This is a genomic window from Streptomyces sp. NPDC004721 (assembly GCF_053601495.1).
In genome coordinates, this window is record NZ_JBSGBZ010000008.1 from 104,972 (window position 1) to 162,357 (window position 57,386).

Here is a 57,386-nt window from a genome sequence, read left to right on the forward strand (position 1 = left end):
GCTGACCGCGCTCATCATCGATGCCTACGACTCCGTGGGCGAGGCCGCGGAGGCCGCGAACGCGGAAGCGTCCGCCGCCGAGCCCCTGGCGCGCTGGACCGCCGTGTGCGAGGCGGTGCGCGGCTGGGCGCTCGCGCATCCGCACGAGTACGCCCTCATCTACGGCTCCCCCGTGCCCGGCTACGTCGCCCCGAGGACGACCGTCCCGGCCGCGTCCCGCGTCGGACTGGTGCTCATCGGCATCTTGCGCGACGCCCACGAGCGGCACGGGCTGGCCGGGCCGCCGCTCCCCGCCGAGCTGCGAGGCGAGGCCGAGCGGATGACCGCAGACCTCGCGCCCGGCCTGCCGCCCGAGGTGGGGGCCGCGCTCGTCGCCGCGTGGGCGCAGCTCTTCGGGCTGGTCGGGTTCGAGTTGTTCGGGCAGTTCAACCGGGTGGTGGAGGACCGCGAGCCGTTCTTCCGGCACGCGGTGGTCCGGCTCGCGCAGGGGATCGGCATGGGGACCTGACCGCCGCCGTGACCGGCCGCGCATCCGCGAGGGCCCGCACTTCCCGGCTCCTGTACGAGGGCGCGTACTCCCGGGCACCCGCGAGTGCGCGTGCTCCCGGGCATCTGCGAAGGGGCGTACTCCCCGGGAAGTACGCGTGATCACCTCGCCCGGCTGACGCCCCCGGCGGCGTCGGCCGTCTAGCGTGGCGGTCATGACGGAGCAGCGCGTACGCCGGGGCGGCCCGCCGCAGTGGTGGCGGCACGGCCCCCCATGGTGGCACCGCGCCGCCGAGGAGGGGGCGCCCCGCCGCCACTGGCCCTGGTTCTCCACCGCGCTGTTCACCGCCTTCGCGCTCGTCGGCACGCACTTCGCGGCCCGCAACCAGCACGGCCACCGGGAGCCCCTGGACGGCTACGGGCTCGCGCTGCTGCTCGTCACCTCGGGGCTGCTGCTGTGGCGCAAGCGGTATCCGGCGTTCGTGGTGTTCGGCACGGCCGCGACCACCCTCGTCTACTACGCCGCCGGATACCCCTACGGACCCGTCTTCCTGGCCGTCGCCGTCAGCTGCTTCAGCGCCGTCGTCGCCGGGCATCGCAGGGCCGCGTGGGCGTCGGTGGGCATGCTGTGGGCCGGGCACGCGCTGATCGCGCTCTGGCTGTACCGCTGGCTGCCGCCTCCTGGGGACACCGCCTCCTCCTGGGGGCAGGAACTGGCCATCGCCACCTGGGTGGTGGCCGTCGTCGCGGTCTCGGAGCTGGCCCGTGTGCGCCGCGAGCAGTGGGTCAAGGAACGCGCCGAGCGCGCCCAGGCCGCCCGGCGGCGGGCCGACGAGGAACGCCTGCGGATCGCCCGTGAACTGCACGACGTCCTCGCGCACAGCATCTCCGTCATCAACGTCCAGGCGGGCGTCGGCCTCGCCCTGCTCGACACTGACCCGGAGCAGGCGCGCACGGCGCTGACCACCATCAAGGCCGCCAGCAAGGAGGCGCTGGGGGAGGTGCGTCAGGTGCTCGACACCCTGCGCACCCCCGGCGACGCCCCGCGCACCCCGGCGCCCGGCCTCGGCCGGCTGTCCGAGCTGGTGGAGCAGGCGGCGACCGCCGGCCTCACCGTCGAGGTCCAGGGGGCACCGCCCCGGCTGCCGCCCGGCACGGACCTCGCCGCCTTCCGCATCGTCCAGGAGGCGCTCACCAACGTCGTACGCCACTCGGGCTCGCGGCACGCGCGCGTCCGCCTCGACCACGACCGCCGCGCGCTGCGGCTGCGCATCGACGACGACGGGCCCGCGACCGGGGCGGAGGCCGGCGGCAGCGGCAACGGCCTGGCCGGGATGCGTGAGCGCGCCGCCGCCCTGGGTGGCACCATCGACGCGGGAGCGCGTCCCGACGGTGGCTGGCGGGTGCTCGCCGTACTGCCCCTGACGACCGAGGAGGAGAACCGGTGATCCGGGTACTGCTGGCCGACGACCAGTCGCTGGTACGGGCCGGCTTCAAGGCGCTGCTCGACGCCCAGCCGGACATCGAGGTCGCCGGGGAGGCCGCGGACGGGGAGGAGGCCCTGCGCAAGGTGCGCGACCTGAGCCCCGATGTGGTGCTCATGGACATCCGCATGCCGCTGCTGGACGGCCTTGCCGCGACCCGCCGCATCACCGGCGAGCCGCGGCTGAAAGACGTCAAGGTGGTCATGCTCACCACCTTCGAACTCGACGAGTACGTCTTCGAGGCGATCCGCTCGGGCGCCTCCGGCTTCCTGGTCAAGGACACCGAACCCGACGAACTCCTGCGCGCGGTACGGGCGGTGGTCGGCGGCGACGCCCTGCTGTCGCCCGGAGTCACGCGCCGCCTGATCGCCGAGTTCGCCGCCCGGTCCAAGGAACCGGCGGCCGCCGACGCCCTCGCGCAGCTCACCGAACGCGAACGCGAGGTGATGGCCCTGGTCGGCATCGGCCTGTCCAACGAGGAGATCGCCCGCCGCCTGGTCGTCAGCCCCCTCACCGCCAAGACCCACGTCAGCCGCACCATGGTGAAACTCGGCGCCCGCGATCGCGCCCAACTGGTCGTCCTCGCCTACGAATCGGGCCTGGTGCGACCGGGATGGCTGGGCTGAGACGCCTGCCGGAAACGCACCAGCACGCCGACGACCCGGACGGTGAAGACGACCGGCGCGAGCACCAGGCCGGCCCACAGGAGCACCGTGGAGACGACCCGCGGCAGATCGAACAGCAGCACCGGGCCGGCCACGGCCCCGAACACCACCACCGCCGCGAACGCGGCGCTGCACAGCGCGTACATGATCTCTACGGTCATCGCGTCCCGCTCGGCCTGACTCCGCCGTCCCCCGTGAGCCCTCATGCCAGGAGTCAAACAGCCGCGTCCCCGGCGGGCAAGGGCGGCGCGGCGAGGCTCAGACGATCCCCGACGTCTCCCGCCACAGCGTGGCGAGGGAGCGGTCTCCCGTCACGTTCGGCACTGGGGCGCGGTTCCACAGGGCGAGGTACAACTGGTCGGCGGGGCCGGAGAGTTCGGTGTCGCAGGCGGTGGAAGCGGTCCGGGTGGTGACCGGAGGCTCGTCGGACAGGCGCACGGTCCACACCGCGTCCGCGTCCGTGGCGCGCACGCGCAGGACCCGCGGTCCGCGGCTGCGGACCCGGCTGCGGGAGCGGGCGTGGAAGCCGCGCAGCAGCTCGTCGATGCCGTCCACGGCGAAGGCCATGCCGAGGGTGTCCGGGGTGCCGCCGCGCGCGGCCTCGGCGTCGTGGCGGTGGACCGCCGTCTCGTGTGCCTGCCGCCGGGTCCAGAACGCCAGCGGGGACGGGGACGGAGCCGGGTGGAACGTCCAGCAGTCCACGTCGGATGGCGCCGCGGCCAGCGTCTCGACGAGCAGGCGGTGACCGGCCCGGTACCAGGCCACCAGCGCGGCGCCGTCCAGATCCGGCGCATCGCCCATCGGGCGCGGTGACGTGCGGGCGTCGGCGACGATGCCGGCGGCCCACCGGTGCACCACGCCCGTGTGCCGCAGCAGGTCCCGTACCCGCCACCCCGGGCAGGCCGGCACCGCGGCGTCGGGCCCCGCCTGCTCGGCGGCGGCCGCCAGCAGACGGCCCTGGCGGTCCAGTGCGTGAAGGTGCGCGGCGGTCTCCATGCCGGGAGTCTGCCGGACGCGGCCCGGCTCCGGGGAGAGCCGCCTCCGGCACCGGACCGGCGTACGCCGCGTTGCGGTACTCCATTCGGCGGGTTGGGCTGGAAGGTGACTCATTGCCCACGTTCCGGACGGCGATCATGACGATGTCCCCCTTCGGCGCCTCCTTCGGCGGCCCGGACCCGTTCTCCGAGATCCTCAACCGCTTCTTCGGCATGACGCCGGGCGCGGCGCCCCCGCAGGTGCAGCGCGTGCCGATCGGACGGCTGCTGACCGACTCCGCGCGCGAGCTGATCAACCAGGCCACCGGGCGGGCGGCCGAGGACGGCAGCTCCGACCTGGACACCGAGCACCTGCTCTGGGCGTGCACCCAGGTGGAGCCGGCCCGCGGCCTGCTCGCCCAGGCCGGAGCCGACCCGGACCGGCTCGGCGCGGCCCTCGCCGAGGCTCTGCCGGGCGAGAGCGGCACCCCCTCCGCGCAGCCCGGCCTGACCCCGGCCGCCAAGCGGGTGCTGCTGCGTGCCTACGAGCACTCCCGCGCGGCCGGAGTGTCGTACATCGGCCCCGAGCACATCCTCGGCGCGCTGCTGGACACCCCGGGCGCCGCGGCGGCGCGCGCCCTGAGCTCCCACGGCGTCGAGGCGGACCAGCTGCGCCGCAGCGCCGACACGGCCTCCCGCCCCGACACCGCGCCCGGCGGGGCCGAGCCCCCGAGCGACACCCCGACCCTGGACCAGTACGGGCGCGACCTGACCGAGGAGGCCAAGGCCGCGAAGCTGGACCCGGTGGTGGGGCGGGCCGCCGAGATCGAGCAGACCGTCGAGGTCCTCTCCCGCCGCACGAAGAACAACCCCGTCCTGATCGGCGAGCCGGGCGTCGGCAAGACCGCCATCGTCGAGGGGCTGGCCCAGCGGATCGTCAACGGGGACGTGCCGAAGACCCTGGAGAACAAGCGGGTGGTCGCCCTGGACCTCACCGGACTGGTGGCGGGCGCCCAGTACCGGGGCCAGTTCGAGGAGCGGCTGAAGAACGTCATCGACGAGGTCAAGGCGGCCTCCGAGTCGACGATCCTGTTCCTGGACGAACTGCACACCGTCGTCGGCGCCGGAGCCACCGGCGAGGGCTCCATGGACGCGGGCAACATCCTCAAGCCGGCCCTCGCCCGCGGTGAGCTGCACGTCGTCGGAGCCACCACCCTCGACGAGTACCGGCGGTACGTGGAGAAGGACGCCGCCCTGGAGCGCCGCTTCCAGCCCGTCATGGTGCCCGAGCCGAGCGTCGAGGAGACCGTGCAGATCCTGGAGGGTCTGCGCGACTCCTACGAGGCCCACCACCAGATCCGCTACAGCGACGACGCCCTCGTCGCCGCGGCGGAGCTGTCGGACCGCTACGTCACCGACCGGTTCCTGCCCGACAAGGCCATCGACCTGCTCGACCAGGCCGGCGCGCGGGTGCGCCTGCGGTCCCTGGGCCGGTCCACCGAGGTCGTCGAGCGCGAGGACCGGCTGGCCAAGCTGCGCCGTGAGAAGGACCAGGCCGTCGCCGCCGAGGACTTCGAACGGGCCTCCGGGCTCAAGGACCGGATCGCCGAGGTGGAGACAGAGCTGGAGGGTCTGGCCGAGCGCCGCGAGGGCGTGCTGGAGGTGACCGTCGACGACATCGCCGACGTGCTGTCCCGGCGCACAGGCATCCCCGTCTCCCAGCTGACCGAGAGCGAGAAGGAGCGGCTGCTGAAGCTGGAGGAGGCGCTGCACTCCCGGGTCGTCGGCCAGGACGAGGCCGTCACCGCGATCGCGCAGGCGGTGCGCCGCAGCCGCGCCGGCATGGGCGACCCGAACCGGCCCGTGGGCTCCTTCCTGTTCCTCGGCCCCACCGGGGTCGGCAAGACCGAACTGGCCAAGGCGCTCGCCGAGTTGCTGTTCGGGGACGAGAACCGGATGGTCCGCTTCGACATGAGCGAGTTCCAGGAGAAGCACACCGTCTCCCGGCTCGTCGGGGCCCCGCCCGGCTACGTCGGCCACGAGGAGGCGGGACAGCTCACCGAGAAGGTGCGCCGCCAGCCCTACAGCGTGCTGCTCTTCGACGAGGTGGAGAAGGCCCACCCGGACGTCTTCAACACCCTGCTCCAGGTCCTCGACGACGGCCGCCTCACCGACGCCCAGGGCCGTACCGTCGACTTCCGCAACACCGTGGTCATCATGACCTCCAACATCGGCGCCCAGCGGATCCTCGCCCACCATGGGAACGTCGCCGCCATCAAGGACCAGCTGATGGAGGACCTGCGGGGAAGGTTCCTGCCCGAGTTCCTCAACCGCATCGACGACATCATCATCTTCCACGGCCTGAGCAGGGAGGACCTCGACCTGATCCTGGACCTGCTGCTGGACCACAGCCGCCGGCGGGTGCGCGCCCAGGGCCTGGAACTGGAGGTCACCGACGCCGCGAAGCGGCTGCTGGTCGCCCACGGTTACCAGCCCGAGTTCGGCGCCCGTCCGCTGCGCCGCACCATCCAGGCCGAACTCGACAACCGCATCGCCTCCCTGCTGCTGAGCGACTCCGCCGACCCCGGTGACACGATCGTGGCGGACGTCGAGAAGGACGCCCTGGTCTGCCGGGTCGAACACCCGGAGGTCCCCGGCCGGATGACCTGATGAGGCAGGCTGCCGCGGGACGGCGCGGCCGGCAGCCGCACGACGAACCGGATCACCTGTCGTTCACCTGCACCGATTCCGGCCGGGCCGGCATGCGCCGGGCGGCGGGGCCGTCGGCGTCCGTCAGGCGAGGGTCACCTCCACCGGCAGCCTCTTGATGCCGTTGACGAAGTTGGAGCGGACCCGGGGCACGTCCCCGGCGAGACGGATGCCGGCCAGGCGCGGGATGAGCTCCTCGAACATGATCCGGATCTCGGTGCGGGCCAGGAGGTTGCCCAGGCACAGGTGCGGGCTGCCCTTGCCGAAGGTGACGTGGTCGTTGTTCCGCCGGGTGACGTCGAAGTCGTACGGGTTGCCGAAGACCTCCTCGTCACGGTTGCCGGAGGCGAACCACATGACCACCTTGTCGCCCTCCTTGATCCGCTTGCCGCCGAGTTCGGTGTCGCGGGTGGCGGTGCGGCGGAAGTGGTACACGGGGGAGGCCCAGCGCAGGAACTCCTCGACCGCGGTGGGGATCAGCGAGGGGTCCTCCTGGAGGCGGGCCAGCTGGTCGGGGTGCTGGAGCAGGGCCAGCATGGAGTGGCTGATGGTGTGGCGGGTCGTCTCGTTGCCCGCCACCACCAGCAGCAGGAAGTAGTTGTCGAAGTCCTGAGCCGAGAGCGGGACGCCGTCCCGCGGGGTGCCGTTGACCAGCCGGGAGACCAGGTCGGTGCCGTCGCCGCCGCGCCGCTGCCGGGCGAGCTCCCGGCCGTAGGCGAAGACCTCCAGGGAGGCGGGGGAGCGGAAGGGCAGGTCGCGGTACTTCTCGCTCTCCTCGCTGTGCAGGAGCACGTCGGCGTAGTCCGGGTCGGTGTTGCCGATGATGCGGTTGCCCCAGTCGATGAGCTGCTGGTTGTCCTCCGGGGGCACGTCGAGCAGCCGGGCCAGCACGTTGATGGGGAAGTCGGCGGAGACCTCCTTGACGAAGTCGAAGGTGCCCTTGGCCAGCGCCGCGTCCAGGGTGGTCGCGGTCAGGCCGCGCAGGAAGTCGCCGTAGCTGTTGATCACGTTCGCGCCGAACTGGCGCTGGATCAGGCTGCGCAGCGCGCGGTGGCGGACCCCGTCGAGTTCGAGGATGGAGGCGCGCTTCTTGATCTGGTCGTCGTCGACCTCCTCGAGGTTGACGAACCGGGTGGAGGTGAAGGTGTCGGCGTCGCGGTCGACGCGGGCGATGTCCGCGTGCCGGGTCACGCTCCAGAAACCGGAGTTGGGCGCCTCCTCGGGCTGCCAGTGCACCGGGTCCTCGTGGCGCAGGGTGTGGAACATGCGCCAGGGCGTGACGCCGTCGGTGAAGTTGTCCAGGTCGGCGAGGTTCACGTCGGCCAGCGGCAGCGGCTCGCGGACGGCGTCGGACAGGGTCGGGGTGGTCATGGGCGGTTTCTCCTCGGCGTCACGGGGCTCGGTGTCGGCGGGATGCGGCGTCAGGGGGCGGGGGCGCGGTGCCACGAGCGGGGCGGGTTCGGTCAGAGGTGGTAGGCGTACTCGGTGAACTCCCAGTCGGTGACGTGCCGTCCGAAGCGTTCGACCTCGTCGCGCTTGTAGGTGAGATAGGAGGCGGTGAAGTCCTTGCCGAGGACGCCGGACAGCGCGGTGTCCGCCTCCAGGGCGTCCAGCGCGGCGGACAGGGAGACCGGGAGCATGGCGGACCGGTCGGTGTCGTAGCCGTATCCGTCCAGCGGGGCGGGAGGTTCCTCGCCGGCCAGGACGCCGAGCAGGGCGGCGGCCACGGTCCCGGCGATGAGCAGGTAGGGGTTGGCGCCGGCGTCGCCGAGGCGCAGTTCGAGCCGGGAGCCGGCGCCCCGCTCGGGCGGGATGCGGACCATGGCGCTGCGGTTGTCCAGGCCCCAGTCGATCAGCCAGGGGGCGAGGGTGTCCGGGCCGAAGCGCTTGTACGAGTTGACCGTCGGATTGGCCAGCGCGGCGAGCGCGGGCGCGTGGGCGAGGATGCCGGCGACGGCGTGCCGGGCGGTCGCGGACAGGCCGTACGGCGCCGCCGGGTCGTCGAATACGTTGCCGCCGTCGTCGTTCTCGCAGGACAGGTGCAGATGGAAGCCGGAGCCTCCCGCGTCGTTGAACGGCTTGGCCATGAAGGTGGCCAGGCGTCCCTCCTTGCGGGCGAGCTCCTTGACCGCCGACTTGAACCGGAAGGCCCGGTCGGCGGCCGACAGCGCCTCCGAGTGGGTCAGGTTGATCTCGAACTGGCCCCCGTCGAACTCGTGGTTCCCGCTGCTCACGCCGAGGTCGGCGGCGCGCAGCAGGCGCAGGGTGCGCAGCAGGTGGTTGTCGTCGTCGGCGCGCAGGCCCGCGGTGTAGACGACGCCCCGGGCGTCGCTATAGCGGCGCCAGCCGCGCGGGGAGCCCGGCGCGGGCTCACAGAGGAAGTACTCCAGCTCGGGGCCGATCACCGGGTGCAGTCCGTGCTCGCGGCAGCGGTCGAGGACGGCGCGGAGCAGGTCGCGGGGTGACTCGGGGGCGGGCAGCCCGGTGGCCGGGTCGGTGACGTCGCCCAGGCAGCTCGCCACGCCGGGTTCCCAGGGCAGGGACACGAGGGTGTCGAGATCCGGTCGTACGCAGATGTCGGGCAGCCCCGCGTCCAGGCCGCCGGAGACCGGGACGACGTCGCCCTGCGGGCTGGTGTGGTAGACGGCGCGGCAGAAGGCCAGTCCGTGGTCGCAGGCCGAGGGCAGGTGCTCCAGCAGGACGTCCCGGGCGCGGTCGGTGCCGATGAGGTCGGGATAGGTCACGCGGACCACGTCGACGCCCTCGGCGGCGAGCCGGTCCTGGTGCCGTCGGACGGATGGGGAGTCGGATGCGCTCACCGGAGTCTCCTCTGGGGAATGTGGGGCGCTTCCCAGGCCGGAGCGGGCGCTGGGAGAGGGGAAGACGGGCGACGCCGCACTGCGGGGAGGAGCAGGGGCCGCTCAATGTTTGAGGCCAAACGGTATGGACCCCGCCACCCTGCCGCAAGAGGCTGGCAGCAAAAATTTATCCATCCGGATAGCTATTGACCAGGGTCCGGCTGCTTCCTATGTTGTTTGATGCCAAACGAGTTCGGGGTGCGGTGTCACCCACCCCGCTGGCCGGGGCCCGGCCGCATCCGGTCCGGGCCCCATTCCCTCCCAGCTCCCCCGCCCGACGCCCTCAGCACCAGGAGGACCGGCCATGAAGGTCGTCGTCGACATGAACAAGTGCCAGGACCACGGTCAGTGCGTCTTCGCCGCCCCCGACGTCTTCAGCTTCGACGACACCGGCCGTCTGGCCTACGTCGGCGACCCCGACGACGCGCTGCGCGACGAGGTCGAGGAGGCCGCCGACGTCTGCCCGCTCCAGGCCATCCGGATCGAGGACTGAGCCGTGAGCGCACCCGTCGTCGTGGCCGGCGCCTCCATGGCCGGCCTGCGCGCCGCCGAGCAGCTCCGGGCCGCCGGATACCCCGGCCCGATCACCCTGGTCGGCGAGGAACCCCACATGCCCTACAACCGGCCGCCGCTGTCCAAGGAGGTCCTGGCCGGCAAGGCGGCCTTCGAGTCGCTGGCCTTCCGGCCCCGTGCCGCGGTCGCCGACGCCGAATGGCGCCTGGGCAGCAGGGTCGTCGCCGCCGACCTCGACCGGCGCCTGGTCGAACTCGACGACGGCGAGACCCTGTCCTACGCGGGACTCGTCGTCGCCACCGGGATGCGGCCCCGCCGCCTGCGCTGCCCCGGACCCCTGCGCGGACGGCACACCGTCCGAACGATCGACGACGCCCGCGAGCTGCGCGCGGCCCTGATCCGCCCGGGCGTCCGGGTGGTCGTGGTGGGCGCGGGCTTCATCGGCTGCGAGGTCGCCGCCACCGCCGTCGCCCTCGGCGCCGCCGAGGTGACCGTCGTGGACCCGCTGCCCCTGCCCATGGCCGCACCGCTCGGCGAACTGCTCGCCGGGGCCCTGCTGAAACGGCACGAGGAACGCGGAGTGCGCTTCGCGCTCGGCACCGGCGTGGCCGGCTTCGAGGGCGCGGACCGGGTCACCGGCGTGCTGCTCGGCGACGGGACCGTGCTCCCCGCGGACGTCGTGGTGGAGTCGGTCGGATCGGTCGCCAACACCGAATGGCTCGACGGCAACGGCCTCGACCTCACCGACGGGGTGCTCACCGACGAGCACCTGCGCGCCGGCTCACGCCCCGAGGTGGTGGCGGTCGGCGACGTCGCGCGTTTCCCCAACGCCCGCTACGACGGCGTACCGCGTCGCGTCGAGCACTGGTCGATCCCCACCGACACCGCCAAGCACGCCGCCCGCGTGCTCGCCGCCCACCTCGGCGGCACCGACGCCGGCCTCGACCCGTTCGCGCCGCTGCCCACCTTCTGGAGCGACCAGCACGACTTCCGCCTCCAGTCCTTCGGCGCGCCCGGGCTCGGCCTCGGCGACGTACGGATCCTCGACGGCGACCCGGACGGGAACGTGCTCGCGGGCTACCACCGGGACGGCCGCCTGGTCGGCGTCGTCGCCCTCGGCGGCCAGGCCTCGGCGGCCGCCGCCGCCCGCCACCGCGCGGAACTGCTCAAGCCGCCCGCCCTCACCGCGTAAGGAACGCCTGCCATGACCACCGTCCGCGGATTCTTCCACCCCAAGACGGCGACGGGCGCCTCGTCGCTGATCCCCTCGCCGCCGTGGCACTACTCCGGCGACCTGCTCACCGTCGAGTACCGCACCGACCCGGCACGCGTGCGCGAACTGCTGCCCGAGCCGCTGGGACTCGCCGACGAGGACCCCGGCGCCGTGGCGCTGATCTGGGCCGACTGGCAGTCCTGCTCGGCTTCCGGCGAAGAGCTGCTCGACCCGGTGCGCGCCCAGTACAAGGAGGCCTTCGCCGTCGTCCGCTGTACCTACAAGGGGCAGACGTACACGCGCTGCGTCCACATCTGGGTGGACAAGGACTTCGCCATCGCCCGCGGGCTGCACCAGGGCTACCCGAAGAAGCTCGGCTCGATCCACCAGACCCGCCCGCACCCCTACGGGCCGGCCCCGCGGATCGAGGCGGGCGCCCGCTTCGGCGCGACGCTCGCCGCCGCCGACCGCCGTATCGCCCAGGCCGTGGTCACCCTGCGCGAGCTGTCCGAGACCAACGGCTTCGTCAACGGCCACCCCATGGCCCACCACCGCTGGCTGCCCTCGATCGAGAAGGGCAAGGGCCTCGCCCTGGACGAGCTCATCGAGTCCGGCGCCGCCTCCTTCGAGGGCGGGCAGCCGTGGGTCGGCGACGCCGATCTGGAGCTGTTCGAGGCGCCCACCGAGGAACTGGCCCGGCTGGAGGTGCGCGAGCCCATCGCCGCGTACTACCGCCAGGTCGGCGTGGTGTGGGACGGCGGCCGCCTGTTGGAGTCCGGCACGTCCGGAGCCGAGTGACGCACCCGCAGACGAAACTTCCTGGAGACCGGACATGACCGACACCCACACCGTCACCGTCGCCTCAGTCGCCGTCGACACCCGGCACTGGATCGGCGGCGAACGCGTCGCCTCCGCAGGCACCTTCACCGATGTCTCGCCCATCGACGGCGCCGTACTCGGCGAGATCTCCCGCGGTACCGCGAGCGAGGCCGCCGCCGCCGTTGCCGCCGCCAAGGCCGCCTTCCCCGGCTGGGCCGCCACCCCGCGCGCCGAGCGCGCCCGCCTCCTGCACGCCATCGCCGACGGCGTGGAGAAGCGGCTCGAAGAACTCGCGATCGTCGAGACCACCGACAACGGCGCCCTGCTGCGCTCCCACCGCCGCGGTGTGATGCCGCGCGTCGCGCACAACTTCCGCTTCTTCGCCGACTGGCTGCTCCGACTCGGCCACGAGGACTTCACGACGTACACCGGCGGCTCCGCCGCGGGCCGCGGCCACACCAACCACGTCAGCTGGGACCCGGCCGGCCCCTGTGTGCTGATCACGCCGTGGAACGCGCCGCTGATGCTGGCCACCTGGAAGGTCGCCCCGGCCCTCGCCGCCGGCAACACGGTGATCCTGAAGCCCGCCGAGTGGTCCCCGCTGACCGCCTCGCTGCTCGCCGACATCGCCGCCGAGGCCGGGCTCCCGGCCGGTGTCCTCAACGTCGTCCAGGGCCTCGGCTCGGAGATCGGCGACGCGCTCACCTCCCACCCGGACGTGCGCCGGATCAGCTTCACGGGCTCCGTCCCGACGGCCAGGCGCATCGCCGCGTCGGCCGCCGCGAACCTCACCCCGCTCAGCCTCGAACTCGGCGGCAAGTCCCCGCTGCTGGTGTTCGCCGACGCCGACCTCGACCTGGCCGTGGACCTCGCGGTGGAGCAGTACGACAACGCCGGCCAGGTCTGCCTGGCGGCAACCCGGCTGCTGGTGGAGGAGCCCATCGCCGCGGAGTTCACCCGGCGCTTCACGGAGAAGGCCTCGCGGCTGGTGCAGGGCGACCCGCGTGACGAGGCCACCGACATCGGTCCCCACATCCACCCCCGCCAGCTGGAGAAGATCGACGGTTTCGTGCGGCGGGCGCTCGCGGCCGGAGCCCGGGCCGTCATCGGCGGTCACCGGAAGGACGACCGGCTCTACGCGCCGACGCTGCTGACCGAGGTCGCCCAGGACTCGGAGATCGTGCAGGAGGAGGTCTTCGGCCCCGTGCTGACCCTCCAGACCTTCCGCACCGAGGAAGAGGCCGTCCGCCTCGCCAACGACACCCGCTTCGGCCTGGCCGCCACCGTCGCCACCGGCGACCACGAGCGCGCCGAACGCGTCACCGCACGGCTCGTGGCCGGCACCGTCTGGGTCAACTGCTTCTTCGTCCGCGACCTCCAGGCGCCCTTCGGCGGCTCCCGCCACTCCGGCGTCGGCCGGGAGGGCGGCACCTGGAGCTTCGACTTCTACTGCGACCTGAAGAACACCGTCACCGCCCCGAAGGGATGGAAGGACCATGGGTGAGATCGTCGGCGCGGGGCTGCTCGCCCACGTCCCCACCGTCGTACTGCCGAAGGAGACCCGGCTGGAGCTGAACGAGGGCAAGGAGATCACCCTCGTCACCGGCCTGCAGCAGCTGCGCGAGGACGTCTTCGCACGCGACGCCGCCCACGCATACGACACCGTGGTCGTCCTGGACTCCCACTGGGCGACCACCGTCGAGTTCGTCGTCACCGCCCAGCTCCGGCGCGCGGGCCTGTTCACCTCCGAGGAGCTGCCGCGCGGCATGTGCCGGATGCCCTTCGACTTCCCCGGCGACCCCGAACTCGCGCGGAACATCGCCTCGTTCGCCGACAAGCACGGCACCTGGATCACGGCGATCGACGACGAGTACCTGCCGATCTACTACGCCACCATCAACCTGTGGAAGTTCCTCGGCGAGGGGCTGCCCGACAAGCGGTGGGTGACCATCGGCGTCTGCCAGACCGGCGACATGGAGGACCACCTGCGCCTCGGCCGCGCCCTCGCCGACGGCATCGCCGCCACCCCGGGCCGCCGGGTCCTGCTCATCGCCTCCGGCGCCCTGTCGCACACCTTCTGGCCGCTGCGCGAGCTGCGCGACCACGAGGCGAGCGACCCGGCCCACATCTTCACGCCCGAGGCCCGCGAGGCGGACCACGAGCGCATCGCCTGGTTCAAGGAGGGCCGCCACGACCGGGTCCTCGACACCATGGACGAGTTCTGGAAGTACAGGCCCGAGGCGAAGTTCTCCCACTACCTGATGATGGCCGGCGCGCTCGGCGAGCGGGACTGTGTCGCCAGGGCCCGCCAGTACGGCGAGTACGAGAACTCCATCGGCACCGGCCAGGTCCACCTGTGGTTCGACCGCCCGGCCGAGGGCTGGACCGGCACCGGTCTGCCCATGTCCAACGCCCCCCACCCGACCGCCTAGAAAGGCCCCCTCATGCCCGAGTACCGCCGCATCCTGCTCGACGGTGCCGCCGTCCAGGTCACCGTCGACGGGGACGAGCTGGTCGCCGGCGACGGCCGCCGCGTCAAGACCGAGGACGCGCGGCACCTGCCCCCGGTGGTTCCTTCCAAAGTCATCGCCGTCCACCTCAACCACCGCAGCCGGGTCGACGAGTTCCGGATCGGCCTGCCCGACACTCCGACGTACTTCCACAAGCCGACCTCCGCACTCAACTCCCACAAGGGAGCGATCGTGCGCCCCGAGGGCTGCAAGTGGCTCAACTACGAGGGCGAGGTCGCCATCGTCATCGGCAGGACGGCGCGCAACATCTCGCCGGCCGAGGCGGGGGAGTACATCGCCGGGTACACCGTCGCCAACGACTACGGCCTGCACGACTTCCGCGACACCGACGCCGGTTCCATGCTGCGCGTCAAGGGCTCCGACACCCTCTGCCCGCTCGGCCCCGGCCTCGTCACCGACTGGGACTTCCACGGCAAGCGGCTGCGGACCTACGTCAACGGCGAAGTCGTCCAGGACGGCTCGACCGACGAGATGACCTGGGACATGCACTACCTCGTCGCCGACATCGCCCGCACCATCACCCTTTACCCCGGTGACGTGCTGCTTTCCGGCACCCCCGCCAACTCGCGTCCCGTCCGGCCGGGCGACGTCGTCGAGGTCGAGGTCGAGGGACTGGGCCGGCTCACCAACCACGTCGTCACCGGTCCGACCCCGATCCGGACCGATGTCGGCGCCCAGCCCACCGAGTCCGAGGAGGTGCTGTCCACCGCGCTCGGCGGCGACTGGGAATTCCGTGGCATCCGCCCACCGCGCCGCTGAACGGCCCGTGGTCGATAGGGTCGGTGCCATGACCGAGCCCGGACAGCCAGACGAGGCAGCGGAGTCCGGGGCACCCGCGCAGAGCACGGACCCCACGGCTCCCGGCAGCCCCGCCACCCCCGCGCCCACCGCGGGGACGGGGGCGCCCGCCGGGTCCGTGGCTTCCGCTTTCGGGGTGAAGTCCGGTGAGGCCAACTGGCCGGACCAGGCCGAGGAGTCCCATGAGGCCGGCGGGCCCGACCAAGCCGTAGAGCCCTGTGAGGTCACCGGGCCTGATGCGGCCGTGGAGTCCGGCGCGCCCGCCGCAGCCGGTCCCGGCCGGCGGTCGCGTAAGCGGGTGCGGAACTACGGGGCCGGCCGGGACGCGCTGCTCGACGCCGCCGTGCGGGTGGTGGCCCGCGGGGGGCTGCGCAAGCTGACCTACCGGGCCGTGGCGCAGGAGGCCGGGGTCACCCACGGGCTCGTCGTACACCACTTCGGCTCGCGCGACGCCCTGATCGAGGAGGCGCTCGCCCACGCCGTGCGCTCCTCCCTGAACAGCAGCGCGCTCGAACCCGGCACGGGCAGGGTCGCGGACTTCTCCGCCGGGCTGTCGGACATGGTGGAGTCCGGCCCGGACCTCCAGGCCTTCCAGTACGAGCTGCTGCTGGAGGCGCGCCGCCGTCCCGAGCTCATGCCGCACCTGCGCGCCCTGTACGAGGAGTATTTCGGCGCCACCCGGCGGGAGCTGTCCCAGATGCTCGCCCGGCCGGTCGACCGGGGCCTGTACCGGCTGGTCTTCGCGGCCCTGGAAGGCCTGGTCCTGCACCAGCTCGTGTTCGGCGAGCGCGAGGTCACCGAAGAGGCCCTCGTCCGGCTGCGCGAACTGCTCCAGCAGCTCGCCGCCGACCCGGACGAGGCCTGACCCGTACGCGCGACCGGCGTGGCCACGGACCGCAGGCCACGGCGGCGTAGGAATCGCCGATCCGCACGGATTCCCCGTCCTCACCCCCTTGTCAAACGGATAGTTCCGCCCTCACGATGAGGCAACTCGTTTGGCCTGAAACGACCCTCCTTTCTCTGGCAGGTGATCCGAGTGGACAGTCAGACGGCCTCCGCGGAGCGGACCGTACGGGACACATCCACCGCAGCCACGCTCAAGCCCAATGCGCTGGGCGTTTTGGGCATCCTCTTCTTCGTCCTGTCCGCGCAGGCCCCCCTGACCGGGATCGCCGGGGCGGCCCCGATCTCCGTCGCCATCGGCAACGGAGCCGGCACCCCCGCCGCCTATGTGCTCGCGGGCGCCATGATCCTGCTGTTCTCGGTCGGCTTCGTCGCCATGGCACGGCACGTCGTCGACGCCGGCGCCTTCTACACCTACATCGGCACCGGGCTCGGCCGTACCGCCGGAGCCGGCAGCGCGGGCCTCGCCTTGTTCTCCTACTGCGTCATCCAGGCGGCCATGTACGGGCTGTACGGCTCCATCGTCAGCGGACTGGTCGCCCACCACACCGGCCTGGACCTGCCGTGGTGGGTCTGGGCGCTGGCCACCATGGCCGTGGTGAAGGTGCTCGGAGCCGCCGGCATCGAGATGGGCGCCCGCGTACTGGCCGTCTTCGTCACCGCCGAGTTCAGCATCCTGCTGGTGTTCGGACTGGTCACGCTGTTCAAGGGCGGCGGTCCCGAGGGCCTCGGCATGACCGACAGCTTCTCGCCGTCCGCGGCACTCCAGGGGGCACCCGGAGTCGCCGTGATGTTCGCCGTCGCCTCCATGTTCGGCTTCGAGGCCACCGCGATCTACGGCGAGGAGGCGCGCAACCCCAGCAGGACCGTCCCGCGGGCCACCTACCTGTCCGTCCTCGTGGTCACCGGCTTCTTCGCGCTGACCTCCTGGATGCTGATCTCCGCCTACGGCGCCTCGAAGGCGTCGGCGGCCGCGGGCGAGGCGCTGGCGAGCGGGGACTCCACCGGCTTCGTCTTCGCGCCGATCGCCGCGGAGTTCGGCGGCTGGGTGAACCAGGTGCTGCCGATCCTGCTCGCCACCTCCCTGTTCGCGGGCATCCTCACCTTCCACAACTCCGCCAACCGCTACCTGTTCTCGCTCGGCCGCGACGGGCTGCTGCCACCGGGCCTGTGCCGGCTCAACTCCCGCCACGCGCCCGCCGCCGCCGGCTGGGTGCAGACCGTGGTCGCCGTGGCCCTGGTCGTCCCGTTCGCGCTGACCGGCAAGGACCCGGTGCTGACCCTCTTCTCCTGGTTCAGCGGGGTGGCCGTCCTGGCGATGATGCTGCTCTACCTGCTGACCTCGGTCTCGGTGGTCGTCTTCTTCCGCCGCGAGCGCCTGGACAGACGGGTGTGGAACACCCTCGTCGCCCCGGTGCTGGGCGTGTTGGGCCTGGCGGGCGCGATCTGGCTGATCCTCGCCAACTTCACCACCCTCATCGGCGGTTCGACCGGCACGGCCGTGTGCCTCACCCTCCTGGTGCCGGTGGTACTGGCGCTCGGCGCGGTCAACGAACGGGTCAGGCGACGGCGCATGGCGACGCCGTAACCCCTCACCCGCCCTGAGTCGACGCACGATCAACGTGGTCTGGAGGACCGCATGTCCGCTGTCACCCACGACGAATGGCTCCACCGGGCCAAGGAGTTCCAGCCCCCTCGCGCGCACCACATCGACGGCGGCGAGGAGTCCGGCGGCGGCGCCGCCTTCCGGGTCGTCTCGCCCAGGGACGGCCAGGTGCTGACCGAGGCGGCCGACGCCGGCCCCGCCGAGGTCGACGCCGCCGTGGCCGCCGCTCGCCGTGCCTTCGACAGCGGGCCGTGGCCGCGGTGGGCGCCCGCCGACCGCGGCCGGGTCCTCCTGCGCATCGCCGATCTCCTCCAGGAGCGGCGCGCGGAGCTCGCCCTCGCCGTGAGCCTGGAGATGGGCAAGCCGATCAGCGACGCCCACGACATCGAACTGCGCGCCGTGATCAACACCTTCCGCTGGTACGGGCAGCTCGCCGACAAGCTCACGGACGAGTCCCCGCACACCGCCGCGGACGCGCTCGCCCTGGTCACCCGGGAGCCGGCCGGCGTCGTCGGCGCGGTGGTGCCCTGGAACTTCCCCCTCACGCTCGCCGGCTGGAAGGTCGCGCCCGCGCTGGCGGCCGGCTGCACCGTCGTACTGAAGCCCTCGGAGAACGCGCCGCTGTCCGCGCTGCTGCTCGCCCGGATCGCCACCGAGGCAGGGCTGCCGCCCGGGGTGCTCAACGTGGTGAACGGCGAGGGGCCGGTGGCCGGGCGGGCCCTCGGCCTCCACCCGGACGTCGACGTGCTGGCGTTCACCGGCTCCACTGCCGTCGGCCGCCACTTCCTGCGCTACTCCGCCGACTCCAACCTCAAGCGGGTCTGGCTGGAGCTCGGCGGCAAGTCGCCGAACATCGTCCTGCCCGACGCGCCCGACCTGGCGAAGGCCGCCGCCACCGCCGCCTGGGGCATCTTCTTCAACCAGGGCGAGATGTGCACCGCGCCCTCCCGGCTGCTGGTGCACTCCTCGATCGCCGAGGAGGTCACCGAGGCGGTCGTGGCCCGGGCGCGTGAGCTGCGGGTGGGCGACCCTCTGGACCCGGCCACCGAGATGGGCGCCCTGGTCGGCGAGGCCCATCTGAGCCGCGTACTGGACCACGTCCGGCAGGGCACCGGCGACGGGGCCCGCCTGCGCACCGGCGGCCGGCGGATCCTGGCGGAGACCGGCGGCGTCTACGCCGAGCCCACCGTCTTCGACCGCGTCGACCCGCGCAGCCGGCTCGCCCGCGAGGAGATCTTCGGCCCGGTCCTGTCCGTCCTGGCCTTCGACGGGATCGACGAGGCGGTCGCGCTCGCCAACGCCACCGAGTACGGCCTCGCCGCAGGCCTGTGGACCTCCGACCTGTCCACCGCCCATCGCGTCTCCCGGGCGCTGCGGGCCGGCACCGTCTGGGTCAACTGCTACGAGGAGGGCGACCTGACCGTCCCCTTCGGCGGCATGAAGCAGTCGGGCAACGGCCGGGACAAGTCCGTCCACGCCCTGGAGAAGTACACCGAACTGAAGACCACCTGGATCCAGCTGTGAGCCGAACCCCCGTGCGTCCCCTGATCGCGATCCCCGCCCGCTTCTGCGCCACCACCTCCGCGCTGCGTTTCGCCGCCGAGGTCAACGCCCGGGCCCTGATCGAGGCGGTGTGGCGGGCGGGCGGCGAACCGGCCGGCATCCACCCGGCGGAGCCCGCCGAGCACGACGTAGCCGCGCGGCTCGCCCGCTTCGACGGCGTCCTGCTGCCCGGCGGCGGCGATCTGGCGCCGCACCGGTACGGCGCCGCCGACGCCCACGACAGCGTCTACGACGTCGACGACCTCCAGGATGACTTCGACCTGGAGGTGGCCCGCCGGGCCCTGGAGTCCGGACTGCCGCTGCTGGCGATCTGCCGCGGCCTCCAGGTGGTCAACATCGTGCTGGGCGGCACGCTGCACCAGGACATGGGCGGCCCCGGCCGGGACCACCGGCATGTCCGGCATCCCGTGTCCCTCGCCCCCGGCTCGGCACTGGCCCGGATCACCCGCGCCGACAAGGTGGAGGCCTCCTGCTACCACCACCAGCACATCGACCGGCTCGGCGAGGGCCTGACGGTCAGCGCACGGGCCGCGGACGGCACCGTGGAGGGCGTGGAGCGCGCGGGCGGCACGGGCTGGTTCGCGGCCGTGCAGTGGCACCCCGAGGACACCGCACACGAGGATCCGGCGCAGCAGCGCCTGTTCGACGCGCTGGTGGGAGCGGCCCGTGCCTGAGCGCCCCGGCCCGCCAGGCGCGGCGGGCAAACCGGCGGGTCAGCCCTTGGCCCGGCGCCCGCTGCGGCGCGGCGCCGGGTCCGCGCCGTCCAGCAGCGACCGGCGGCGTTCCTCGCCGTGCTCCTCGACCTGGAGGACCACACGCCGCAGCATCTCCGCCAGTCCCCGGCACTCCTCGCCGCTCAACTGCGAGGTGACGAAGGCCTCTTCCTCGTTGAACGCCGGAAAGACCCGGCTCATGAACTCCTCGCCCTCGGTGGTGAGCGAGAGCAGGACGAGCCGGCCGTCGGTGGGGTGCCCGGTGCGGCGCAGCAGCCCGCGCGACTCCAGCGTGCGGGAGACGCCCGTCAGGGTGCCCTTGGAGATGCCGGCCTCCTCGGCCACGTGCCGGGTCTCCGACTCGCCCCACACCCAGACCACCCACAGCACGACGAACGCGGTCCAGGTCAGGTCCGAGCCGCGCAGCACCGAGTTCTCCAGGTGCTGGCGGACCGCGGAGGCGGCCCGGTAGATGTTGGCGACCGCCGCCATCTGCTCCCGGCGCACGCGGATTCCGCCGAGCTTGGCCTGCGCGAGCTTCTCCGCCTCGGTGATGGAACGGTGGCCGGGCACGGGCACTCCCTCGCTCTGATCGCCGGGACCGGACGGGCCGGTGCCGCCCGCCCGGTCATTCGGGCTCAAAGTGTACGGCGATCAGTTCCGGGGCCAGGGCCCGCGAGCCCGGCGTGATCCAAACGAGAGGCCCTGGCTGTGCTGTTCCGGGACGTTGGTGACACGCGTGCTCGATCCGCTTTCAGCCTGTCTTCCAGCCCCAGGGCGTGTCCGCGCGCGCCCACTCCTCGTCCCACTGGGCGAAGCGTCGGCGGTCGAGCCGGGTCCGGGCCAGCTTGGCGCCGCCGAAGACGACGCCCACCGTGGTCGATCCCGCCCAGACTCCGCCCAGCGTCGTCTGGAAGGCGATGTCGGCCCGTGAGGCCGGCGGCGGGACCAGCGTGCCCTGCCCGTTCGTCCACACCGTGACGTGGGCGCCTGGTGTCGCGGAGACCGGGACCCTGGTCCGGCCCGTGTGCGCCGAGCCGCCCGCGTCCGTCCAGCGGACCGTCCCCCAGCCCAGGGAACTGCTCACCGGCCGAATGCCCCCGCGGGCCGCCTCCTGCGTCACCACGGCCGGCACCGGACGGGTCTCGGCGCGGACCCGATCCGCGGCCCGCTGCATCGCGCCCGCTGTCAGCACACCCGCGAGGACACCGCCGGCCACGGCGAGGACCCAGGCGACGAGCAGGATCCACGCCTCCACCACGTCGCTGGTCCGCCTGAGCGGATTGCGCCGCCATCGCCACAGCCACACTCCCGCACGACGTGTCACCTTCGACACCCCCTCGTGAGCACCGACGGCCCCTACTGCCCAGTGTGCCCCCAGGTGCGATCCAAGGCTTCCGGGGAGCCCGGAAAGGGGCGGCCGGAGCCGGCGGCACGGCCGGTTTCCCGCACGGACCGCCGGTCCGCGCCGGACCTTCGGACACGGAACGGTTAAGGCTTTCGGACGGGGCCGTGGCCGTACGGTGAGCGCGCCATGATGGAACCATGACGCTCGCCGCGCGCGCTCTCGCCCAGCTGGCAACCTGGCCCGATCTCACGGAGGCGGTGCCGAGCTGCGGCAGCGGGCAGGCGCTCAGCTCGGCGAGCGGGGAGATCGCCCACTTCCACTCCGACCGGGACGTCGATCTCCACCTGACCGCCCGGGCGATCCGCCGCCTGCAGGGCGACCTGCGGCGCTTCGCCGCGGTCCGCGTCGTGCCGGGCTCCTCGTGGGTGACGCTCCGCCTCGACGCCTCGGCCGACGTGGATCTGCTGATGAGCCTGATGAGCGTGGCGCTCAAGGCCCACCAGGGACCGCCGGACGACGGCCGGACCACTCCCTGCGGCTGCAACGACGTCCGCGGTGTGGGCTTCGTGCGGATATGACGTGGCAGCGCGACGGGCGACGTCAGACGGCCAGCACCCGCAGGCCCGCCTCCTCGAACGCGCGCACCGTCTCAGGCCCCGCCGCCGCGTCCGTGACGAGGGTGTCCACCGACTCGGCCGAGCAGATGCGGGCGAAGGCACGCCGGCCCAGCTTGCTGGAGTCGGCGGCCACGACGACGCGCTCGGCGCGCTCGCACAGCAGCCGGTTGACGGCGGCCTCGGCCTCGTCGTGCGCCGACGCGCCGTGCGCGACGTCGAAGCCGACCACCCCGAGCACCGCCACGTCGAGCGTGACCTGACTCAGCACCCCGTCCGCCAGCGGCCCGATGAGCTCGTACGACTGCGGTCGCGCGACCCCTCCGGTCAGCACGATCTTGAACTGGGGCCTGACGGCGAGCTCGTTGGCGATGTTGAGCGCGTTGGTCACCACGGTCAGCGCGGGGGAGCCGGAGGTGAGGTCGGCGCGCACCGCCAGGGCGCGGGCCACCTCCGTGGTGGTGGTGCCGCCCGTCAGGCCCACCGCCTCGCCGGGCGCCAGGAGATCCGCGACCGCCTTGGCGATGCGCTGTTTCTCGGAGGCGTGGCGGGCGGTCTTGTAGCGCAGCGGCAGCTCGTAGGAGACGCCGTGCACCACGGCGCCGCCCCGGGTGCGGACCAGCATCTGCTGCTCGGCGAGCTGGTCGAAGTCCCGCCGGATCGTCGCGGCCGACACCCCCAGTCCGGCCGCCGCCTCCTCGACGTCCAGCCGGCCGCGCTCGACGAGCAGCTCCAGCAGCGCCTTCCAGCGGGCGTCGCGTGACATCCGCCTCCTCCGTTCCCTGGGTACCTCCGCGACCCTAGCGCACTCGGCACCTCTCTGGATGCTTGATTTTGCTTGAAAGTCGGCGATATCTTGCACAAACACGCATCTGTTCCAGCAGGAGGAGGGGCCATGAGCCATGTCGAGGACGAGCTGACCAGTCAGCCCGAGTGCTGGGCCCGCGTCGCGGCCGACGTCGCCGTCCACGGCCGGGCACTGCCGGCCCAGGGGGAGCGGGTCGCGATCGTCGGCTGCGGCACGTCGTACTTCATGGCCCAGGCCGCCGCCGCGCTGCGCGAGGGCTCGGGGCAGGGGGAGACGGACGCCTTCGCCGCCTCGGAGTTCCCCTACGACCGCGCCTACGACCGGGTCCTCGCCCTCACCCGCTCCGGCACCACCACCGAAGTGCTCGACGTGCTGGGGGAGGTGAAGGGGCGTACCCGCACCACGGCGATCACCGCGGACCCCGAAACCCCCGTGATGGACGCCGCCGACGAGGTCGTGGTCCTCGACTTCGCGGACGAACGCTCCGTGGTGCAGACCCGGTTCGCGACCACCGCCCTCACCCTGCTGCGCGCCCACCTCGGACTGCACACCGACGAGGTCGTCGTCGACGCCCGTACCGCCCTGACCGATCCCCTGCCCGAACGGCTCGTCGCCTGCACGCAGTTCACCTTCCTGGGCCGGGGCTGGACCGTCGGACTGGCCAACGAGGCCGGGCTGAAGATGCGCGAGGCCTCGCTGTCCTGGACCGAGGCCTATCCGGCGATGGAGTACCGGCACGGCCCGATCAGCGTCACCACCGACGGAACGGCCACCTGGATGCTCGGCCGGGCACCGGAGGGGCTCGCCGAACAGGTCCGCGCCACGGGCGCGTTGTGGATCGAGGGCGAACTCGATCCGCTGGCCGAACTGATCCGCGCCCAGCGGCTCGCCGTCGCCGTCGCCGCGGCCCGCGGCCTGGACCCGGACCAGCCCCGCCACCTCACCCGCTCGGTGATCCTCACCCCCTGACGCCCCGTCACCCGATCCGGCACCGGAAAGGACAGACCGTGCCGCTTGCAGCCACCGGCGAGCTGGTCGCCCGCGCCACCGCCGCGCGTTCCGCCGTCGTCGCCTTCAACATCATCACGCTGGAACACCTCGAGGCCGTCGTCGCCGGGGCCGAGGCGGCCGGCGCGCCCGTGGTCCTCCAGGTCAGCGAGAACGCCGTCATGTTCCGCTACGGACGGCTGCTGCCACTCGCCCGCGCCGCCGCCGCGGCGGCCGAACGCGCCACCGTCCCCGTCTCGTTGCACCTCGACCACGTGCAGAGCGACGACCTGCTGCGCCAGGCGGCCGACGCCGGCTTCAGCTCCGTCATGTACGACGCCTCCCGGCTGCCGTACGCGCAGAACCTCGCCGCGACCAGCGCGGCCGCGGCCTGGGCACACGCCCAAGGGCTATGGATCGAGGCCGAGTTGGGCGAGGTCGGCGGCAAGAACGGTGCGCAGCCGCTGGACGCCCACGCCCCCGGTGCGCGCACCGACCCAGCCGAGGCCCACGCGTTCGTCACCGGCTCCGGGGTGGACGCCCTGGCCGTGGCCGTCGGCAGCACCCACGCCATGACCGAGCGCACCGCCGCCCTCGACCACGACCTCATCAAGCGACTCGCCGGAGCGCTGGACGTGCCGCTCGTCCTGCACGGCTCCTCCGGCGTCCCCGACGGCGAACTGGGCGCCGCCGTCACCGGGGGCATCGCCAAGGTCAACGTCGGCACCGCCCTCAATATCGCGATGACCGCCGCGATCCGCGACTTCCTCGCCGCGCACCCGGAGGCGGTCGACTCCCGCAAGTACCTCAGCGTGGGCCGCGAGGCGATGGTGGGGGAGGTGGAGCGGCTCATCGGCGTGATCGGCTCACGCCGTACGGCACCTACCTCTTGACGGCCCGCAGCACCACGAACTTCGGGTCGCTCGCGACGAGCCGGCTGTTGCCGAACAGCCGGCGCAGCTTGACGTGGTAGCCGAGGTGCCGGTTGCCGATCACCCACAGCTCGCCGCCGGGGCGCAGCGCGCGCCGCGCCCCGGTGAACATCCGCCAGGCCGTCGCGTCCGTGGTTGCCTGGTGCGAGTGGAAGGGCGGGTTGTTCAGCACCAGGTCCACGCTGCCGGCCGGCACCCCGGCCAGCGCGTCGCCGACCCGGAACTCGGCCTGCCCCGGCACGCCGTTCGCCTTGTACGTCCCTTCCGCGGAGGCCACGGCCTGGAACGACTCGTCCGTGAACAGCACCTCGGCGCCGGGGTTCGCCAGCGCCAGCGCCGTACCGACGACGCCGTTGCCGCAGCCCAGGTCCACCACCCGGCGGCCGGCGCCGTCGGGCAGGTGCCGCAGGAAGAAGCGGGTGCCGATGTCGAGCCGGTCGGCGCAGAAGACGCCCGCGTGGTTGACGACGGTCCGCCCGGAGGCGGCGCCGATGCCGTCGGGCAGCGTGTAGGTGTGCGGCCACGGGTTCGCGGGCCGCTCCAGGGAGGGGTCCGGCGTACAGAGGATCAGGCGGGCCTTGCGCCGCGCGAGCGAGGTCCGGGTGGGGCCGAGGATCCGCTCGAACAGCGTCAGCGTGGAGGTGTGGATCTCCTTCACCATCCCGGTGCCGACGACGACCGTGCCCTCGTGCACCGCGGGCGCCAGGCGCAGCAACTGGTCCTCCAGCAGCGCCAGGCTCTTGGGCACCCGCACCAGCAGCACGTCGATCCGGCCGGGCGGGGGATCCTGCGTGGTCAGCAGGCGCACCGCGCCGGGCTCCGCGCCGCACCGGTCGAGGTTCGCGCGGGTCGCCTCCTGCGTGAGGAAGGAGTCGGTGATCTGCGTCGGCCGGTGCATGGCCAGCGCTGTGACCAGGGCGCCCCAGCGGTCGCCGACGACCACGACGGTCCTGGACAGATCGGTCCCCTGCTCGTCGAGGTGCCCCAGCAGGTACTCGTCGGCGGCGTCCCAGGCCCGCAGCCGGTCATGCGGGTCCTGCGGGAACCGGGCGAGCTCCAGCTCGCCCCAAGGTGTGGTCATACGGTCGTTCATGGCCCGTCAAGGCTAGCGGAGCCGCAGCTCACCCCGTGTCCGGCAGGATGGGAAGCATGGACGCCGAGCTGTTCCCGCGCGACCGCAGGCAGATCGCGCCGGGCGCCGTGCACCTGCCGGACTGGCTGGATCCCGCCCGGCAGCGCGCGCTGCTCGCCGCCTGCCGGGAGTGGGCCCGTCCGCCGGCGGGCCTGCGCACGGTGCGCACACCCGGCGGCGGCACGATGACCGCCCGGCAGGTCTGCCTGGGCCGGCACTGGTATCCGTACGGCTACGCCGGCACCGTCGTCGACGGCGACGGCGCCCCGGTGAAGCCGTTCCCCGCGTGGCTGGACGAGCTGGCCCGCGACGCGGTGACCGACGCGCTGGGCCCCCGCGCGGCCGGCCCGGCGCCGTACGACATCGCCCTGATCAACTTCTACGACGCCGAGGCGCACATGGGCTTGCACCGCGACAGCGACGAGGACTCCGGCGCGCCGGTGGTGTCGCTGAGCCTCGGCGACACGTGCGTGTTCCGCTTCGGCAACACCGAGACCCGCACCCGGCCCTGGACCGACGTCGAACTGCGCAGTGGAGACCTGTTCGTGTTCGGCGGGCCGTCCCGCCTCGCGTACCACGGGGTGCCGCGTGTCCATCCGGGCACGGCACCAGCCGAGTTGGGGCTGACCGGACGGCTGAACATCACCCTCAGGGTGAGCGGCTTCTAGCCCGGCCCGCCGGACGAGTCGCCGGTCACCGGATGTGCGGATCATGGGAGACTCGCCCCCATGAGCGGCAAGGCGGACCCCCGGACGGCGGGGGAAGGGAGCACCTCCAGGACACGGCTGGACCGGGGGCGCGGCGCGCTCGGGCCCGCGTTGGAACTCGTGCACACCGGGCGCGCCCCGACCCGCGCGGTCCTCACCGCCGAGCTGGGGGTGACCCGGGCGACGGCCGGCGCGGTGGCCGCCGAACTGGAGGCGCTGGGCCTGATCCGCGTGGACGCCCGGCCCGGCGCGGCGGCCGGTTCCCAGGGACGCCCCTCGCACCGCCTGGCGGTCGCCGAGGACGGGCCCGTCGCCCTCGCCGCGCAGGTGCACGCCGACGGATTCCGCGCCGCCCTGGTCGGCCTCGGCGGCCGGATCGTGGCGACCGCGCCCGGCTGCGGGACCGTCGACGCCGACCCGGCCAAAGTGCTCGGCTCCGTCGTCGAGGCCGGCGCGGAGCTGCTGCGCACGACCGGCCGGCGCTGCGTCGGCGCCGGACTCGCCGTGCCGTCCGCGGTCGCCGAGCCGGAGGGCCTCGCCCTCAACCCGCTCCATCTGGCCTGGCCCGCCGGAGCGCCGGTGCGGCGCATCTTCGCGCAGTGCGTGCGCGCGGCCGGGATCACCGGACCGGCCTTCGCCGCCAACGACGTCAACCTCGCCGCGCTCGCCGAGCACCGGCACGGCGCCGGCCGCGGCGCCCGCGACCTGCTGTGCGTGGCGACCGGGCACCGGGGCGTGGGTGGCGCGCTGGTCCTGGACGGGCGGCTGCACACAGGCAGTTCGGGCCTGGCGCTGGAGGTCGGCCACCTCACCGTCAATCCCGAGGGCCGTTCCTGCCACTGCGGCAGCCGCGGCTGCCTGGACGTCGAGACGGACCCGCTGGCGTTCCTCACCGCCGCGGGCCGCGAACCGGGCCCCGAGGTGTCCCTGCTGCGACAGGCCGAGGACCTGATCCGCGACCAGTACGACGACCCGGCCGTCCGCGGGGCCGTCGAAGCCCTCGTCGACCGCCTGGGTCTGGGCCTGGCCGGCCTGGTGAACATCCTCAACCCGGACCGGATCATCCTCGGCGGACTGCACCGCACCCTGCTCGACGCCGCCCCCGACCGCCTGCGCGCCGTCGTCGCCGACCGCAGCCTGTGGGGCCGGAGCGGCGTCGTCCCGATCCTCTCCTGCACCCTCGACCACAACAGCCTGGTCGGCGCGGCCGAACTGGCCTGGCAGCCGGTCCTGGACGACCCGCTGGCAGCCCTGACCTGACCAGGCCCCGGCGCCCCCGGTACTTCCCGCGCGGTAGGCCGCGTCTCCCCGCCCGCCGGACCGCGGCCCGCGCCGGATCCGCCCGGCGAGCCGAGGCAGGCCGCACGGAGCAGCCGCGGCACGCTCCCGTACTCCCCGGGAGGTAGCCGCACTGCCGCTGGCCGTACGACGACCCGGAGCCCCTCCCCGAGCCACTGTCGATGCAGCACCGGAGAACTCTCCGCAGCCTCTCGGCAGACCCCTCAAGGGAGATGAACCAAGATGCAGACCCTGGCGAACTGGGACGGCGGCCCCGGGCCGTGGATCCTCTTCTTCCCGCTGTTCTGGGCGGCCGTCGTCGTCGGCGCCGTCACCCTCCTGCGCCGTACCGCCCGGCGCGGCCGCGGCGCACCCTGGCGCGGCATGGACACCGGGCCCTGGCGCGGCCCGGACGGGCGCCCCGCCGCCGACTCGCCGCTCGCCGTCCTCGGCCGCCGCTTCGCCTCCGGCGAGATCGACGAGGACGAGTACTGGCGCCGGCTGTCGGTACTGGAGGAGCAGTTCGGCCGCACCGGCGGTGCCCAGTGACCACCACGCCCGCCTCCGGCACCTCTTCCACCACACCCACCACATCCGCCACCAGGACGGCCGCGCGGGTCGTCGACGCCGTGAAGGTCCACGGCGCCGGCGACACCGCCGTACGGGCCCTGGACGGCGTGAGCGTCGGCTTCCCGGCCGGGCGCTTCACGGCGATCATGGGCCCCTCGGGCTCCGGCAAGTCCACCCTGATGCACTGCGCGGCCGGGCTCGACACGCTCACCTCCGGCAGCGCGTACATCGGCGACACCGAACTGGGTGGCCTCGACGACCGCCGGCTGACCCTGCTGCGCCGTGACCGCGTCGGCTTCGTCTTCCAGGCGTTCAACCTGGTGCCCACCCTGACCGTCGCCGAGAACATCACGCTGCCCCTCGACCTGGCGGGCCGCCGGGGCGACCCCGAGTGGATCGACGCGCTCGTCGAGATCGTCGGCCTGCGCGACCGCCTGCATCACCGGCCCTCCGAACTCTCCGGCGGACAGCAGCAACGCGTCGCGGTGGCCCGTGCGTTCGCCGCCCGCCCGGACGTCGTCTTCGCCGACGAGCCCACCGGCAACCTCGACTCCCGCTCCGGCCAGGAGGTGCTCGGCCTCCTCGGCCGCGCGGTGCGGCAGACGGGCCGCACGGTCGTCATGGTCACCCACGACCCGGTCGCCGCCGCCCACGCCGACGAGGTGCTCTTCCTCGCCGACGGACGCCTCGTCGACCGTATGGAGTCCCCGACCGCCGACCGGGTCCTGGACCGGATGAAGGCCTTCGAGGTGCGGACATGAACGCCTCCGTGCGCCTGAGCCTCTCCTCCCTGCGCGCCCACCGACGGCGCTTCGCCGGCACCTTCCTCGCCGTGTTCCTCGGCGTCGCCTTCCTGGCCGGAACCCTGGTCATGGGCGACACCCTGCGCGCCAGTTTCGACTCCATGTTCGGCAAGGCGACCGACGGCACGGACGCCGTCGTCCGCAGCGCCGACGTCATCACCGCGGCCGGCGCGGGCCAGGGCGTACGCCGGCCGGTGGACACCGCGCTGGTGAGGACCGTCGAGCGGCTCCCCGGTGTCGCTGCCGCCGCCCCGGACATCCAGGGCGCGGGCCAACTCCTGGGCCGCGACGGCGAACCCATCGGCGGCCAGGGCCCGCCCACCCTCGCCGGCAACTGGATCAGCGACCCGACGCTCAACCCGTACCGGCTCGCCGAGGGGCGCGCCCCCGCGAAGCCCGGCGAGGCCGTCGTCAACCGCGGCGCCGCGAAGAAGGGCGGCCTGCGGATCGGCGACACCACGACGCTGCGCACCCCCGACCCCGTCAAGGTGACGATCGTGGGACTGGCGACCTTCGGCGGCGAGGACGGCATGGCGCAGGTGACCTTCACCGGGCTGACCCAGGCCGACGCCGAGAAGTACCTGACCGCCCGGCCCGGAGAGGCGGCGAGCATCGGGGTGCGGGCCGGGCCCGGGGTGAGCCAGGCCGAGCTGGTGCGGCGGCTGACGCCCGTGCTGCCCAAGGGCGTCGAGGCGATCACCGGCCAGGAGGCCGCGCGGGAGAACACCGACATGGTCTCCAGCCAGTTCCTGACCGTCTTCACCACGTTCCTGCTGGTGTTCTCGGGCGTCGCGCTGCTGGTGGCGACCTTCTCCATCCACAACACGTTCGCGATCGTCGTCGCCCAGCGCACCCGCGAGAACGCGCTGCTGCGCGCGCTGGGCGCCTCCCGCCGCCAGGTCACCGCCGCCACCCTCGTGGAGGCGAGCGCCGTCGCGCTGACCGCGTCCGCCGCCGGGCTGGCGGGCGGCATCGGCATCGCTGCCGGGCTCCAGGCGCTGTTCCCGGCGATCGGATTCCCCTTTCCGGAGGGCAGCCTGGTCGTCCGGCCGCTGTCGATGGCACTGCCGCTGGTGGTCGGTGTCGTGGTCTGCCTCGGCTCCGCGCTGACGCCCGCCGTACGGGCCGGCCGCACCGCACCCATGGCCGCGCTCCGCGAGACGGCCGTCGACACCTCCGGCGCCTCCCGCCCGCGCGCCGCGGCGGGAGCGGTCCTCGCCGCGACGGCCGTCGTGGTGACCCTCGCCGGTGTCCTGGTCTCCCCGTCCGTATGGGCGGCCGGAGTCGGCGCCGTCCTCGCCCTGGCCGCCTTCGTGGTGCTCGGCCCGGTCGCCTCCGCCACCGCCGTCCGCCTGCTCGGCGGCCCCCTCGGCCGGCTGCGCGGCATCACCGGCCATCTGGCCCGGCGCAACGCGCTGCGCAGCCCGAAGCGCACCGCGGCCACCGCGAGCGCGCTGATGATCGGGGTCGCCGTGGTGTCGCTGTTCACGGTCTTCGGCGCCTCGCTCAAGGCCACCATGGACCAGACCGTCTCCCGGTCCTTCGCCGGCGATCTCGCCGTGAGCACCCCCTCCTTCGGGGCCGGCGGCAGCGGTCTGAGCCCCCGGCTGGCCGGGGCGATCCAGCGGCTGCCCGAGGTGGACACGGCCGTCGGACTCGGCCGGGGCGTCGCCGAGGTCGACGGCGAGGGGAGGGCCCTGACCGTCACCGACCCGGTCGCGCTCGCCCGCACCTTCGACCTCGGAACCGTGGACGGCTCCCTGAACGGCCTGGGCACCGACGGCATCGCCGTCACCCGCGACGAGGCGGACCGGCGGGGCCTGACGACGGGGGACCGGGCACGGCTCACCTTCACCGACGGCACCGCGCGGACCTTCACCGTCCGCGCGGTCTACGGCCGGTCCGAACTCGCCGGCGACTACGTCGTCAGCCGCTCCGCCTGGGCCCCGCACCGCACCCAGGACTCCGACAGGCTCGTCGCCGTCTCCCTCCGGCCCGGCGTGAGCGCGGAGGCGGGCAAGGCAGCCGTCGAACGGGTCGCCGCCCGGTACGGCGACCCGCAGGTGCAGACCCGAGACGAGTACGCGCAGTCCTCGGCGGCCGGGATCGACATGATGCTGACGCTGGTCTACGCGCTGCTCGCCCTCGCGGTGTTCATCGCGCTCCTCGGCATCGCCAACACCCTCACCCTGGCGATCCACGAGCGGACCCGCGAACTCGGTCTGCTCAGGGCCGTCGGCCAGACCCGGTCCCAGCTGCGGGCCATGGTCCGCTGGGAATCGGTCCTGGTCGCCGCGTTCGGCACGGCGGGCGGGCTCGCCCTGGGCGCCTTCCTCGGCTGGGTGCTGGTGAAGGCGTCCGACGGCGAGAGCGGGACCGCGTTCGCCTTCGCGGTACCGCCGGGGCAACTGCTCGTGGTGGCACTGGTGGGAATCGGGGCGGGCGGGCTCGCGGGGCTGCGCCCGGCCCGGCGCGCCGCCCGGCTGGACGTGCTGCGGGCCATCGCCACCGAGTGAGCACCGGGCCGGGGTCTCACCGCGACTCCGGCCCGGCGGTCACTGCGACCCCGGCCTGCGACTCCGGGCCCGGCGGTCTCCCCGGGACTCCGGCACAACACCGGGCGGTGACCGGGCCGCAACCCGGTCACCGCCCACGGCCCGTCACCGCCCTGGGCCTGTACGGCCCACGTCCCGTCACTGGAAACCTCCGAGGACGCCCCCGGCTTCAGCCGGGGGATGAGTCGGACTCCTGCGGAGCAGGGCAGGGAACGGGGTTTCGCCCAAAAGGCGAAAGACCGCCCAGATGGTTGGGTAGGCTGAGGGCCGTGCGTCGCGAGAGCCAAGCACGCGCAACTCCTTTGTCTTGATGGGCAACCGGGCAGGTTCCGTCCCGGCTGGTGCTGAGAGCGTCAGACTCGTCCGCTTGCTGAGCGAATGAGCTGCTTGAGCCAGGAATCCCCCTGCTTCGGCTGGGGGAGGGTTCAATGCTCTGGGTTTGTATGGCCTACGGCCCATGGCCTGTCACCGCCCTGGGCCGTACGGCCTGCGGCCCGTCACGGTCCACGCCCCGTCACCACCCCGGCCGCCACCCCGTCAACCGACCTTGGCCGACGCGGTCAGCCGACCTTGGCCGACGCGGTCAGCCGACCACGGCGGACCCGGCCGGAGCGTGCACCGGCCGGACGGGCCGGACGCCGTCGAGCGCGGAGGCGGCCTCGGCCAAGCGGCGCGCGGACTGCTCCGCGGTCACGAGCGTCGGCACCCGGGCCGGCACCGCGACCGAGGGGGCGGCGGTCGGCAGGGTGAACCAGACGACCTTGCCCTGCTCGCCGTCCGGCCGCGCGCCCCAGCTCTCGCTCATCGCGGCCACCATCGCCAGCCCCCGCCCTTCGGTGGCGAGCGGCGCGATGTCACCCATCTTCTCCACCACGGGGAGCCGAGGGTCGTGGTCGCGCACGGAGACCGTGAGCCGCTCGAGCAGCAGTTCGAGCTCCACGGTGCACAACTTGTCGGGTCGGGCGTGCTGGTGGACGTTGGTCAACAGCTCCGTCACACCGAGCGCGGCCCGGTCTATCAGAGGGTCCAGATGCCAGTAGCGCAAGTGCGCCGATACGATTCTGCGGACTTGGCCGATCCGCGACGGCAGGGCTTGGAGCTCCACCGTGCAGTGCCTGCTTGGGTGACTGATCACGGCTGCGACTCCCCGACGTTGAGGTCCGGAAGAACACGACGTTTCGGATGCAGCAGGACGCCCGCGTGACATTGCCGCCTGCTGTCTGGCCGGCGGGCTGGTTCGCAGCGTTATCGCCGGTAAACCCTGAGTGACGTGAGACAAGCGTGGCCCACGGGGTGGGGTCACGCAACTCGCCTCGCTCAGCCGCCGCGGCGAGCCGCCCGACGGACGGCCTCGACGAACCGGCGGGCCGCGGGCGGCCCCGGCTCGCCCGGTGCGGGGTCGTGGTCGCCCAGGGTCAGCAGGTACCTCTGCCCGTCCAGGTCGGCCAGCGCCCGGTCGTCGGGGGCGTACCAGGGCTGGGACGCGCGCACCGACCGCACCGGCGCGCTGTCGATCTCACTGCCGTTGCTGGTCAGCAGCTCCAGCCTGCCGTCGCGGATCCGGACCCGTCCGGCCCGGGTGAGTGAGCGCAACCGCTTGTCGATGCGTACGCCCGTGGCCGTGAACTCCGGTTCGGCCATCTCCCGCCCCTTCGTGCGTGTCGCCGGCTCCCGCTCCGCCTGGTCCACGAGCCGGCCCGGCTCGTTCGCGATCCCGTGTGTCACGGCGGGCGCTTCGTCCCGCCGCGGTGCAGTCTGCACGCCTTCGGCACGGAGCACCAGTGCGCGGGGAGCGCTCGCGGGTGGCGCCCGGAGCACTCGCGCGAATGCGCCCCCACCCGTGCGCCCCCTCGGCGCGGATCGGCTCCGGCGAGGTGTGATCCCAAGCATCTCCTTGAGCCGCTCAAAGATGCGTTTATGCAGGTGAGAAGCGTGTTGAAGGTGTCTATCATCGAGCGTGTCCGGCCGCGCGGGACGCCGCCGGCGCACAGCGTAAGGAGCCCCGCCGTGAGCACCACCGAGCAGCGCCGGACCGGCGACACCCTCGACGTCGACCGCAGCGACAGCGGATACCGGGACTGGCTGAAAGAAGCCGTCCGCAAGGTGCAGGCCGACGCCAACCGCTCGGCCGACACCCATCTGCTGCGCTTCCCGCTGCCCGAGGAGTGGGGCATCGACCTGTACCTGAAGGACGAGTCGACGCATCCGACCGGCAGCCTCAAGCACCGGCTGGCGCGGTCGCTGTTCCTGTACGGGCTGTGCAACGGCTGGATCCGCCCGGGCCGCCCGGTCATCGAGGCCTCCAGCGGCTCGACGGCCGTCTCCGAGGCGTACTTCGCGAAGCTGATCGGCGTGCCCTTCATCGCGGTCATGCCGCGCACGACCAGCGCCGAGAAGTGCCGCCTGATCGAGTTCCACGGCGGGCGGTGCCACTTCGTGGACGACCCGCGCACGATGTACGAGGCCTCCGCCGCCCTCGCGGCCGAGACCGGGGGCCACTACATGGACCAGTTCACCTACGCCGAGCGGGCCACGGACTGGCGCGGTAACAACAACATCGCCGAATCCATCTTCCGGCAGCTGGAGTTGGAGCGCTTTCCGGAGCCGGCGTGGATCGTCGCCACCGCGGGCACCGGCGGCACCTCCGCGACCATCGCGCGCTACGTCCACTACATGCAGTACGACACCCGCGTCTGCGTCGCCGACCCCGACAACTCGTGCTTCTTCGAGGGCTGGACCACCGGCGATCCGGACGTCACCTGCGACCGCGGCTCGCGCATCGAGGGCATCGGGCGGCCGCGCATGGAACCGAGCTTCGTGCCCGGGGTCATCGACCGCATGATGAAGGTGCCGGACGCCGCCGCCGTGGCCGCCGTACGCGCCCTGGAGCGGGCCATCGGCCGCAAGGCGGGCGGCTCCACCGGAACGGGCCTGTGGAGCGCCCTGAAGATCGTCGCCGAAATGCTGGCGGAGGGCCGCCAGGGCAGCGTCGTGACCCTGCTGTGCGACCCGGGCGACCGCTACCTCGACAAGTACTACTCCGATGCCTGGCTGACCGAACAGGGCCTCGACAGCACCCCGTACGCGCAGGCACTGGAGACGTTCCTGACGACCGGGGAGTGGCCGGCCTGAGAGGGCCCGTACGGCCCGACGGCCCGGATCCTCGGACCGGCCGGCCCCGGAGGGGGAGCGGAAGGGGCGCGGGCGGTCGGCCGGGTACGGCCGGCCCTCGCCGGCGTTCCCTCAGATGTCCGTCTCGTCCTCGGGCTCGCCCGCAACCACCAGCCGCAGGTGCTCCGAGATCTCGGCGCGTGCCTCCGCGGGCAGCCCCGCGTCCGTCACCAGCGTGTCGATCCGGTCCAGCGCGGCGAAGGAACTCAGGCCCACCACACCCCACTTGGTGTGGTCGGCGACCACCACCACCCGGCGCGCCGACTGGACCAGCCGCCGGTTGGTCTCGGCCTCCGCCAGGTTCGGCGTGGACAGGCCCGCCTCGGCCGATATCCCGTGCACACCCAGGAACAGCACGTCGAAGTGGAGCGAGGCGATCGCCTGGTCGGCCACCGGACCCACCAGCGAGTCGGACGGCGTGCGCACCCCGCCGGTCAGCACGACCGTCGCCGCGCCCTGCCGCTGACCGGAGGTGCGCTGCGCCGAGTGGAAGACGTCGGCGACCCGGACCGAGTTGGTCACCACCGTCAGATCGGGCACGTCGAGCAGGTGCTGGGCCAGCGCGTACGTCGTCGTACCGCCCGAGAGGGCGATCGCCGTGCCCGGCGAGACCAGCCGGGCCGCCGCCCGCGCGATGTCCTCCTTGGCGGTCAGCTCCAGACCCGACTTGGCCTCGAAGCCCGGCTCGTGCGTACTGGCCTCCACCACGGGAACCGCGCCGCCGTGCACCTTCTCCAGCACGCCCTGCCGGGCCAGCGCGTCCAGATCGCGGCGCACCGTCATGTCCGACACGCCGAGCTTCCGGGTCAGCTCGTTCACCCGGACACCGCCGCGGCGCCGGACCTCGTCCAGGATCAGGGCGCGCCGCTGCTCCGCGAGGAGGTTCTGATTCTCACTCACGTGCGCTCCGGTTCCTTTCGCCTCAAGCCGTCCGACCCGCCCCGCGCATCCGCCGGCGACGAGAAGGTCCGTCATGTCCTCCGGTGCGCGGACCACCCATCCTTTCACGCGGTGGTTTCCACCGCGCCATCGCCCGACCGACGCGCGCATGACATCGTTGCCCTCCCCATAAACGCCTCTCGTCACCCGGATCGGGGAGATTCGGTGACGAGGGGTGTGCCGCGTGCCACGGGAGGCGATCCTGGTTTCCGCACGGACACAGACCGATGGACGCGTCACGGGGGAAGTGCGAACAGTGGAACGTGCGCAGCGGCAACCGGAGACCGCCGGGGCTGACGGCCCCACCGCACCCGACGAGCCGACCGGATGCACCCTGGAGCTCCTGGTCCACGGCGTCGGCGGCACCACGCCCGAGAAGATGCTGGACGCCCCGCGCACGGTGCGGATCACCGGCGACGACACCGCGGCCGTCTTCCGGCGCGCGGAGGACGTCGACGCCGAGAACCGTCCGGACGAGGAGCGTGAACACCGTGGCACGCCGGTGCCCGAGGCGTACGTCTGGTGCAACCTCACCTCCGGCAACGGCGCCCGCGCCCTGTGGCTGTTGCTGCTGCCGTTCATGGTCGTCAACCTCGCCCACTGGATGCGCCCCGGCGCCCCCGGCCGCCCGCGCGCCGTAAGCCTGTACGGACTGCTGGTGCGGCTGGCGGGCCTGACCCTGACGGTGCTGCTCGTCGCCGCCGCCTGCGAGGTCGCCCTCGACCTCACGGCCTGGCAGTGCGCGGGCACGCACGCGTGTGCCGCACGGCACTCCTGGCTGGGCTTCCTGTCGCCCGCGGCCGGCGGCTGGTGGAGCGCGCCCGGCCGCCGGCTCGCCCTGGCCGCCCTGGTGCCCGCCGCGCTCACCGGGCTGCTGTGGTACCTGGCGCACCGCACCTGGAGCGCCTACGAGTCCCAGCAGCCGATCTCCCGCGACCCGGAGCCCGAGGACGACTCAGGCAACGGATCCCTGAGCCGTCCCGGCTTCTGGTACGGGCGCCGACTGGTGGCCCGGCTGCGCGCCGCGCACACCGCCGCGGGCCTGCTGACGGTCGCCGCGACGATCGCCGTGCCCACGGCGGCCCTCGACCGCGGCCCCGGCGGCGCCCAGACCCTCGACGCGGCGGGCCGGCTCATGCTCACCGCCCTGCTCGTCTGGTCCACCGCCGTCGTCTGGGTCGTCTGCCGCCGGGGCCGCACCGAGCACCTGCTCGACCGTCAGCTGGACCGCCACGTCGTCCGGCGGCTGCCGCTCGGCGCCCTCCTGCTGCTCCTGCTCACCGCCGTGTACGCCGGATGGTCGCGCCCGGGCTGGCAGTCCACCGGCCGGCTGGCGGGCGACACCGCCTTCGGCGGCATCGCGCTGGGCCAGGGCCTCCTGGTCGTCGCCCTCGCCGCCGTCGCCCACGTGCTGTACCGCACCCGACCCGACCCGCGGGCCGCGCTGCGAGGCCTGGGCGGACCCGCGGTCGCGATGCTGGCCTGCGCGCTCGGCGGCGTGATGTCCGGCGGGGTCTGCCAGCGCGTGGCCGACTGGCTGGACGGCACCGGCGCCTCGATCCCGGGCCCGCCGGTCCTGCTCACCTGGCAGGCCTCCGTCATCCCGCCACTGCTCGTCGTGCTGCTGGCGCTCTGTGCCCGGCTGGCCCGGCGCGCCAGGCGGCTGGCCCGCGCCGAATGCCCCGCGGTGGAACGCGACCACCCCGGCGAGCCGGCCGACCCCGAGCGCACCCGCCGGATCGCCCGCACCCGGGCGATGGCCACCCTCACCGACGACGGACCGCTCCTGGTCGGCGCCACCTCCGCCATCACCCTCCTCCTGGGCGCCGGCGCCCTCGTCGGCGCCCTCGGCACCGACCGGACACCGGCCGGGGCCGCAGCGGGAACCCACCCCGTCCTGCACGGCGCGGCCCAGACCGCGCAGGCACTGGGCTCCTGGCTCATCGGACTGGGCTTCATACTCTTCGTCACCTGGGGACGGCGCGCCTACAAGGACGCCTCCGCCCGGCGCACCATCGGCATCCTGTGGGACGTCGGCACCTTCTGGCCGCGCGCAGCCCACCCCTTCGCCCCGCCCTGCTACGCCGAACGCGCCGTGCCCGACCTCACCTGGCGGATGGCGACCTGGACCCGGGCGACCGGCGGACGGCTGGTGCTGTCCGGGCACTCCCAGGGCAGTGTGCTGGCCGCCGCCGCGGCCTGGCAGCTCACCCCGCCGGTCCGCAAGCGCGTCGCCCTGCTCACCTACGGATCCCCGCTGGAACGGCTCTACGGACGCTGGTTCCCGGCCCACTTCGGCCCGGCCGCCCTCGGCGCCCTGCACCGGGACGTGGACTGCTGGCGCAACCTGTACCGGCTCACCGACCCCATCGGCGGCCCGGTCCGGCTGCCCGGCGACTGCGGCCCCGAGGTGGACCGCGCCCCGCTCAAGGACCCGCTCGCCTACGGCCGCACCGCACGGCATCCGCTGCCCGCCCCGGTCCTGGGCCACTCCGACTACCAGGCGGACCCGGCCTTCGACGAGGAACGCCGCCGGCTGCTGGCCCGGCTGCGCCCGGACCTGCCGGGGCCCCGCCACGGGCAGCACGACGTCCCGGTCGGAGAAGCGGACACCGGTCCGGAGCCGCCGGGCGGGCCCGGCTCTCAGGGCAGCGCGGGCAAGTCCTCAGCGTAGAGCAGCGTGAGATCGTCCGTGCTCGGTTCGGCGAGCTGGGCGACCCGGCCGGCGTGCCGCTCCACCATGGCCTCGAAGGTCTGCCGCGCTGTGCGGCCGTTGCCGAACGCGGGGCCCTTGGGGACCGCGGTGAAGTACGCCAGCAGGGCCTCGGCCGTGTCCGGAGCCAACCGGTACTCGTGCTCCTCGGCCTGCTGCTCCACGATCCGCAGCAGTTCGTCGGGGCCGTAGTCGCTGAAGGTGATGGTGCGGGAGAAGCGCGAGGCCACACCCGGGTTGACGGACAGGAAGCGCTTCATCTCGGCCGTGTAGCCGGCGACGATCACCACGACCGCGTCCCGCTGGTCCTCCATCAGCTTCACCAGCGTGTCGATGGCCTCCTTACCGAAGTCGCGCCCGGAGTCCTCCGGGGAGAGCGCGTACGCCTCGTCGATGAACAGCACTCCGCCGCGGGCCCGTTCGAAGGCCTCCTGGGTGCGGATCGCGGTGGATCCGATGTGCTCGCCGACCAGGTCCACGCGGGACACCTCCACGAGGTGGCCCTTCTCCAGGACACCGAGGGAGGCCAGGATCTCGCCGTACAGGCGGGCGACCGTGGTCTTGCCGGTGCCGGGGGAGCCGGTGAAGACCAGATGCCGCTTGACCGAGGCGGCCTTCAGCCCGGCCTGCTGACGGCGCCGACCCACCTCGATCATGTCGGTCAGGGCGCGCACCTCCTGCTTGACGCTGTCCAGGCCGACCAGCGTGTCGAGTTCGCCGAGGACGTCCTTCGCGCTCCGTGCGGGCATTTCCGGCTCACCGGCGGTCACCAGCGGCTCCTGCTCGGTGGTGCGCTGCCCGGGGATCGCGCCCAGCAGGCCGGTGGACGGAGGCGCGGCCTGCACGGCCGTCTCCCGGGCCACGAGCGGGCGCACACCGCCACTCTCGTCGCTGGTGCAGTCCTCGACCACAGGGCCCGACCCGGCCCCGGCATCCGGCCCGCCGTCCGCGAACTCGTAACCCCCGCGCGCGCACCGCTCCGTACGACACTTCTTCAGCGTCGTACGGCAGCCGTCGATCACATGGAAGCCGTAGCCGCCACTGCCCGTCACCCGGCAGCCCAGGAAGCTGCCGCGGCCCTGGGCGGAGACGTAGAAGCCGGCCTCGGCGGGAGAGGTGACCGTGCACCGCTCGATGGTGGGGTCGGCGCCCTTGGTGACGATCACGCCGGTCTGGGTGTCGTCCACGGTGCAGTTGTTGAGCGTGCCGCCGCTGCCGTGGTCGCGGAACCAGGCGCCCGTGGCCGCGTCCTTGATGCGGCAGTCGTCGAGCTGCGCGGTGGCGCCGTCGCTCACCGACACCGCCGTGTTGCGCACCTGGGACAGATCGCTGTCGACGACGTCCGCGCGGGAGCCGCGATCCAGCACGAACAGCGCGTCGGGCACGTCGTGCACCCGGCAGGAGTCGAGCACCGCGGTGGCGCCGTCGCTGACCCACACCGCGGGGTAGTCGCCGGTGCTGTCGAAGATCTCGCACTGGTTGGCGTCCACGCGTGTGCCCGGATCCCACACCGACAGGCCGTTGCGCCCGAACTGACGCACCGTCGTCCGCGTCAGCGTCAGCACGGAGCGGGAGCGCAGGTCCACCGCGTTCTCCGGGATGTCGTGGATGCGGCAGTCGGCCAGCGTCAGCACGGCGTCGGTGTCGAGCGTGACACCGTCCGCGGCGGTGCGGTGCACATCGCAGTCGGTGAGGTGCGCGGTGGCCCGGCCGGTGATCTGGACGCCGCTGCCCCGGACCTCGTAGACCTCGCAACCCACTGCCTCCAGGGCGGAGTTGTGGCCCGTCGCCGTGAGGCCCGCGCCGGAGGTGTGGTGAATGCGGCAGTTCTCCAGCCGGGGGTGGGCGCCACCGCGGACCGCCACGCCCGACTGCCCGGCCGCGACGACCTCGCACTCCTCGAACACCCCACCGCCGCCGTCGAGTACGGCGATGCCGATACCGGCCGGGTTGTCGACCGTGCAGCGCCGCACGGAGGGCCGGGCGCCGCCGCGTACCTCGATGCCGGCCGCGGACCGGGTCACGATCCGCACGTCCTTGAGCTCCGGCGCGCCCTCCTCGACCAACAGGGCGGGCGCGGCGGCGTCCTGGCCCTCGACGTGCAGGTCCTGGACGACCGCGGAGGCACGCACGGTCAGGGGCACCCCCTCCGTGGGGGCGATGCGCACCGAGCCCGGGGCGCCCTCCGGGCCGCGCAGCGTCACCGCCCGCTGTACGACGAGGTTCTCCCGGTAGGTGCCCGGGGCGACGGTGAGCACGTCACCGTCGGCCGCGGCCTCCAGGGCGGCGGCGAGCGATGTGTACTCACCCGTGCGGCGCCGCCACCGCGATGTGCCGGTGTGCGTCACCTGGACCGTGCCCTGTGCCATGGCGCTGCTGTGCCCCCACCTCGTCGTACGCGGGTTGGTTGATGCCGAGTGCGTCGGCCGGTCCACCGTAGCGTGCGCGCGGAGGCTCGGTTGACCAGAGCCCAAAGGCCGTCAGCTGCCGGTGCCGGTACGGCCCCAGTCCGGGCCCGTGCGGTCCCAGGCCTGGTCCCAGCGCGCGTACCGTCGGCGGACCAGGCGCCAGACGATCAGCCGGCGTATCCCCTCCACCAGGCCGACGGTCAGCATGCCAGCGCCGCAACCGGCCAGCACCGCATGGGTCGTGGCCGTCGTGGAGTCCAGGGGGCGCGTCACGGTGCGGCCGTGCCCGTCCGTCCACAGCGTGAAGTGGTCGCCGGGGTGGGGGGACCCCAGGCTCGTCGTGACCGGGCCGTGCTGCCGGGTGCCGTCCGGGGCCGTCCAGTCGGCGAGGACGCGGCTGCGCAGCTCCCGTCCCGTGGTGATCTCCGGGTCGGGATCCGGCCGGTTCAGTATCCGCACCACCGTGGCCGCCACCGGGTGCCGGGACTGGCGCTGCTCGAGCACGGACTGCTGAAGGGCGTCCTGGGCGAGGGAACCGGCGAGGGAGCCGAGCACGGGGGCCGCGACCAGGACGAGCAGCAGCGCCGCCAGGGCCACCCAGGCCTCGACGAGATCGGTCGTGCGCCGCAGCGGGTTGTGCCGCCAGCGCCAGAGTCCGCTGATCGCTCGCACGGATACCGCACCCCCCTTCCCCTCCGTGATAACCCCCGCCGGCACAGTTCGCCCCCTCGCCGGCCGAAGAGAGAGGGAAATCACCTCGGGCCGGGCATTCTCACGAACTCCTCACGAAAGCCCAACGACCTGTCCTCGCTCCGGGGTTCCCGCCCGTGGCCGGAAGTCATTCGAGAACGGTGACCGGGTCGCCGAGCCGGATGGTGCCGGTGGACTCGGGCACCAGGTTCTGGCCGAAGACCAGTTCGCCTCCGAAGCGGCGGTGGCGGCCGAGGGTGCGCAGCGGTTCCTTGCCGCGGGCGCCGGTGGCCTGGTCGGTGGTGGTCACCACGCACCGTCCGCACATCTTGGCGACCCGGAAGGGGACCTCCCCGATCGCGATGCGCGACCAGTCGTCCTCGGCCCAGGCGGGGGTGCCGGCCACCACGACGTTGGGCCGGAAGCGGTTCATCGGCAGCGGGCCCTCGCCGGCGTGATCCCCCTCGGCGATCAGGGAGTTGAGGGAGGCGAGGGAGGAGAGCGTGGTGAGCAGCAACGGGAAGGCGTCGGCGAAGCTCACCGTCTCGCCCGGCAGGGCGTAGGCCGGGTCGACGGGCCGGCGTGTGGCGGGATCGTCCAGGTGGACCAGGCGGACGTTGTTCCCGGTGAGTTCGCTGCACCAGGCGTGGGCGGCGTCGTCCGCCGGGACGGCCTCCACCTTCTCGCCGAAGATCTCCACGGTCACCGTGTCGCCCGGCGCGGGGACGGAGACCGTGATCGGGGCGTGTCCGGGTGCGGAAAGGCGGAGGCCGCCACCGGGCTTGGGTTCGGCGGCGGCCAACGCGAGGTGCGGCTGCTGGCGTTGCGTGACGACCTTTCCCCCGTCGTCGACCAGCGCCCAGCGCCGGTCCCCGTCCAGCCCCCAGGGCTGGACGGCGGCTTCCGCGAGCGGGACGGCTCGCAGTGCCTTGACCGGGTGGATGTGCAGCGCGTGCAGTTCCGCGTTCCCCATGGCCTCATCCTGCCAGGCGGCACGGACAGCCGGGGAGCGGACGGCCCTGGAGCGGATCAGTAACCGCGGTACTGCTGGTTGCCGTACGGGTCCTGGTAGGGAGCCGGGGCGGGCCGCGGGGTCGCGGGACGCATGGCCTCGTAACCGGTGCCGCTCGCCATCGGGCGTGGTGGCTGCGGCTGCTGAGGGCCGGGATACCCGCGTGGCGCGGAGGCCTGTTGCGGGATGTAGGGCGTGGGCGCCGGCTGCGGGGGGACGGGCTGCGGCGCCTGCGGGTAGCCGTAGGAGTGCTGGGACGGGGCCGCCGGGAGGGCGGGCAGCGCCGAAGGTAGCGCGGGCAGGTTGCTGCCGGTGCTCATCGGGCCGCCCGCGGTCAGGTGGCTGCCCGTGTCGTACGGCGCCGGAACACGGATGGGGGCGATCTGCGGGGTTCCTCGCTCGGCCACGAGCGAGTCGTAGATCGGGGTGTCCGGGAAGGAGGCGGAGTAGTAGCCGCCGCCATAACTGGAGCGGGGGGAGGTCATGGCCACAAGTAAAGCCCACGATGTGCTGGTTGGGGAGACCGATAAGAAGGTTGTTTTCCGTGTCGGCAGTGACGTGAGGTCCCCAATATGAGCGAACTTGGCTAAAAAGGGGCATCGAGTAAGGGTCGGGTGGTGTATAGGCCGACCTTCAGGCCGGGTTACCAGCGGTCGGCCAGGCGTGTTCCGGTGCTTCTCATGGGAGGTTCGGTGTCATCGGGCTTAGGTTGGTCGGGTAGCGAGCCGACGGACTGCCGGGGCCACGGCCTGTCCGACATGTGATGGGGGCGAAAGATGTCCATGCCGAAGGGGTCCAACACGCCGGTGCCCGCCACCGCCCTGCGCGTCGAGGTGGGCTGGCGCCCTGGTCCGGGCATCCCCGACGCGGACGTCTCGGCGCTGCTGCTGGTGGGCGGAAAGGTGCGTTCCGACGCGGACTTCGTCTTCTACAACCAGCCGGCCCACCCCTCCGGCGCGGTCCGGTACGAGGGCAAGGACACCCTCGGCGGCCAGGTGACCGACACCCTGCTCGTCGACCTCGCGCGCGTGGAGCCCTCGATCGAGAAGGTGGTGCTCGCCGCCTCCGCCGACGGCGGCACCTTCGGACAGGTGCCCGGGCTCTACATCGAGGTCCGGGACGCCGCTCGCGGCACGGTGGCCGCGCGGTTCGACAGCACCGGCGCGAGTGTCGAGACGGCCTTCGTACTCGGCGAGTTCTACCGCCGTCAGGGCGCCTGGAAGTTCCGGGCCGTCGGCCAGGGCTACGGCAGCGGACTCGAGGGCCTGGCCACGGACTTCGGCATCACCGTGGACGAACCGCAGCACACCCCGCCGCCCCCGGCGCCGGCCCCGCGGGCGTCCGGCATGGCGCCGCCGCCCGCGCCGGCCCCCTTCCCGGCCACGCCCCCGCCTCCGGTCGGACCGCCGGTTCCCCTCCCGCCGCCGGTCGCGCCCCCGGTCACCGCGCCGCCGTCCGGCGCACCCGCGTCGCCGTTCGGCAGACCCGCGCCCACCATGCCCGCGTCCGCCACGCCCGCCGCGGCCCCGGTGCGCCTGAGCAAGGTGACGCTCACCAAGGCGGCCCCCTCGGTGTCGCTGACCAAACAGGGCGGAACCGCGGGCGCCATGCGCGTGAACCTCAACTGGGAGGTGCGCAAACAGTTCTCCGGCTGGGGCAGCAAGCGCGGCCGTGCGGTGGCCATGCACAGAGACCTCGACCTCGACCTGTGCGCCCTCTACGAGCTGTCGGACGGCCGCAAGGGCGTCGTCCAGGCCCTCGGCAACGCCTTCGGCGCGCTGCACCGGCCGCCGTACATCCACCTCGACGGCGACGACCGCACCGGCGCCGTCGCCGACGGCGAGAATCTCACCATCAACCTCGACCACAGCGGCGACTTCCGCCGCATCCTCGTCTTCGTGACCATCTACGAAGGCGCCCGCTCCTTCGCCGACCTGCACGCCACGGTCACCCTCCAGCCGCAGCACGGCGCCCCCGTCGACTTCTCCCTCGACGAGTGCACGGTGCCCTCGACGGTGTGCGCACTCGCCCTGATCACCAACACCGGCGGCGACCTCGTGGTCCAGCGGGAGGCCCGCTACCTGGTGCCCGACCGCGGGGTGAGCCCGCAACGCACCATCGACCGCGCCTACGGCTGGGGCATGAACTGGACCCCCGGCCGCAAGTGAACGGTCACCCGCTCACCCTTCGTCGGGCACGGCGTCCGGACGCGTGTACGTGCGGCCCTTCCAGGCCGCACCGCGGCCCCGGTAGTGCTGCACCGCCGAGTCGACCGTCATCAGTAGATAGAGGAGAGCGGTGAACGGCAGCAGGGGAGCGAGCCACAGAGGCTGCCGGTAGTAGCGGAGCATCGGGACGTACGTCGCCGCCATCACCAGCCAGGCCGGACCACCGGCGAGCGCCGCCCCCGCGTCGCCCGCCGCCAGGCCCGCGGCCAGCGCCACCGGCGGCACCAGGTACACCAACGCCAGCCCGGCGACCGTGCCGAGCAGCAGCAGCGGGTTGTGGCGCAGCTGCGCGTAGGCGCTGCGCGAGACCATCCGCCACAGGTCGCGCAGCCGCGGATAGGGGCGCACGCTGTCCACCTGCTCGGCCAGCCCCAGCCAGATGTGGCCGCCGCCGGCCTTGACGGCCCGGGCGAGCGCCACGTCGTCGATCACCGCCTGCCGGATCGCGTCCGGGATCCGCGCCCGCTCGGCGGCCTCGGCGCGCAGCAGCACGCAGCCGCCCGCGGCCGCCGCCGTCCGCGCCCCCCGGCGGCCGATCCGGCGGAAGGGGTACAGCTGCGCGAAGAAGTAGACGAAGGCCGGTACGACGAGCCGTTCCCACCGGCTCTCGACGCGCAGCCGGGCCATCTGCGAGACGACGTCGAAGCCCCCGGTGCGTGCCGCCGCCACCAGATGGCGCAGGCTGTCCGGGGCATGGGCGATGTCGGCGTCCGTCAGCAGCAGGTAGGCGGGGCCACGCGCGTGTGCCAGGCCGATGCCGTGCCGTACCGCCCACAGCTTGCCCGTCCAGCCGGCGGGCGGCTCACCCGGTGAGGCGACGGTCAGGGGCAGCCCGCCGTGCCGCCGCGCCAGTTCGCGGGCCAGCTCCCCGGTGCCGTCGCGGCTGCCGTCGTCGATCAGGAAGACCTCCGCCCGGCCCGGATAGTCCTGGGCGAGCAGGGAGGGGAGGCTCTCCGGCAGGACGCCGGCCTCGTCCCGCGCGGGGACGACGACGCACACCGACGGCCAGTCGCCCGGGGCCGGGTCCTCGCGGGGCGGAAGTCTGACGTCCGTACGCCAGAAGAAACCCTGGCCGAGCAGCAGCCACAGCCAGGCGGCGAGTGATCCGACGGCACTCCACTCGATCACGCTCACCCGCGCAGTCTGCCCCACCCTGGCGGCCTGTTCGAGGGGATCGACTATCGTGGCCGGGTGAAGATCGCGCTCATGGACTCCGGGATCGGGCTGCTTGCGGCCACCGCCGCGGTACGGCGGCTGCGCCCCGACGCAGATCTCGTGCTCTCCCTGGACCCCGCGGGCATGCCGTGGGGTCCGCGCACGCCGGAGGACCTCACCGAGCGCGCCCTCGCCGTCGCCGAGGCCGCCGCCGCGTACCGCCCGGACGCCCTGATCGTCGGCTGCAACACCGCGACCGTGCACGCGCTCACCGCCCTGCGGGCCGCCCTGGAACCGGACCTGCCGGTCATCGGCACGGTGCCGGCGATCAAACCGGCCGCGGCCGGCGGCGGACCCGTCGCCATCTGGGCGACGCCCGCCACCACCGGCAGCCCCTACCAGCGGAACCTCATCCGCGACTTCGCCGACGGCGTGCCGGTCGCCGAGGTGCCCTGCTGGGGCCTCGCCGAGGCCGTGGAGCACGCGGACCAGACGGCGATCGACGAGGCCGTCGCCGCGGCCGCCGCGCTCACCCCCGCGGACGTGACGACCGTCGTCCTGGGCTGCACCCACTACGAACTGGTCGCCGACCGCATCCGGGCCGCGGTCCGGCACCCGGACGGCCCGCCGCCGGCCCTGCGCGGCTCGGCGGGCGCCGTCGCGGCCCAGGCGCTGCGCCGGATCGGCGCTCGGTCCGAACCGGAGTCCGCGGTCGAGGGCGGCGTGACCGTACTGCTGAACGGACGGGAGGGCGTCCTGCCCGCCCCGGCCCTGGCCTACGCGGAAGGCCGCCTCCTCCAGCAGGTCGCCCCCGCCCGCTGACCCGGGCCGGCCACCCGACGCGTCCCGTCCGGGGGCGGCCGCCCGGTCCCATCACCCTGTGCGACGCGCTACCCGCGCAGCGAAACCTGAGTAACCTCATGGGTATGAGGGACCACCCCCATCCCGAGAACAGTTCCCATCCCGAGGTGTGGACCGGACGGGCCACCAACCGGATGCAGTGGCTGCTGGCGCCGGCCGGCGCCGCCTGCATGGCACTGGGCATCGAGCTGGCCGTCGACTCCGCCTGGACCTCCGGCATCGCCCCGCTGGTGATGTCCGTCGTGGGCTGCATCGCGGCCGGGCTGCTGGTCCTCTTCGGCACCCTCGCCTTCGTGCACGTCGCCGTACGGGTCGACCACGAGTGCCTGGAGGTGCGCTGCGGGCACATCGGCCTGCCGCGCCGCCGCATCCCGCTCGCCCATGTCGCGGGCGCCGAGTTCGCTCCCCACGTCACCCCGCGCCAATGGGGCGGCTGGGGCTACCGGTGGCGGCCCGAGAAGGGCACCGCGGTCGTCGTACGCCGCGGCGAGGGCGTCGTACTGCGCCTGTGGGACGGCCATACGTTCACGATCACCATCGACAACGCCGAGACGGCGGTGCACGTGATCAGGGACCGGCTCCACCCGCCGGCCCGTGGCCGGGCCTGACCTGCCCGAGCGGCCTGGCCGGTCCCTCGAAGAGGACCGGCCGTACACTCCCGGAGTGACCGTCACCGCAACTTCCGTCGACGAGTCGGACCGGCTGCGACCGCAGGCCGCGCCCGCGCCCTGGAGGGCGAGGCTCCTCCGGCTCGTTCCCGCCGCCGCAGCAGCCCTGTCGGGCGTCCTCCTCTACTTCAGCTTCCCCCCGCGCCCCCTGTGGTGGCTGGCGCTGCCCGCCTTCGCGGTCTTCAGCGGGGTGCTGCGCCAACGCACCTGGAAGGCGGCCCTCGGTCTCGGCTACCTCTTCGGCCTCGGATTCCTGCTGCCGTTGCTGGTGTGGACCGGCGTGGAGGTCGGCCCCGGTCCGTGGCTGGCGCTCGTCGCCGTGGAGGCGGTCTTCGTCGCGCTGGTGGGCGCGGGTGTCGCGGCGGTGTCCCGGCTGCCCGTCTGGCCGCTGTGGGCGGCGGCCGTGTGGATCGCCGGCGAGGCGGTACGCGCACGCGTGCCGTTCCACGGCTTCCCCTGGGGCAAGATCGCCTTCGGGCAGGCCGACGGCGTGTTCCTGCCGCTGGCCGCGGTGGGCGGCACCCCGGTGCTGGGCTTCGCGGTCGCCCTGTGCGGCTTCGGCCTGTGCGAGGCCGTGCGCCTGGCGGTGCGGGGGCGGCGCGGAGGCGCGGTACGGCGTCCGGCCGCGGCGGCGGCCCTGCTGAGCGTCGCCGTCCCGGTGGCGGGCGCGTTGGCCGCCCGGCCCCTGGTGAGCGACAAGGCCGAGGACGGCACCGCGACCGTCGCCCTCGTCCAGGGCAACGTGCCCCGGGCGGGCCTGGGGTTCAACGCCCAGCGGCGTGCGGTCCTCGACTACCACGCGCGTGAGACGGAACGTCTGGCCCAGGCGGTGAAGGCGGGCAAGGCCGCCAGGCCGGACTTCGTGCTCTGGCCGGAGAACTCCTCCGACATCGACCCCTTCGTCAACCCCGACGCGCGCGCCGTCATCGGCATGGCCGCCAGGGCGGTCGGGGTGCCGGTCTCCGTCGGCGGTGTCGTGGAGCGGGACGGCGAACTGTTCAACGAGCAGATCCTCTGGGACCCGGCCAAGGGGCCCACCCAGACGTACGACAAACGGCAGATCCAGCCGTTCGGCGAGTACCTTCCGCTGCGCCCGCTGCTCGGGGCGATCAACAAGGACTGGACTTCGATGGTCCGGCAGGACTTCAGCCGGGGCGACAAGCCGGGCGTGTTCACCATCGACGGCACGAAGGTGGGCCTGGCCACCTGCTACGAGGCGGCCTTCGACTGGGCGGTGCGCGACACGGTCATATCCGGCGCGCAGATGATCTCCGTGCCGAGCAACAACGCGACCTTCGACCGCAGCGAGATGACCTACCAGCAGCTCGCCATGTCCCGGATCCGCGCGGTCGAGCACAGCCGTACCGTCACCGTCCCGGTGACCAGCGGCGTCAGCGCGATCATCATGCCCGACGGGCGGATCACGCAGAAGACCGGCATGTTCGTGCCCGGCTACCTGGTCCAGAAGGTGCCGCTGCGTTCGTCCGAGACGCCCGCCACCCGGCTGGGCACCCTGCCGGAGCTCGCCCTGGTACTGGTCGCGGCCGGCGGCCTGGGCTGGGCCGTCGGCGCCGGACTGCGCGGGCGGAGCGCCCGGAACGTGTAACCGTACGCCGGACGTACGCCCCCTGGATGCCCCGGACCGCGCCATGGTCCGGGGCACCCGGCCGTTAGGGTCGGCTCCATGGCAACTCCCGACTTCATCCGTACGATCAGGGCCTCGGCCGGCAGCCAGTTGCTGTGGCTGCCCGGGGTCACCGCCATCGTCTTCGACGACGACGGCAGAGTGCTGCTGGGCCGCCGCTCCGACACCGGCAAATGGTCGGTGATCGGTGGCATCCCGGAGCCGGGCGAGCAGCCGGCCGCCTGCGCCGTGCGGGAGGTCCACGAGGAGACCGCGGTGCACTGCGTCGCCGAGCGGGTGGTCCTGGTCCAGGCGCTGGAACCCGTCACCTATGGCAACGGCGACATCTGCCAGTACATGGACATCACCTTCCGCTGCCGTGCGGTGGGCGGCGAGGCACGGGTCAACGACGACGAGTCGCTGGAGGTGGGCTGGTTCGAGGTGGACGCGCTGCCCGAACTGAACGAGTTCGGCCTGTTCCGGATCAAGCAGGCCATGTTCGATGCACCCACGTGGTTCAACCCCACGGAATTGAGCTGAAGTATGGGCCGTGCCCATATGTAGCGCCTGGGGCGGCCTGCCTAGGGTCACCCCATGACCTCGCCCCTCCCCGCTCCGCACACCCCCTCGCTCGACCTCCGCGGCCGCACCGCGCTCGTCACCGGCGCCGCCGGCGGCATCGGCCGCGCCTGCGCGCTGCGGCTGGCCGCCGCCGGGGCGAGGGTCAGAGCCGTCGACCGGGACGCGCCGGGCCTGGACGCGCTCGCCGAGCGGGCGGGCGCGCTGGGCGGCTCCCTCGAACCGCTGGTGCTCGACCTCACCGACCTCGACGCCGCCGAGCGGGCGGCCGCGGGGACCGATGTGCTCGTCAACAACGCCGGGCTGCAACTGGTGCGTCCCATCGAGGAGTTCCCGCCCGAGGTCTTCCACACCGTGCTCACCGTGATGCTTGAGGCGCCCTTCCGGCTCATCCGCGGCGCCCTGCCGCACATGTACGACCGGCGGTGGGGCCGGATCGTCAACATCTCGTCCGTGCACGGCCTGCGCGCCTCCGCCTACAAGTCGGCCTACGTGGCCGCCAAGCACGGCCTGGAGGGGCTGTCCAAGACCACCGCCCTCGAAGGCGCCCCGCACGGCGTCACCTCCAACTGCGTCAACCCCGGCTATGTGCGCACACCCCTGGTCGAGGCGCAGCTCGCCGACCAGGCCCGGGCCCACGGCATCTCCGAGGAGCGCGTGCTGTCCGAGGTGCTGCTCAAGGACAGCGCGGTCAAACGGCTGCTCGAACCGGAGGAGGTCGCCGAGGCCGTGGCGTACCTGTGCGGCCCGCAGGCATCCTTCGTCACCGGTGCCTCGCTGGTCCTGGACGGCGGCTGGACCGCGCACTGACCGACCCCCGGTTCCTCGTCGCATCCGGGTTTTCCACAGGCTCCACGAGAGGACCGGGCGATGGGTGATCCTGTGGGCATGTCCAGCGATCACGTACAGTCCGCCCGGCGCCCCGCCGCCAGGACTCCGGCCGGCAGCGCCGAGACCCCCTTTCTCGAGCTGCTGGCCCGGGGCGCGCCCACCGCCGCCTACGAACAGCCGGTGCTGCTCGCCCGCGCCCAGGGTCGGCCGGCCGAGTGGATCGACGCGCTCGAACAAGCCAGACTGCTCGCCCTGCGCGTCCGCGCGGAACTGGAGGGCCGGCGGCGCCGCGAGGCGGAGCTGTCGGCACTGTTCGAGACCGCCCACGACCTGGCCGGGCTGCGCGACCTGGACGCGGTGCTCCAGGCCATCGTGCAGCGCGCCCGCTCGCTGCTCGGCACGGACGTCGCCTACCTCACCCTCAACGACCCCGCCCGCGGGGACACCTACATGCGCGTCACCGAGGGCTCGGTGGCCGCCGGCTTCCAGCAACTGCGCCTGGGCATGGGGGAGGGGCTGGGAGGCCTGGTCGCGCAGACGGCCCGCCCCTATGTCACCGACGACTACTTCGAGGACGCCCGCTTCCAGCACACCGGAACCATCGACGCGGGTGTGCGGGACGAGGGCCTGGTCGCGATCCTCGGCGTGCCGCTCATGCTCGGACCACAGGTGATCGGCGTACTGTTCGCGGCCGACCGGCGGGCCCGAGTCTTCGAACGGGAGCAGATCGCCCTGCTCGGCTCCTTCGCCGCCCTCGCCGCGGCGGCCATCGACAGCGCCAACCTGCTCACCGAGACCCGCTCGGCGCTCGCCGGCCTGGAGCGGGCCAACGAGATCATCCGCGACCGCAGCGGTGTCATCGAGCGCGCCTCGGACGTCCACGACCGGCTCGCCGAACTCGTCCTGCGCGGCGGCGGAGTGCACGACGTCGCCGCCGCCGTCTCCCAAGTGCTCGACGGAGCCGTCGAGTTCACCGAGGCCGCCACCGCACCCGCCGACGCATTGGAGGCCTCCCGGGCCGAGGGACACGCGGTGCCGTACGGCTCGGACTGGATCGCCGCCGTCACCGCGGGCGGTGAACTGCTCGGCGCGCTCGTGCTGCGCGGCCACCCCGGCCTCGACCCCGTCGACCAGCGCACGCTGGAGCGAGCCGCGATGGTCACCTCGCTGCTGCTGCTCGCCAGACGGTCCGCCGCCGAGGCCGAACAGCGCGTCCGCGGCGAGCTCCTGGACGACCTCCTGGACGCCCGCGACCGCGATCCCCGCCTGCTGCGCGAGCGTGCCGCCCGGCTGCACGCCGACCTCGACGCCACGCACGTCGTGCTCGCCGCCCGCCTCGAGGCCCCGTCCGCCGACGCCGAGCAGGAGGCCGCCGCCCGCCACCGCCTGTGGTCGGCGGCCTTTCACCTGGCCGCCACCCGGCACGGACTGGCCGCCGCCCGCGACGGCGGCACGGTCCTGCTGCTGCCGCTGCGCCGTGGGGACAGCGCCACGCAACTGGCCCGCAGAACCGCCCGTCACCTCGGCACCGGGGTGCACGAGGCGGTCACCGTGGGCGCCTCCGCCCCCGTCGAGAACCTGGCCGCCCACCCCGAGACCGTCGCCGCCGCCTACGAGGAGGCGCGGCGCTGCCTCGACGCCCTGCGGCTGCTCGGCCGCACCGGCGACGGCGCCGCCGCCCAGGACTTCGGCTTCCTCGGCCTGCTGCTGGCCGGTGACCGGGACATCGCCGGCTTCGTCGACCGCACCGTCGGCCCGGTCGCCGCCTACGACGAGCGGCGCGGCACGGAGCTCACACGCACCCTGGAGGCGTACTTCGCCTGCGGCATGAGCCCGGCCCGCACCAAGGACACACTGCACGTCCATGTGAACACCGTCGCCCAGAGACTGGAGCGCGTCGGCCGGCTGCTCGGCCAGGACTGGCAGACTCCGGCCCGCGCCCTGGAGATCCAACTCGCCCTGCGCCTGCACCGCTTGTCGGCACCGGCGCAGAGCTGACCCCCGTACGCGAGCGGGCGTACGGGGGCCGGCCGGACCGGGGGACCGGGAGGGGTTCAGAGGGTACGCGCGCCGGCGGCGCGGGCGGCCGTGGGCCCGGCGCCCGCGGACGCCTCGACGTCGGCCAGGTCGCGGTGCCGGGTCTCCTTGGCCACTCCCACCGCGATCAGCGTCAACACGGCCGCCGCGATCACGTACAACGCGATCGGGGTGGAGCTGCCGTAGGCGGACAACAGGGCGGTGGCGATCAGCGGGGCGGGCGCGCCCGCGGCGACGGAGGCGAACTGGGCGCCGATGGAGGCGCCGGAGTAGCGCATGCGGGTCGCGAACATCTCGGCGAAGAAGGCCGCCTGCGGGGCGTACATGGCCCCGTGCAGTACCAGGCCCACGGTCACCGCGAGGATGAGGTAGCCGAAGCCGCCGGTGTCGGTGAGCCAGAAGAACGGGAACATCCACAGGCCGATCCCGGCGGCACCCAGCAGGTACACCGGGCGGCGCCCGATCCGGTCCGACAGGGCACCCCAGGCCGGGATGACCGCGAAGTGCACCGCGGACGCGATCAGCACGGCGTTGAGCGCGGTCTGCTTGGAGACGCCGGCGGAGGTGGTGGCGTAGACGAGGATGAACGCGGTGATGACGTAGTAACTGATGTTCTCCGCCATCCGCGCCCCCATCGCGACCAGCACATCACGCCAGTGATGCCGCAGTACGGACACCAGCGGCAGCCCCTCGGTCCGGTCCTCGGCCGCCCGCGCCGCCTTGCGGGTCTCCGCCTGCGCCAACGCCTGCTGGAACACGGGCGATTCGTCGACGGAGAGACGAATCCACAAACCGACGACGACAAGTACACCGGAGAGCAGGAACGGAATGCGCCAGCCCCAACTGCCGAAGGCGCTGTCGGAGAGCACGGCGGTCAGCAGCGAGAGCACACCGGTGGCGAGCAACTGCCCCGCGGGCGCCCCGGTCTGCGGCCAGGAGGCCCAGAACCCGCGCCGCCGCGCGTCCCCGTGCTCGGACACCAGCAGCACGGCCCCGCCCCACTCACCGCCCAGCGCGAAGCCCTGGACCAGACGCAGCACGGTGAGCAGTACCGGAGCCGCGCTGCCCACCGTCGCATGGGTGGGCAGCAACCCGATCGCGAAGGTGGCCCCGCCCATCATGAGCAGGCTCAGCACCAGCAGCTTCTTGCGCCCCAGCCGGTCACCGTAGTGCCCGAACACCAGCGCGCCCAGCGGCCGCGCGGCGAACCCGACCGCATACGTCAGGAACGACAGCAGCGTCCCCACCAGCGGATCCGAGTCCGGGAAGAACAGCTTGTTGAACACGAGCGCGGCAGCCGAGCCGTACAGGAAGAAGTCGTACCACTCGATGGTGGTGCCGATGAGACTGGCGGCGACGATGCGGCGGAGGTTCGCCGGGGGTGGGGGAGAGGTGGTCGGGGAGGCCATGTGCGCCACTTCCTCGTCTGCGGTGGGGACGGGTACGTGTCGGCACACGGTAGGAACATGCAGGTCAGGCGCACATGTGGCGAGCCAACATAGTCTGGCGGCTGGCTATGCGTGCGGCCACCATGACTGCCCGTGGAGCGGTGGTTCAGGGGCCCGAAAAGGGACGAACGAGGTCTGTCCGGGAAGCGCGGTTAGGGGTGATTTGGCGACGCCGTGCTGACTCCGGTGCTGACTAAAAGCCCACGTCATCACCCGTCTTCAGCTCTCCCGTGCTGACTTGGTGCTGACTACGCTCCGTTGAACTCGGACATCTGGGGGCTGAGCGGCCCTGAAGGTGACCGGGTTGACTAAGCCCAGCCTTGCTCTTCAGTTTCTGTGTGTTGGGCAAGGCGCTGCGCTGGATGCGGTGCACGTCCGTCCCAGCAGATTTCTTCGTCTGCTGGTGGTACGGGCGTCACGCGTCGCTGACCTGTGTAAGCGTGGCCACGTGCGGCGCGTTGGAGCCGTCGGCCCGGGAATGGTCCGGATCTTGTCCTCGGCGAGACGAGCCTGGTCATCTTTTGCCGCCGCACCCCTCAGCTCGAGGACACCTCCAAGCGGATGTGTTGGCCCGCCCCGTCTACGGCGAGGTGGGCAAGTGCGGGGAGCGGAGCACGAGCAGGGTGATCTCGCTGGGGGCGAAGACACGGAACGGCGGGCCCCAGAAGCCGGTGCCGCGGCTGGTGTAGAGGAGGGTGCGGGTGCCGTGGTGGCTGAGGCCGGCGAGGGCGGGCTGGTCGATGCGGACCAGGTGGTGGAAGGGCCAGACCTGGCCGCCGTGGGTGTGGCCGGAGAGTTGGAGGTCGATGCCGGCGGCTGCCGCCCGGTCGACGAACTTGGGCTGGTGTGCCAGGAGCAGGACGGGAAGGTCGGGGTCGGTGCCGTTCAAGGCTCCGGCGAGGTGGGCGCGGTGGCCTGCCAGGCCGGAGGACTCGGCGGTAACGTCGTCCACGCCGGCGACCACGAGGGTGTCGCCGCCGCGTTCGAGCAGCAGATGGCGGTTGCGCAGCGGCTCCCAGCCCAGCTCGTCCATCAGGTCGACCCAGCCCTGGGCCTCGCTGTAGTACTCGTGGTTGCCGGTGACGTACACACGGGCCCGGGTGGCCTGCACGGTGCCGAGTGGGACGGCTTGGGCGCGGCGGCGTTCGGCCGTGCCGTCCGCGATGTCGCCGGTGTGGCAGACCAGGTCGGCTTCCAAAGTGTTCACCGTCTCGCACACCCGTGCCGACCAGCGAGCGCGATCGAGTGGGCCGTAGTGGGTGTCGGTGATGAGGACGACGCGGATGCCGTCCAACCCGGCACCCAGTCGGGGAAGTTGCACGTCCAATCGGCGCACGCGTGGCACGCGGCGGGCCTCGGCGTACCCCCAGGCGAGCAGCACGGCGGTTACGCCGAGGACGGCCCAAGTGACGATTCGGGCCCGGTCCTGATTCTCGCCGACGCCGGCCACGGTCAGGGCGAGCCGCAAGAGGACCCCCACCAGAACGGACCAGGTGAACAGAACCCAGCTGGTGCCCAGCAGGGTGTCACCGATGATCGCCGCCCGGTCCTGCTGGCGCCGGCCGTGGCCGTGCACCATCGCGAGCGGCATACCGATGAGACCGAGGGCGAACAGGGCGGTGCCGACCAGCGTGACGGGCAGCGGCCAGTGCTGGCCGGTGTGCAGGAGCACCCAGCAGGGCACGGCCCACAGCAGGACGGGGGCGATCAGGGGGATGTAGCGCATCAGGCGGTGCAGTCGGCTCTGCCGCGGCGCTTGCGCTTCACCCTCGGCGGGCCGGGTGTTGCTGGTGTCGGTCACGCTTCCCCTCCCTGACCAGGCTGCCGTCTCGCGCACTGTATCCGGTCGCCTTCGGGCCGGCCGGACCGGCGTTCATGGGCGCGGCCCCTTGGGGCGAAGGGTTCTCTGCGGGATGGCAAGACTCCGCCGCAGACTGCTCCCTCGGCATGAGCCGCAATCAGGGTGCTACTGCCCCGGCTTGGTACTGCCGCCAGTGGAGCGCGCGCGGGGTGATCACGTCTCGTTCGCCTGTCGAGTGGGCCCTGTCATTGGCCAGGATGAGCCTGCGTCCACCTTGTTCACGGCAGGTCTTGCACATCCCGATGAACCCCTCTTCGGCCGCAAGCTGGCGGCGACGGCTGCCGCGACCAGGCCCGCGGCGGCCGTCGCCGCGCCCACCCACATCCACAGACGATCCGGGGAGGGGACACTTGCGCGGTCCACCGCCATACCGACGACGGCAGAGCGGGCGATGGTTCCGCTGTTCTCGTAGAGGTGGGCGCGTGAGTCCGCGGCAGCCACCCGGTGGTCGCCGAGGAGGAAGAGCCGGCCCTCGGGGACGGTGACCTCCGCGGGAGGGGTGAAATAGGGGCCGCTCTCGAAGAGGTACGGCTCCCGCAAGGTCTTGCCGTTGCCGGTTCCTCCCAGTGTGCTCTTCCGGAGCGTTCGAGCGCTCCCGCATGCCCGTGGAGGGGTGAACCGCCTCATCTTCGGGGTGCTGCTGCGTCGTATTCACCGCTCTTCAACTCCCTTTCCACGTAAGTATCGTTGCCCGGTACAGGGACTCGTGTTCCACTGAATGTTTTCTGGCACATCGGTCACCGGTGATCCGTTACCGGGCGGGAGAGTTCTCCATGGGGGGTCCGTGTGTGAAGACCTGGGGTTCGAAACACTCCTCGATGAGAAGGGCTTCTTCGCGCGCTTGCTCGGGCCGTCGGCGTCGGGCGGCAGCCGCAAGCTGCTGTACGGCCCCGACCTTCCCGTAGTGCTGCTCACCGGTGGCCCGGGCATGGGCAAGGGGCGGCTGCTGCGCGCGGTGCGGGACCGTTTCGCCGCCGACGTGCCGGTGATCTACCTGGACTGCGATTCGCCGGAGTACGCGCACCGGGCGCAGTCGGAGCCGGACGCCCGCTCGGCCGCGACCGAGGCCCTGTTCGGGGTCGCCTGGCGGCTGTGCACCTGGCACGGTACGGGTGGCTCATTCGCCTTCCCCCGTCTCTTCACGGGCCTCGCGATGATCGCGACCGGCGTCACGGACGGTACCCCCCAAGCGGCCGCGACGGAGATCGAACGGTACGAGGTGCTGGCTCAGCGGCAGCGATTCGGCGGCCTGGGAACCGGTGACTTCTGGCGGGGCGTGCTCCGCGGAGCCATCCGGAACCTGCTGACGACCCTGTCCGGGCAGACGCTCGACCCGTATTCGGCCTCGGTGAGCACCGCGCTGCTGGACGCCCTCCTCTCGAACATGGCACCCCGGGGCCGGACGGAGGTGGCGCGGATCTACGGCGCGTATCCCGGCACGGGCGACCAGCCCGAACACGGACTGCTCAACCTCGCCGCCGACTTCCAGGCCGGCGGCGAGGCACGGGAGTTGGCGGAGAACTTCCTCTTCCGGGTGCTACGCGAGGACCTCGAGGCCGCGTACGCGTCGACGTCCGGCTGGCTGCGCCGGG

Annotated in this window: 51 protein-coding genes (2 of these 51 running past the window's edge); 32 read left to right on the forward strand and 19 right to left on the reverse strand. The window is 73.1% G+C overall.

The genetic code is table 11. The features are described from left to right. From ACWEK3_RS09630 to ACWEK3_RS09640, 3 genes are all read left to right on the forward strand, one after another. Positions 1 to 508, forward strand: partial view of a TetR/AcrR family transcriptional regulator gene (locus tag ACWEK3_RS09630; protein WP_450538372.1) — the 3' portion only. It extends 182 nt beyond the left edge of the window; the window shows 508 of its 690 coding nt (coding positions 183-690); its start codon lies off the left edge, out of view; its stop codon occupies positions 506 to 508. Between the two features lie 193 nt (positions 509 to 701). Next, on the forward strand, positions 702 to 1,934 hold the full coding sequence (locus tag ACWEK3_RS09635) for a sensor histidine kinase (protein WP_390876243.1): 1,233 nt from the start codon (positions 702 to 704) through the stop codon (positions 1,932 to 1,934). Further along, positions 1,931 to 2,596 carry a response regulator transcription factor gene (locus ACWEK3_RS09640; protein WP_141363819.1) on the forward strand — a complete coding sequence of 222 codons (666 nt, stop codon included), beginning with the start codon at positions 1,931 to 1,933 and terminating at the stop codon, positions 2,594 to 2,596. The genes ACWEK3_RS09635 and ACWEK3_RS09640 overlap by 4 nt, the downstream gene beginning before the upstream one ends. On the opposite strand, the gene ACWEK3_RS09645 is transcribed toward ACWEK3_RS09640, so the two are convergent. Continuing rightward, a complete protein-coding gene (locus ACWEK3_RS09645) occupies positions 2,557 to 2,841 on the reverse strand; it encodes a DUF6332 family protein (protein WP_361420670.1) in 285 nt (94 codons plus the stop codon). The genes ACWEK3_RS09640 and ACWEK3_RS09645 overlap by 40 nt on opposite strands. Positions 2,842 to 2,893: 52 nt before the next feature. After that, positions 2,894 to 3,631, reverse strand: a complete 738-nt coding sequence (locus ACWEK3_RS09650; RefSeq protein ID WP_450538369.1) for a maleylpyruvate isomerase family mycothiol-dependent enzyme — start codon at positions 3,629 to 3,631, stop codon at positions 2,894 to 2,896. 137 nt (positions 3,632 to 3,768) lie between these two features. Here ACWEK3_RS09650 and ACWEK3_RS09655 point away from each other — a divergent pair, with 137 nt between their 5' ends. Then, complete coding sequence (locus ACWEK3_RS09655) at positions 3,769 to 6,279, forward strand: ATP-dependent Clp protease ATP-binding subunit (protein WP_450538383.1); 2,511 nt, start codon at positions 3,769 to 3,771, stop codon at positions 6,277 to 6,279. A 123-nt stretch (positions 6,280 to 6,402) separates the two neighbouring features. On the opposite strand, the gene ACWEK3_RS09660 is transcribed toward ACWEK3_RS09655, so the two are convergent. Then, positions 6,403 to 7,689: a cytochrome P450 gene (locus ACWEK3_RS09660; RefSeq protein ID WP_450538367.1), complete on the reverse strand. Its 1,287-nt coding sequence runs from the start codon at positions 7,687 to 7,689 to the stop codon at positions 6,403 to 6,405. A 92-nt stretch (positions 7,690 to 7,781) separates the two neighbouring features. Further along, positions 7,782 to 9,137, reverse strand: a complete 1,356-nt coding sequence (locus ACWEK3_RS09665; protein WP_453249407.1) for a glutamine synthetase family protein — start codon at positions 9,135 to 9,137, stop codon at positions 7,782 to 7,784. Positions 9,138 to 9,480: 343 nt separating this feature from the next. Here ACWEK3_RS09665 and ACWEK3_RS09670 point away from each other — a divergent pair, with 343 nt between their 5' ends. From ACWEK3_RS09670 to ACWEK3_RS09715, 10 genes are all read left to right on the forward strand, one after another. Then, entirely contained in the window at positions 9,481 to 9,669 is a 189-nt protein-coding gene (locus ACWEK3_RS09670; RefSeq protein WP_141363829.1) for a ferredoxin, read from the forward strand. Between the two features lie 3 nt (positions 9,670 to 9,672). After that, a complete protein-coding gene (locus ACWEK3_RS09675) occupies positions 9,673 to 10,881 on the forward strand; it encodes an NAD(P)/FAD-dependent oxidoreductase (RefSeq protein ID WP_453249408.1) in 1,209 nt (402 codons plus the stop codon). Positions 10,882 to 10,893: 12 nt separating this feature from the next. After that, positions 10,894 to 11,700 carry an acetoacetate decarboxylase family protein gene (locus tag ACWEK3_RS09680; protein ID WP_453249409.1) on the forward strand — a complete coding sequence of 269 codons (807 nt, stop codon included), beginning with the start codon at positions 10,894 to 10,896 and terminating at the stop codon, positions 11,698 to 11,700. Positions 11,701 to 11,734: 34 nt separating this feature from the next. After that, positions 11,735 to 13,225 (forward strand): aldehyde dehydrogenase, encoded by a 1,491-nt coding sequence (locus ACWEK3_RS09685; protein WP_453249410.1) that lies wholly within the window; start codon positions 11,735 to 11,737, stop codon positions 13,223 to 13,225. After that, entirely contained in the window at positions 13,218 to 14,153 is a 936-nt protein-coding gene (locus ACWEK3_RS09690; protein WP_450538358.1) for a 3,4-dihydroxyphenylacetate 2,3-dioxygenase, read from the forward strand. Before ACWEK3_RS09685 ends, ACWEK3_RS09690 begins: the two co-directional genes overlap by 8 nt. 12 nt (positions 14,154 to 14,165) lie before the next feature. Next, positions 14,166 to 15,011 carry a fumarylacetoacetate hydrolase family protein gene (locus ACWEK3_RS09695; protein WP_453249411.1) on the forward strand — a complete coding sequence of 282 codons (846 nt, stop codon included), beginning with the start codon at positions 14,166 to 14,168 and terminating at the stop codon, positions 15,009 to 15,011. A gap of 283 nt (positions 15,012 to 15,294) precedes the next feature. After that, a complete protein-coding gene (locus ACWEK3_RS09700) occupies positions 15,295 to 15,915 on the forward strand; it encodes a TetR/AcrR family transcriptional regulator (RefSeq protein WP_390726119.1) in 621 nt (206 codons plus the stop codon). A 171-nt stretch (positions 15,916 to 16,086) separates the two neighbouring features. Beyond that, positions 16,087 to 17,541, forward strand: coding sequence for an APC family permease (locus ACWEK3_RS09705; RefSeq protein WP_453249412.1), 1,455 nt, complete (start codon positions 16,087 to 16,089; stop codon positions 17,539 to 17,541). Between the two features lie 51 nt (positions 17,542 to 17,592). Further along, the gene (locus ACWEK3_RS09710; RefSeq protein WP_450570350.1) at positions 17,593 to 19,083 is read left to right on the forward strand and encodes an aldehyde dehydrogenase; all 1,491 of its coding nucleotides are present in this window, start codon (positions 17,593 to 17,595) and stop codon (positions 19,081 to 19,083) included. Next, entirely contained in the window at positions 19,080 to 19,796 is a 717-nt protein-coding gene (locus tag ACWEK3_RS09715; protein ID WP_453249413.1) for a gamma-glutamyl-gamma-aminobutyrate hydrolase family protein, read from the forward strand. The genes ACWEK3_RS09710 and ACWEK3_RS09715 overlap by 4 nt, the downstream gene beginning before the upstream one ends. A 39-nt stretch (positions 19,797 to 19,835) precedes the next feature. Here ACWEK3_RS09715 and ACWEK3_RS09720 read toward each other — a convergent pair whose 3' ends face one another. Then, positions 19,836 to 20,408, reverse strand: a complete 573-nt coding sequence (locus tag ACWEK3_RS09720; RefSeq protein ID WP_390725955.1) for a MarR family winged helix-turn-helix transcriptional regulator — start codon at positions 20,406 to 20,408, stop codon at positions 19,836 to 19,838. A gap of 181 nt (positions 20,409 to 20,589) precedes the next feature. After that, a complete protein-coding gene (locus ACWEK3_RS09725; protein WP_453249414.1) occupies positions 20,590 to 21,162 on the reverse strand; it encodes an Rv1733c family protein in 573 nt (190 codons plus the stop codon). A 218-nt stretch (positions 21,163 to 21,380) separates the two neighbouring features. Here ACWEK3_RS09725 and ACWEK3_RS09730 point away from each other — a divergent pair, with 218 nt between their 5' ends. After that, complete coding sequence (locus tag ACWEK3_RS09730; RefSeq protein ID WP_388731438.1) at positions 21,381 to 21,761, forward strand: luciferase domain-containing protein; 381 nt, start codon at positions 21,381 to 21,383, stop codon at positions 21,759 to 21,761. Between the two features lie 22 nt (positions 21,762 to 21,783). On the opposite strand, the gene ACWEK3_RS09735 is transcribed toward ACWEK3_RS09730, so the two are convergent. Continuing rightward, a complete protein-coding gene (locus ACWEK3_RS09735; RefSeq protein WP_390725952.1) occupies positions 21,784 to 22,563 on the reverse strand; it encodes a DeoR/GlpR family DNA-binding transcription regulator in 780 nt (259 codons plus the stop codon). A gap of 129 nt (positions 22,564 to 22,692) precedes the next feature. On the opposite strand from ACWEK3_RS09735, the gene ACWEK3_RS09740 reads away from it, so the two are divergent. Both ACWEK3_RS09740 and ACWEK3_RS09745 read left to right on the forward strand, forming a co-directional pair. Next, positions 22,693 to 23,574, forward strand: a complete 882-nt coding sequence (locus tag ACWEK3_RS09740) for an SIS domain-containing protein (RefSeq protein WP_453249415.1) — start codon at positions 22,693 to 22,695, stop codon at positions 23,572 to 23,574. A 38-nt stretch (positions 23,575 to 23,612) separates the two neighbouring features. After that, positions 23,613 to 24,485, forward strand: coding sequence for a ketose-bisphosphate aldolase (locus ACWEK3_RS09745; protein ID WP_453249416.1), 873 nt, complete (start codon positions 23,613 to 23,615; stop codon positions 24,483 to 24,485). Here ACWEK3_RS09745 and ACWEK3_RS09750 read toward each other — a convergent pair. Then, positions 24,475 to 25,605 (reverse strand): methyltransferase, encoded by a 1,131-nt coding sequence (locus ACWEK3_RS09750; RefSeq protein ID WP_453249417.1) that lies wholly within the window; start codon positions 25,603 to 25,605, stop codon positions 24,475 to 24,477. The genes ACWEK3_RS09745 and ACWEK3_RS09750 overlap by 11 nt on opposite strands. A 68-nt stretch (positions 25,606 to 25,673) precedes the next feature. Here ACWEK3_RS09750 and ACWEK3_RS09755 point away from each other — a divergent pair, with 68 nt between their 5' ends. The 5 genes from ACWEK3_RS09755 to ACWEK3_RS09775 all read left to right on the forward strand — a co-directional run bounded on the left by ACWEK3_RS09755 (position 25,674) and on the right by ACWEK3_RS09775 (position 31,530). Further along, positions 25,674 to 26,324, forward strand: coding sequence for an alpha-ketoglutarate-dependent dioxygenase AlkB family protein (locus ACWEK3_RS09755; protein WP_450538342.1), 651 nt, complete (start codon positions 25,674 to 25,676; stop codon positions 26,322 to 26,324). Between the two features lie 60 nt (positions 26,325 to 26,384). Then, entirely contained in the window at positions 26,385 to 27,623 is a 1,239-nt protein-coding gene (locus ACWEK3_RS09760; RefSeq protein ID WP_450538340.1) for an ROK family protein, read from the forward strand. A 261-nt stretch (positions 27,624 to 27,884) separates the two neighbouring features. Then, positions 27,885 to 28,190 (forward strand): SHOCT domain-containing protein, encoded by a 306-nt coding sequence (locus tag ACWEK3_RS09765; protein ID WP_390876227.1) that lies wholly within the window; start codon positions 27,885 to 27,887, stop codon positions 28,188 to 28,190. Further along, entirely contained in the window at positions 28,187 to 28,972 is a 786-nt protein-coding gene (locus ACWEK3_RS09770) for an ABC transporter ATP-binding protein (protein WP_450538336.1), read from the forward strand. The genes ACWEK3_RS09765 and ACWEK3_RS09770 overlap by 4 nt, the downstream gene beginning before the upstream one ends. After that, a complete protein-coding gene (locus ACWEK3_RS09775; protein ID WP_453249418.1) occupies positions 28,969 to 31,530 on the forward strand; it encodes an ABC transporter permease in 2,562 nt (853 codons plus the stop codon). The genes ACWEK3_RS09770 and ACWEK3_RS09775 overlap by 4 nt, the downstream gene beginning before the upstream one ends. A gap of 622 nt (positions 31,531 to 32,152) precedes the next feature. On the opposite strand, the gene ACWEK3_RS09780 is transcribed toward ACWEK3_RS09775, so the two are convergent. Continuing rightward, positions 32,153 to 32,704, reverse strand: coding sequence for an ATP-binding protein (locus ACWEK3_RS09780; RefSeq protein WP_365424850.1), 552 nt, complete (start codon positions 32,702 to 32,704; stop codon positions 32,153 to 32,155). A 182-nt stretch (positions 32,705 to 32,886) separates the two neighbouring features. Continuing rightward, complete coding sequence (locus ACWEK3_RS09785; protein ID WP_450538381.1) at positions 32,887 to 33,210, reverse strand: hypothetical protein; 324 nt, start codon at positions 33,208 to 33,210, stop codon at positions 32,887 to 32,889. 366 nt (positions 33,211 to 33,576) lie between these two features. Here ACWEK3_RS09785 and ACWEK3_RS09790 point away from each other — a divergent pair, with 366 nt between their 5' ends. Next, complete coding sequence (locus ACWEK3_RS09790) at positions 33,577 to 34,701, forward strand: PLP-dependent cysteine synthase family protein (RefSeq protein ID WP_450538332.1); 1,125 nt, start codon at positions 33,577 to 33,579, stop codon at positions 34,699 to 34,701. A 111-nt stretch (positions 34,702 to 34,812) separates the two neighbouring features. Here ACWEK3_RS09790 and ACWEK3_RS09795 read toward each other — a convergent pair whose 3' ends face one another. Further along, positions 34,813 to 35,640 carry a DeoR/GlpR family DNA-binding transcription regulator gene (locus tag ACWEK3_RS09795; RefSeq protein WP_390725942.1) on the reverse strand — a complete coding sequence of 276 codons (828 nt, stop codon included), beginning with the start codon at positions 35,638 to 35,640 and terminating at the stop codon, positions 34,813 to 34,815. A gap of 295 nt (positions 35,641 to 35,935) precedes the next feature. Between ACWEK3_RS09795 and ACWEK3_RS09800 the strand changes: the two genes are divergently transcribed. Beyond that, a complete protein-coding gene (locus tag ACWEK3_RS09800) occupies positions 35,936 to 38,353 on the forward strand; it encodes a hypothetical protein (protein ID WP_453249419.1) in 2,418 nt (805 codons plus the stop codon). On the opposite strand, the gene ACWEK3_RS09805 is transcribed toward ACWEK3_RS09800, so the two are convergent. The 4 genes from ACWEK3_RS09805 to ACWEK3_RS09820 form a co-directional block, all read right to left on the reverse strand. Continuing rightward, entirely contained in the window at positions 38,323 to 40,761 is a 2,439-nt protein-coding gene (locus ACWEK3_RS09805; protein WP_453249420.1) for a right-handed parallel beta-helix repeat-containing protein, read from the reverse strand. The two genes, ACWEK3_RS09800 and ACWEK3_RS09805, sit on opposite strands and share 31 nt — an antisense overlap. A 111-nt stretch (positions 40,762 to 40,872) precedes the next feature. Then, positions 40,873 to 41,472, reverse strand: coding sequence for an Rv1733c family protein (locus ACWEK3_RS09810; protein ID WP_453249421.1), 600 nt, complete (start codon positions 41,470 to 41,472; stop codon positions 40,873 to 40,875). A 166-nt stretch (positions 41,473 to 41,638) separates the two neighbouring features. Continuing rightward, on the reverse strand, positions 41,639 to 42,463 hold the full coding sequence (locus ACWEK3_RS09815; RefSeq protein WP_453249422.1) for an MOSC domain-containing protein: 825 nt from the start codon (positions 42,461 to 42,463) through the stop codon (positions 41,639 to 41,641). A gap of 56 nt (positions 42,464 to 42,519) precedes the next feature. Next, entirely contained in the window at positions 42,520 to 42,987 is a 468-nt protein-coding gene (locus ACWEK3_RS09820; protein WP_361420765.1) for a DUF6643 family protein, read from the reverse strand. 297 nt (positions 42,988 to 43,284) lie between these two features. On the opposite strand from ACWEK3_RS09820, the gene ACWEK3_RS09825 reads away from it, so the two are divergent. Next, a complete protein-coding gene (locus ACWEK3_RS09825; protein ID WP_453249459.1) occupies positions 43,285 to 44,670 on the forward strand; it encodes a TerD family protein in 1,386 nt (461 codons plus the stop codon). A 12-nt stretch (positions 44,671 to 44,682) separates the two neighbouring features. Here the strand turns inward: ACWEK3_RS09825 and ACWEK3_RS09830 are convergent, their stop codons facing one another. Beyond that, a complete protein-coding gene (locus tag ACWEK3_RS09830) occupies positions 44,683 to 45,882 on the reverse strand; it encodes a glycosyltransferase (RefSeq protein ID WP_453249423.1) in 1,200 nt (399 codons plus the stop codon). Between the two features lie 39 nt (positions 45,883 to 45,921). On the opposite strand from ACWEK3_RS09830, the gene ACWEK3_RS09835 reads away from it, so the two are divergent. The 6 genes from ACWEK3_RS09835 to ACWEK3_RS09860 all read left to right on the forward strand — a co-directional run bounded on the left by ACWEK3_RS09835 (position 45,922) and on the right by ACWEK3_RS09860 (position 52,446). Then, positions 45,922 to 46,707, forward strand: a complete 786-nt coding sequence (locus ACWEK3_RS09835) for a glutamate racemase (protein WP_453249424.1) — start codon at positions 45,922 to 45,924, stop codon at positions 46,705 to 46,707. Positions 46,708 to 46,811: 104 nt separating this feature from the next. Continuing rightward, on the forward strand, positions 46,812 to 47,354 hold the full coding sequence (locus tag ACWEK3_RS09840; protein WP_376404107.1) for a hypothetical protein: 543 nt from the start codon (positions 46,812 to 46,814) through the stop codon (positions 47,352 to 47,354). Between the two features lie 55 nt (positions 47,355 to 47,409). Continuing rightward, a complete protein-coding gene (gene lnt, locus ACWEK3_RS09845; RefSeq protein WP_453249425.1) occupies positions 47,410 to 49,020 on the forward strand; it encodes an apolipoprotein N-acyltransferase in 1,611 nt (536 codons plus the stop codon). Between the two features lie 78 nt (positions 49,021 to 49,098). Further along, complete coding sequence (locus ACWEK3_RS09850; protein WP_376404104.1) at positions 49,099 to 49,578, forward strand: NUDIX hydrolase; 480 nt, start codon at positions 49,099 to 49,101, stop codon at positions 49,576 to 49,578. Positions 49,579 to 49,632: 54 nt separating this feature from the next. Further along, positions 49,633 to 50,427, forward strand: a complete 795-nt coding sequence (locus ACWEK3_RS09855) for a 3-hydroxybutyrate dehydrogenase (protein WP_453249426.1) — start codon at positions 49,633 to 49,635, stop codon at positions 50,425 to 50,427. A 78-nt stretch (positions 50,428 to 50,505) separates the two neighbouring features. Then, the gene (locus tag ACWEK3_RS09860) at positions 50,506 to 52,446 is read left to right on the forward strand and encodes a helix-turn-helix domain-containing protein (protein ID WP_453249427.1); all 1,941 of its coding nucleotides are present in this window, start codon (positions 50,506 to 50,508) and stop codon (positions 52,444 to 52,446) included. Positions 52,447 to 52,502: 56 nt separating this feature from the next. Here the strand turns inward: ACWEK3_RS09860 and ACWEK3_RS09865 are convergent, their stop codons facing one another. The 3 genes from ACWEK3_RS09865 to ACWEK3_RS09875 form a co-directional block, all read right to left on the reverse strand. After that, entirely contained in the window at positions 52,503 to 53,894 is a 1,392-nt protein-coding gene (locus tag ACWEK3_RS09865) for an MFS transporter (RefSeq protein WP_450538312.1), read from the reverse strand. Between the two features lie 619 nt (positions 53,895 to 54,513). Continuing rightward, complete coding sequence (locus ACWEK3_RS09870) at positions 54,514 to 55,734, reverse strand: metallophosphoesterase (protein ID WP_450538310.1); 1,221 nt, start codon at positions 55,732 to 55,734, stop codon at positions 54,514 to 54,516. Between the two features lie 213 nt (positions 55,735 to 55,947). Then, positions 55,948 to 56,421, reverse strand: a complete 474-nt coding sequence (locus ACWEK3_RS09875) for a S26 family signal peptidase (RefSeq protein ID WP_450538308.1) — start codon at positions 56,419 to 56,421, stop codon at positions 55,948 to 55,950. A 157-nt stretch (positions 56,422 to 56,578) separates the two neighbouring features. Between ACWEK3_RS09875 and ACWEK3_RS09880 the strand changes: the two genes are divergently transcribed. After that, positions 56,579 to 57,386, forward strand: the 5' end (the start) of a protein-coding gene (locus tag ACWEK3_RS09880) for a hypothetical protein (protein ID WP_453249428.1). The gene runs 1,358 nt beyond the window's last position; the window shows 808 of its 2,166 coding nt (coding positions 1-808); it begins with the start codon at positions 56,579 to 56,581; its stop codon lies off the right edge, out of view.

Coding starts and splice junctions, on each gene's coding strand:
- ACWEK3_RS09765 (WP_390876227.1), top strand. CDS start 27,885: ATGCAGACCCTGGCGAACTGGGACGGCGGCCCCGGGCCGTGGATCCTC.
- ACWEK3_RS09660 (WP_450538367.1), bottom strand. CDS start 7,689: ATGACCACCCCGACCCTGTCCGACGCCGTCCGCGAGCCGCTGCCGCTG.
- ACWEK3_RS09755 (WP_450538342.1), top strand. CDS start 25,674: ATGGACGCCGAGCTGTTCCCGCGCGACCGCAGGCAGATCGCGCCGGGC.
- ACWEK3_RS09740 (WP_453249415.1), top strand. CDS start 22,693: ATGAGCCATGTCGAGGACGAGCTGACCAGTCAGCCCGAGTGCTGGGCC.
- ACWEK3_RS09815 (WP_453249422.1), bottom strand. CDS start 42,463: ATGGGGAACGCGGAACTGCACGCGCTGCACATCCACCCGGTCAAGGCA.
- ACWEK3_RS09785 (WP_450538381.1), bottom strand. CDS start 33,210: ATGGCCGAACCGGAGTTCACGGCCACGGGCGTACGCATCGACAAGCGG.
- ACWEK3_RS09735 (WP_390725952.1), bottom strand. CDS start 22,563: ATGTCACGCGACGCCCGCTGGAAGGCGCTGCTGGAGCTGCTCGTCGAG.
- ACWEK3_RS09685 (WP_453249410.1), top strand. CDS start 11,735: ATGACCGACACCCACACCGTCACCGTCGCCTCAGTCGCCGTCGACACC.
- ACWEK3_RS09710 (WP_450570350.1), top strand. CDS start 17,593: ATGTCCGCTGTCACCCACGACGAATGGCTCCACCGGGCCAAGGAGTTC.
- ACWEK3_RS09670 (WP_141363829.1), top strand. CDS start 9,481: ATGAAGGTCGTCGTCGACATGAACAAGTGCCAGGACCACGGTCAGTGC.
- ACWEK3_RS09760 (WP_450538340.1), top strand. CDS start 26,385: ATGAGCGGCAAGGCGGACCCCCGGACGGCGGGGGAAGGGAGCACCTCC.
- ACWEK3_RS09695 (WP_453249411.1), top strand. CDS start 14,166: ATGCCCGAGTACCGCCGCATCCTGCTCGACGGTGCCGCCGTCCAGGTC.
- ACWEK3_RS09875 (WP_450538308.1), bottom strand. CDS start 56,421: ATGAGGCGGTTCACCCCTCCACGGGCATGCGGGAGCGCTCGAACGCTC.
- ACWEK3_RS09775 (WP_453249418.1), top strand. CDS start 28,969: ATGAACGCCTCCGTGCGCCTGAGCCTCTCCTCCCTGCGCGCCCACCGA.
- ACWEK3_RS09855 (WP_453249426.1), top strand. CDS start 49,633: ATGACCTCGCCCCTCCCCGCTCCGCACACCCCCTCGCTCGACCTCCGC.
- ACWEK3_RS09645 (WP_361420670.1), bottom strand. CDS start 2,841: ATGAGGGCTCACGGGGGACGGCGGAGTCAGGCCGAGCGGGACGCGATG.
- ACWEK3_RS09805 (WP_453249420.1), bottom strand. CDS start 40,761: ATGGCACAGGGCACGGTCCAGGTGACGCACACCGGCACATCGCGGTGG.
- ACWEK3_RS09730 (WP_388731438.1), top strand. CDS start 21,381: ATGACGCTCGCCGCGCGCGCTCTCGCCCAGCTGGCAACCTGGCCCGAT.
- ACWEK3_RS09820 (WP_361420765.1), bottom strand. CDS start 42,987: ATGACCTCCCCCCGCTCCAGTTATGGCGGCGGCTACTACTCCGCCTCC.
- ACWEK3_RS09865 (WP_450538312.1), bottom strand. CDS start 53,894: ATGGCCTCCCCGACCACCTCTCCCCCACCCCCGGCGAACCTCCGCCGC.
- ACWEK3_RS09825 (WP_453249459.1), top strand. CDS start 43,285: ATGCCGAAGGGGTCCAACACGCCGGTGCCCGCCACCGCCCTGCGCGTC.
- ACWEK3_RS09655 (WP_450538383.1), top strand. CDS start 3,769: ATGACGATGTCCCCCTTCGGCGCCTCCTTCGGCGGCCCGGACCCGTTC.
- ACWEK3_RS09860 (WP_453249427.1), top strand. CDS start 50,506: ATGTCCAGCGATCACGTACAGTCCGCCCGGCGCCCCGCCGCCAGGACT.
- ACWEK3_RS09750 (WP_453249417.1), bottom strand. CDS start 25,605: ATGACCACACCTTGGGGCGAGCTGGAGCTCGCCCGGTTCCCGCAGGAC.
- ACWEK3_RS09690 (WP_450538358.1), top strand. CDS start 13,218: ATGGGTGAGATCGTCGGCGCGGGGCTGCTCGCCCACGTCCCCACCGTC.
- ACWEK3_RS09680 (WP_453249409.1), top strand. CDS start 10,894: ATGACCACCGTCCGCGGATTCTTCCACCCCAAGACGGCGACGGGCGCC.
- ACWEK3_RS09840 (WP_376404107.1), top strand. CDS start 46,812: ATGAGGGACCACCCCCATCCCGAGAACAGTTCCCATCCCGAGGTGTGG.
- ACWEK3_RS09635 (WP_390876243.1), top strand. CDS start 702: ATGACGGAGCAGCGCGTACGCCGGGGCGGCCCGCCGCAGTGGTGGCGG.
- ACWEK3_RS09850 (WP_376404104.1), top strand. CDS start 49,099: ATGGCAACTCCCGACTTCATCCGTACGATCAGGGCCTCGGCCGGCAGC.
- ACWEK3_RS09650 (WP_450538369.1), bottom strand. CDS start 3,631: ATGGAGACCGCCGCGCACCTTCACGCACTGGACCGCCAGGGCCGTCTG.